Genomic DNA, 56,128 nt, shown 5'->3' with positions numbered 1-56,128 from the left:
GGCGCTTTGTGCCCACACTCACGTCGCCTCTCGCACTGTGACGGCCACTACACCGCGCCGGTGCAACCCCGTGAGGGTGCTAGTCGATCTGGCCGACGGGCGTGCTCTTCTCGGCCTGGAAGGCGTCCTCGGCGCGTCCGCGCGCCCAGTAGCCGGAGATCGAGATGCGCTCGCGCGGCACCTGCAACTCGCGCAGGACCTTGCGGATCGCCTTGATCGACTCGCGCTCGCCGTGGGCGAAGACCTGCGCGGTGCCCCGGTCGCCGGGCCAGTCCGCGACGGCCACCTGCCGGGCGAGGAAGTCGACGTCCGCGACGTCCGGGTTCACGGCCCAGCGCACGTCCACCCCGGCGGGGGCGATGAGGTCGATCCGGTCATCGTCGGTCTCGACCTCGATGATCGCGGCCCCGCGTGCGTCGGCGGGCAGCGCCTCGAGCGCGGAGGCGATGGCGGGCGTCGCCGAGAGGTCGCCCGCGAACAGGTGCCAGGCCGCCTCCGGATCGGGGGAGTAGGCGCCGCCCGGCCCCATGATGGTGAGCGGGTCGCCGGGCCGGGCGCGCTGCGCCCAGGGGCCGGCCAGACCCTCGTCTCCGTGCACGACGAAATCGATCGCGATGCGGCGCGCGGCGCGATCGAACGAGCGCACGGTGTAGGTGCGCTTCGATTCGCCGAACGCGAGCTTGACGTAGGCGTCGGTGCTCGGAAGGCCGTTCAGGGCGGGGTCGCCGAAGCCGGCGAGCGCCTCGCCCTCGGCGATCACGCGCACCAGGTGGGTGCCGATGGTCTCGGTGCGCACGACGGTGATCTCGTACGTCGGGCGTGGGCGTCGTGCGGGGGCGGGGGTTTCGGTACGCGTTTCAGTCACGTCTCCACCGTACGCTTCGAAACTTAGGGTTACCTAATCCGATTTGCGGCGCGGAGGCTTTGCGACCGAGAAACCGCCTGGAAGACCTGGGGCGCGACTAGCATTCTCCACCATGAGTGCAGACGTTCCGAACGGCAAGGATCTCCGCAAGCGCGTCGCCCGTTCCGCCCAAGCGGCGTTCACCCCGGACGGTCGCGACCCCGTCGACATCATCCGGGAGCAGAACAGCACCCGTATCCAGGAACTGGTCCCCGTGCGCATCTCCCGCATGCTGCACTCGCCGTTCTCCTTCTACCGCGGCGGCGCGGCCCTGATGGCCCACGACCTCTCCGACGAGGCCGATACCGGCGTCACGGTGATGAGCTGCGGGGACGCCCACATCTCCAACTTCGGCCTCTTCGCCTCCCCGGAACGCCGCCAGCTCTTCGACGTCAACGATTTCGACGAGGCGGGCAACGCGCCCTGGGAGTGGGACGTCAAGCGGCTCGCGGCGAGCGTGATGATCGCGGCCCGCGAGAACGGCTATTCCGAGGACCAGGCCCGCAGCGCGGTGGTCGGCGCGGCCGGTACCTACCGCACGGTGCTCGCGCGCCTCGTGGACCGGGGCGCCGTGGACCGCTACTACCTGTCGGTCGACGTGGACCAGCTCACGGCCCAGGCCGCCGCGGACCAGCCGCTCAAGGAACTCATCGAGCAGACCGCGAAGAAGGCGCGCAAGCGCACCTCGGCGCGCATGGTCGAGAAGATCACCGCCGCCAGTGCGGACGGCGAACCGCACATCGTCGCCGATCCGCCCACCCTGGTGCCCGCCCCGGCGAAACTCATCGAGGGCTTCGAGGGCCTCTACGCGAGCTACCTCGACACGCTCCGCGCCGACGCCGCCGCCCTGCTCGGGCAGTTCCGCGTGCTCGATTGGGCGCTGCGCGTCGTCGGCGTGGGCAGCGTCGGCACCCGCTGCTTCATCGTCCTGCTGGGCCGCGACGTCCCCGGCGGCACCACCGAGACGCTCTTCCTTCAGGTGAAGGAGGCCTCGCAGTCCGTGCTGCAGACCTACGGCAAGCGCGGCCCGTCAGTGATGCCTCCCCGCGCGCCGTCGAGCGGGACCCAGGCCTGGCGCGTCGTCGCCGGGCAGCAGATCCTGCAGGCCCAGTCGGACTCCTTCCTCGGGTACACGCCGACGGTGCGCGGCAAGGACTTCTACTGGCGCCAGTTCCGCGACATGAAGGGCTCCGTGGTCCCCGAGCTGCTCACCCACGACCAGTTCGAGCGCTACGGCCAGGCATGCGCCGGGGTGCTCGCGCGGGCCCATTCGCAATCTCCCGGGGCGGCTGTCGCATCGGCGTACATGGGCAAGTCCACGGAGTTCGACGAGGCCATCGGCCGGTTCGCGGCCGCCTACGCCGACCAGAACGAAAAGGACTACGCCGCAGTGCAGGCCGCGGTGAAGGCGGGAGTCCTTCCGTGTGCGGAAGCGGGCGTCTGACGGTCTTAGCGCGACCTTGACGGCGGAGGGCCTTCCGCCCGCGGCGAGGCCCGCGTAGACCGGTAGGCGTGACTCTGATGGAGGTACTGCCCTCACTCGCCCGCGCCGGCATCGCCCGGTCCTTCGATCCCACGATCTGGCCCGAAGGCACCGCGATGGACGGCGATGACGTCCTCATAGCCGGTACCCCGGCGGCCCAGCTGGCCGACGGCGCACCGTCGACCTACCCGGTGATCGTGAGCCGTATCAGCCGGCTCGTGCGTTCGGGGCCCGTGGTCCTGTGCGACGTCGCCGGGCAGCTCCCGCCGCACGCGACCCTCGCCGACGCGGCCTGGCCGGGCGCGCGCCTGGCCGGGGCCCGGATGCGGCAGCTCCTGGTCCGCGGGGCCGACGGTTCGCGGCTGGCCGCGCGCGTCGAGGTCCCCGCGGACGTCCCGGTGGACGCGCCGATCGCTCTCGCCCTCGCGCTGCCGCACGGCCTCGCGACGCCCGGAGCCCGCGACTGGTGGCCCGCCGCGGGCTGCGCGCACCGTCGTCTCGGGCGCCTGGCCTGAGCGCTCCGACCGGACTCGGCGTCCGCGTCCGGCGTGCGGGCCCGTCGATTAGGCTCGGGCCGTGCACAATTTCCGCGACGTGGCAGGGGTGGACGGCTATGCGGCCGACGGCGGTCGGATGCGCCGGGGGCTGCTCTTCCGCTCGAGCGTCCTCGACGCCGAATCGATCGATCCCGCCCGGCTCGCGGAGGCCCGCCTCGCGGACGTCTTCGACCTGCGGATGACGGCGGAGGTGACGCCGAAGCCGGACGTCGTGCCCGACGGTGCGCGGTACGTGCGGCTCAACGTGATCGGCGACGATGTCGAGCTCGGCGCCCTCGACCCGCGGTCCCTCACGGACGCGGCGCGCGCCAAGGACCTGCTGACGGACGTCTACCGGATGTTCGTGGCGGAGGAGAACGCGCGGGCCCAGTTCGCCTCGCTGGTGCGCGCCGTCGCCGACGAGGAGCGTGCGCAGCTCTTCCACTGCAGCGCGGGCAAGGACCGGACGGGGTGGGCCGCGGCGGTCGTGCAGCGGATCCTCGGCGTCTCCGCCGACGACGTGATGGCCGACTACCTGCTGACCAACACGTACTCGGCCGACGTCATCGACAAGATCGCGGCCGGCGCGACCGCCGAGCGGGGCGAGGGTATCGGCGAGGCGGCCCGCGTGCTCGCCGGCGTCTTCCCCGAGGCTCTGACCGCGGCGTTCGACGAGGCGGACTCCCGGTACGGAGGCTTCGACGAGTACGTCCGCACCGGGCTGGGGATCGACGACGTGGTCATCGCGCGCCTGCACGCCAAGCTGGTCGGCTAACCGAGCTTCGTCCCCTTCGGTACGAAACGCCCGTCGACCTGCGTGAATCCCGCGGAGTCGACCGAGCATTCCAGCCCGCCGTCGCGGACCGCGGTGCACGAGACGCCGTGCACGGACAGGCGTGCGCCCTCGGGCAGGGCGCGCGGGCGCTCCTGCACCGTCAGCTTGTCGAGGTAGCGCCAGCCGCGCGCGGTGACCTCGACGGCCTCGGGTCGCACGGTGCGATTCTTCACGGTGATCCGGGTTCCGGCGGGTGCGGAGATCCCGCACCGCAGCGTGGCCGGGTCGGCCTGGATCGTGCAGGCGCGCTTGCCCCCGTCGTAGCGGTAGGTGAACGCGTACTCGCCGCCGTCCGAGCGGTAGCGGTCGGCGTCCACCGCCGGTTCCGCGGACGCGGGGACCGCGACCACGAACGCGCCGACGACCATCGCCGACACCAGGAGAGCACGCTTCATGCACGCCACTGTAGCGCGCATGCACCGCGGCTAGCAGGGCTAACGGCCACCCACGCGGACGATCCGGTCATCGCCGGGCGTCGGGTCGCCGCGGCCGTCGGTGTTGTTGGTGAGGACCCAGGCCGAGCCGTCGGGCGCGCGCACCACGTCGCGCAACCGTCCGAAGGTCCCCCGGTAGCGCTCCGTCGCCGTGTCCGCCGCGGCGAGTGAGACGGTCCGCAGCCGCTCTCCCCGGAGGTTCGCGATGAGTAGGTCCGCCCCGACGACGGCGATACCGCTCGGGCTCGCGGCCGACGTCGCCCACTGCTGCAGCGGGTCCACGAAGCCCTCCCGCCGGCCGATGCCCTCGACCACGGGCCATCCGTAGTTGGCGCCGGCGCGGATGAGGTTGAGCTCGTCCCACGTGTTCTGGCCGAACTCGCTGGCGTACAGCGCCCCGTCGGGGCCCCAGGCGAGGCCCTGCGCGTTCCGGTGACCGAGGCTGTAGACGAGCGAGTCGGGGACCGGGTTGTCGGCGGGGCGCGCGCCGTCGGGCGTCATCCGCAGGATCTTGCCGCCGAACGCGCGCGGGTCCTGCGCATCCTCGGGGCGGCCCGCGTCACCGACGGTCGCGAAGAGCATGCCGTCGGGCCCGAAGGCGATGCGGCCGCCGTTGTGGATCGACGCGGCGGGCAGGCCGGAGAGGATCGTGCGGGCGGTGCCGAGCGACCACGACCCCGGCGCACCCTGCAGCGGCATGCGGACGATCCGGTTGTCGGTCGCGGTGGTGAAGTAGGCGAACAGCTCACGGTCGCGGACCGCGATCCCGAGCAGGCCGCCCTCGCCGCGCGCGGCGACGCCCTCGATCCGGCCGACCTCGCGGGGCCTGCCGTCGACGATCTCCACGATCCGGCCGCGATCCCGCTCGCTGACCAGGGTGGAGCCCGCGGCGAAGGCGATCGACCAGGGCGCGTCGAGGCCGGTCGCGATCGTGTCCTCCGGCGACGGAGCGGCGCTCGGGCTCGGTTCGCCGGTGTCCGACGGTGCCCCGCCGCACCCCACGGCCGTCAGCGCCGCGAGCAGCGCGATCGCGACGACTCGCTGCCGGACCGTGGTGCGCATGCGTCCAGAGTAGGGCGGAACGTCCGATTCCACCCGCGTTGCGACTGCGATCGATGCTTCACCGGGCGCGTGGACGAGCCGACCGGATTCGCGGGCCGAATCACTGTCGCCGAACTGCCTTCGGCCGATGTGCCGCGCGGCCCCGGCGTTGACGTGGTCGTGCGGCCGGCCGACGAGCCGTCCGTCCTCCTCGACGTCTCACCGGCCGGCCACTGGACGGGCACGGACCCGACGCCGCCCATCGCCGCTACGGAGCGGGTGAGGGGCCCGGGCACTCGGGCGGCATCCCCACCATGCGGCACTGAGCCCACGTCCAGGCGATTTCTCCTCCACGCGCGACATGGGGTAATCTCCTACAGCACCGCGAGAGTGGGCCACGGGCTGTGGCGCAGCTTGGTAGCGCACCTGACTGGGGGTCAGGTGGTCGCAGGTTCAAATCCTGTCAGCCCGACCAGAAGTCCCGAGACACACAGTGTCTCGGGACTTTCTGGTTCTCCGGGCCGGCGCTTTCCCGCTACCGCGGAATCCGCGGAGGCCGGACGCTGTTGGCTCTGGCATGGGTCACGAACGAGAGAGCGCGCACGCACTGTGGGTCTCCGCGCACCCGCGGTCGGATTCGCTCACCGCGAGACTGCGCGACATCGGCGTGGCGCGGCTGCGTGAGGACGGATGGGGCGTCGACGTCGCGGACCTGTACGCGGAGCGCTTCGACCCCGTCCTCGTCGACGAGGGCGGGGCGGACGTTCGCGCCGAGCAGCGCCGACTACTGGCTGCGGATCTCGTGGTCCTGCAGTTCCCGCTCTGGTGGTACGGGCCGCCGGCGATGCTCAAGGGATGGATCGACCGGGTCTTCGAGCGCGGCTTCGCCTACGACGTGCCGGACCCCGCGACCGGCCGCAACCGGAAGTACGGCGACGGCGGCCTCGTCGGCCGCCGCGCGCTCGCCGTGGTCACGGCGGGCGATCGGGCCGGATCGATCGCCCCGCGCGGGATCAGCGGCGACGTGGAGGACCTGTTCTGGCCGCTCCTGCACGGAACCTTCTGGTACACGGGCATGGAGGCCCTCGCACCGCACCTCATCACGGACGTGCACGGCATCGACGAGAAGGAGGCCGACCGGCTCGGCCACGTGCTCGCCGACCGATTGGGCGCGATCCGCACCGAAGCGCCCATCCCGTACCTGCCGATGACCGACGAGTTCTACGACCACTCGATCGCGCTGCATCCGCACGTCACCGCGGGGCTCACGGGCGGGGCGGCGCACCGCCGTCCGTCCTAGGCCGTGGACCCCCGACGGTACGAGGCCTGCCGCTGGGCGGGCGGGCCGGTGCCGGGCATGATGGGCGCATGAGTCTTTCCGACAAGGTCACCGAGCTCGGCGCGTGGGGTCTCGAGAACGGGCACCGGGCCCTGCTCGCCATCACCGGTGGGCGGTTCCCCAAGCGCGTGCTGGGCATGCAGACCCTCGAGCTCCACACGATCGGGCGCACGTCCGGGCAGCGGCGGTCGACGATGCTGACCGCGCCGATCTACGAGCCGGACCGGGTCGTGGTGGTCGCGTCCAAGGGAGGGCACTCCGACAACCCGGACTGGTACAAGAACCTCGCGGCGAACCCCGACGTCGAGGTGACCGTCGACGACGTCACCAGCCCGTGGACGGCGAAGGCCGCCACGCCCGACGAGAAGGCGCGGCTCTGGCCGCAGATCACGAAGGCCTACAGCGGCTACGAGGGCTACCAGAAGCGCACGGACCGCGACATCCCCGTGGTGGTGCTCACGCCGCGATAGCGGTCCCACCGGTTCGTGGCCCACGCCGTCCCCGAACGGCACAGTCCACGAGGGGGGCTCGCGCTCGTCCCGGAGCCCCGAGCAGCGGGTCGACGGTCCGCCGCACACCCGCCAAGGGCTTCCCCCTCCGGCGGCGTGTGCCCGTCGAGCCGCGGCGGTGGGGCGGTCCGGTTCCGTCAGCACGGCGCGCAGGCCCGTGGTCACCTCCCGAACGCCGGGTCCCGCCCGATGTACGCCATCAGCGACGTCACCTCGTCGGTGCCGTCGGGCACAGGGATCGGCGCGCCGAACTGCCCCGACTCCTGCAGCATCGGCCCCATCGCCTCGAGGCCGCCGTGGAGGGCCTTCGCGAAGCCGGGGTCGAGGTCGGGCGTGATGCCGTTGGAGCGGGCCAGGTCCCACGTGTGCATGAAGACGTCCGCAGTGTAGAACTGGTCGATCAGGGCGTCCAGCGGCTTCTCCCCGAACATCTGCGTGGTGAGCACGCGCGAGGCGTCCGGCGCGTCGAGCAGGGCCTGCACCGCCTCGGTCAGCTGGCCGAACGCCGCCGCGGGCTCGGCCGCGTCCGACGGCGCGCCGGGCAGTTCCACGTCGTTCATGGCGAGGAAGCCGGGGAGCCATGCGACGAGATGGCCGACCACCTCGCGGGCCTTCCATTCCGGGACGGGCGTCTGCGCGTCCCAGTCGGTGATCGAGCCGGCGACGTCGCCGAAACCGGCGGCCACGGCGCGGTGCCGCTGCGCGGCGGACAGGGGGCTGAGTTCGGTCATGGCGCCACTGTCGCACGCGCCACCGACGTGCGCGTGGCCTAGCGTGAGATCCGTGACCGAGCATCTCAGCATCCCCACCGCCGCGGGTTCCTTCGACGCCATCGCCGCCGGCCCCGAGGACGGGCGACCCGTGCTGCTCCTGCACGGCTTCCCCGAGGCCGCGATCGCCTGGCGGTACCAGGTGGCGGCCTTGGGGGACCGCGGTTTCCGCGCCGTCGCGGTGGATCAGCGCGGCTACTCGCCGGGCGTGCGGCCGGAGCGCCCGGTCGAGTACGGCATCACGTCGCTGGTCGGCGACGTGGTCGCGACCGCCGACGCCCTGGGGTGGGCGAGGTTCGACCTCGTCGGCCACGACTGGGGCGGCGCCGTCGCCTGGTGGGTCGCCACCGATCACCCCGACCGGCTGCGGTCGCTCGCCGTCGTCTCCACGCCGCATCCTGCGGCACTCGCGATCGCGTTGAAGACCGATGAGGACCAGGCGAACCGGTCCCGCTACATGACCGAGTGGCGCGCGACGCCCGCAACGGAGAAGGCGATGCTCGCCGACGACGCCCGCGCCCTGCGCCAGATCTTCGGACGGGACGTCCCGCGCGACTCGGTCGACGACTACGTCCAGCGACTCCAGGAACCGGGGGCGCTGACGGCCGCCCTGAACTGGTACCGCAGCGGACGACCGCCGGCGGCGCTCGGCACCGTCGACGCGCCGGTCCTGTACGTCTGGCCCACCGACGACGTGGCCTTCGGCGACGTCGCCGCCCTGGGGACCGCCGCGTACTGCACCGGGCCCTACCGGTTCGAGATGCTCGAGGACGTCTCGCACTGGGCTCCCGAACAGGCGCCCGAGGCGATCACCGGTCTGCTGCTCGAACACCTCGACGCGACCTGAGGCAGGGGGCGGGCACTACCCGGCGATGATCGCCGGAGCGTGGCGCACGGGGCAGTTCAGCGACGCCGCGATGTAGCACTGCTCGCCGGCCTCGCGGTGCAGGGCGAGCGCGAGGTCCGGGTCGGCGCCCGGCGCGACGGTGACCCGGGGCGCGAGTGCGATCTCGGTGAACCGCCCACCCGCGCCGGGCGTCTCGACCATCGTGCCGGTCGCGGCGTCCACGTAGTCGACCACCGTTACGCCGCGCAACGCGCACAGCGCGAGGTACGAGAGCATGTGGCAGTTCGCCGCCGCAGCGACGAGCAGCTGTTCGGGATTCCACAGCGACGGGTCGCCGCGGAAATGGGGATCGGCGGAGGCGGTGATCGTCGTCGCCGCCGCGGAGCTGAGCCGGTGTTCGCGCGGGTAGGAGCGGTAATCCGCCGTCCCGTCGGGCGAGGACCATTCGACTTCGACCGAGTAAGTGTGCGTGTTCACCCCGCAATCGTCCCCCCATGTGTATCTAATGGGGAGCATGTTGCACACGCGAAGGAATTCCACCACTGTCCGGGTCGTCAGCGCGCTGGCGGCCGTGAGCCTCGTCGCCGCGGGCTGCGGGACGTCGGGTGATGACGCGGCGCCGTCGAGCACGGCCGCCGGGTCGTCCTCGAAGTCCGCGCCGAGCAGTGTCGACCGCCCGGCGCCCGAGGGCGGTGCCGACGACGCCGGCGCCACCGAGAAGGCCCGCGCGCTCGCCGACGCCGTCACCCTCGACGGTGCGGTCAAGCACCTGGAGGCCTTCCAGGACATCGCGAACCGCAACGGCGGCAACCGCGCACTGGGATCGCCGGGCTACCAGCAGAGCGTCGAGTACGCCGAGAAGGTGCTGCGCGACGCCGGCTACAACCCGGTCCGCCAGGAGTTCTCGACGGCCGTCTGGTCGGCCTCGAAGGTCGACGTGCAGGCGGGCGGTGCGCCGGTGAAGGCCGCGGCGCTGTCCTTCTCGGGAGCGACCGAGGGCACCGTCACCGCGAAGGCCGTCGTGACGGGGACGCAGGGCTGCACGGCCGGCGACCTGGAGAAGGTCACCGCCGGCACCATCGCCGTCGTGCAGCGCGGCAAGTGCACCTTCGGCGAGAAGTACAAGGCCGCCGCCGCGAAGGGGGTGAAGGCGCTCGTCATCACCAACAACGCGGCGGGTGACTGGAAGGGCGGCACCCTCGGGCTCGACGACGGCGCGTCCATCGCGGTCGTGGGCGTCGCGCAGGACGCGCCGATCGCCGACGGCCAGGACCTCACGCTCACCGTCGATGCGAAGACCGAGAAGGCGAAGACCTGGAACATCCTCGCGGAGACCACGAAGGGCGACGACGCCACCGTGCAGATGGTCGGGGCGCACCTCGACGGCGTCACCGAGGGCCCCGGGATCAACGACAACGGCACCGGATCGGCCGCCGTCCTCGAGACCGCCGCCAAGCTCGGCGCGAACGCGGATGTCAAGAACAAGGTCCGGTTCGCGCTGTGGGGCGCCGAGGAGGAGGGCCTCGTCGGTTCGGAGCACTACGTCTCCGAGCTGAGCGAGGACCAGGCCTCGAAGATCAAGCGCTACCTCAACTTCGACATGCTCGGATCGCCCAACGGCGGCTACTTCACCTTCGACGGGGACGGTTCCTCCAAGCTGGAGGGCGGTGCGGGTCCGGCCGGCTCCGGTGTGATCGAGCAGGTCTTCCGCAACTACTTCGCCTGGCGGGGCGTGCCCGTCGAGGCCTCCGCCTTCGACGGCCGCTCGGACTACGGCCCCTTCAAGGAGGTCGGCATCGCCTCGGGCGGCATGGACACCGGCGCGGACGGCACGAAGACCGCGGAGCAGCAGCGGCAGTGGGGCGGCACCGTCGGCGACATCTTCGACCCGAACTACCACAGCCCGCGCGACACCATCCAGAACGTCAACCGCGACATGTACCGCATCGCGCTCGGCTCGGTGGGCTTCTCGACGGCCTACTTCGCGGCGCTCTGAACCGCCGGGCGCGGCACCGGTAGTCTCGACTGCGCAAGCGGTCGAGTGTCGAGTGCGGAGGTCACGTGGGCAGGTTCAGCAACAAGATGTGGAAGGTGCTCGGCGCGCAGAGCACACGGAACCAGTCCCGGTCCGTCGCGCTGATCGAGCAGTCCGCCGCATTCGACGAGTGGGCGCAGGGACTCTCCGACGAAGAGTTCCCCGATGCCGCGCTGGCGCTGGACGTCTACGCCGCCAAGTCGGACGATCGCGCGAAGTTCATCGCGATCGCCCGCGAGGGAGCCGACCGCGCCCTCGGCCTGCGGCCCTTCGACGTCCAGTTGCAGGGTGCCGACCGGCTGCTCGAGGGAGACGTGGTCGAGATGGCGACCGGCGAGGGCAAGACCCTCGCCGGCGCCGTCGCCGCCGCGGGCATGGCACTGGCCGGGCGCAGCGTGCATGTAATCTCGCCGAACGACTACCTCGCCCGGCGCGACGCGGAGTGGATGAAGCCCTTCTTCGACCTGCTCGACGTGACCGTCGGATACGTCGCGGAGTCGTCCACCCGCGAGGAGCGGCGCGAGGCCTACGCGAAGGACGTCGTCTACGGCTCGGTCAACGAGATCGGCTTCGACGTGCTCCGCGACCAGCTCGCCACCCGCGCGGAGGATCTGCTCTCGCCGAAGCCCGACGTGGCGATCGTCGACGAGGCCGACTCCGTGCTGGTCGATGAGGCGCTCATCCCGCTCGTGCTGGCCGGCTCCGTGAAGGGCGACGTGCCGCAGACGGCGATCATGGAGGTCGTGGCCCGCCTGCGCGAGGGCAAGCATTACGAGATCGACGCGGACGGCAAGTCCGCCTTCCTCACCGACGACGGCGCGAAGCTGGTCGAGGAGGAGCTGGGCGGTATCGACCTGTACTCCGATGCGCACGTCGCCTCGACGCTCCCGCAGGTCAACATCGCCCTGCACGCCTACGCGCTCGTGGAGCGCGACGTGCACTACATCGTGCGCGACGGCCAGGTGAAGCTCATCAACTCCTCCCGCGGCCGCGTCGCCGAGCTGCAGCGCTGGCCCGACGGCCTGCAGGCGGCGGTCGAGGCCAAGGAGGGGCTCTCGCAGACCGACTCCGGCGAGGTGATCGACACCATCACGGTGCAGGCGCTGTTGCAGCGGTACGCCCTGGTGTGCGGCATGACCGGCACCGCGATCGCGGCCGGCGAGCAGCTGCGCCAGTTCTACGACCTCGGCGTCTCCCAGATCCCGCCGAACACACCGAACATCCGTGTCGACCAGCCCATGCGCGTCTACGACAACAAGGGCAACAAGGTCGCGGGCATCGTCGACTACGTGCGCGAGGTGCACGAGACGGGCCAGCCGGTGCTCATCGGCACCCACGACGTGGCGGAGTCCGAGGAACTCGCGCACATGCTCAAGATCTCGGGTGTGATTGCGACGGTGCTCAACGCCAAGAACGACGCCGACGAGGCGCGGATCATCGCCGACGCGGGCACCAAGGGGGCGGTGACCGTCTCCACCCAGATGGCCGGCCGAGGCACCGACATCAAGCTCGGCGGCCACGACGCCGGCGACGAGAGCCCCGAGCACGACGAGGTGGCGGCGCTCGGCGGCCTCGCCGTCGTCGGCACCGGTCTGCACGACACGGAACGGCTCGACCAGCAGCTGCGCGGTCGCGCCGGCCGCCAGGGCGACCCGGGCACCTCCGTCATCTTCGCCTCCGTCGAGGACCCGATCGTCGAGCGGCACCTCCCGCTCAAGCGCCCGCCCGGCGGCGCGGACCCCGAGACGGGGGAGTTCCCGCGCGGCAAGGCCGCGGACATGCTCGACTCGGCGCAGCGCGTCGCCGAGGGCGGGATGCTCGAGACGCACGCCAACACGTGGCGCTACAACCAGTTGGTCAACCAGCAACGCGACCTGGTGATGGCGCGCAGGCACACCCTGCTGACCTCCGACCGGCCGCTGACGGACTTCGCCGACCTGGAGCCGGAGCGGCTCGCGGAGCTGCGCGAGGCGGGCATCGACGACGACGTGCTCGAGCAGGCGGCCCGCGAGGCCTTCCTGTACCACCTCGACCGCACCTGGGCCGAGCACCTGGCGTTCGTCTCCGAGGTGCAGACCACGATCCACCTGCGGGCGCTGGGCCGGCAGTCGCCGCTCGACGAGTTCCACCGCCTGGTGATCGAGGAGTTCCGCAAGCTCCCCGATGAGGCCGTGCGCCGCGCCCGGCAGACGCTGCAGGAGGCGGAGATCACCGGCGACGGCATCGATCTGGACGACGCCGACCTCGGCCGCAATACCCTGACCTGGACGTACATGGTCCACGACAACCCGTTCGCCACGAAGGGCATGGCGAACATGTTCGGGATGATCTGAGCCGCTCGTGAGCGAGTCCGGACGGTCCGCACCCGAGGCCGGCGACGCACCGTCGGCCCCGGGGAGGGAGGCGAGCCCGCTGAACGTGCCCAACGCGCTCAGCGTGCTGCGCCTGCTCGGCGTGCCGTTGTTCCTGTGGCTGCTGTTGGTGGAGCACAGCGACGGGTGGGCCCTGGCGGTGCTCATGGTGTCGGGCTTCACGGACTGGCTGGACGGCAAGCTCGCCCGGCTGCTGAATCAGCAGACCCGGCTGGGGGAGTTGCTCGATCCCGCGGCGGACCGGCTGTACATGATCGCGGTCCCGATCGCTCTGGGCCTCCGTGGGATCCTGCCGTGGTGGGTGATCGGCCTGCTCATCGGCCGCGAGGTGGTGCTCGCCGGGACGGTGCCCTTCCTGCGCAGCCGTGGCATCACCGCGCTGCCCACCCTCTACCTCGGCAAGGCCGCGACCTTCGCCCTGATGTACGCCCTCCCGATGCTGCTCGCGGGCACCTTCGACAACGGGCTCGGCGCCGTGATGCACCCGCTGGGCTGGGCGTTCCTCATCTGGGGCCTGGGCATGTACTGGTGGACCCTGCTGCTCTACTGGTGGCAGACGGTGCTGGTGGTGCGTGACCTGCCCCGGGTGCGGTAAGCGGGGGGTGTGTTGCTCAATCATCGTGCCGCCCACTAAGTTGTAATCCGCTGCGCGCCCCGCTCAGCCCTCGCGAAAGGACGTCCCCGTTGAGTGCCAGCTTCCCCGGTGAACTGCTGTACACGCCCGACCACGAGTGGCTGCTGAAGAAGAGCGAGACGGTGGTGCGGATCGGGATCACCGATTTCGCCCAGGATCAGCTGGGTGACGTGGTCTTCGTGCAGCTGCCCGAGGACGACGCCGAGGTCGCCTCGGGTGACTCGTTCGCCGAGGTGGAGTCCACCAAGAGCGTCTCCGACATCTACGCGCCGCTGGCCGGCACCGTCGTCGCGATCAACGGCGAGCTCGACTCCAGCCCCGATCTGATCAACTCGGATCCCTACGGCGAGGGGTGGATCGTGGAGATCGAGGCCGCGTCTCCCGAGGACCTGGAGACCGCGCTGGGCGAGCTGCTCGACGCCGACGCGTACAAGGCGCTCACCGCCGAGGCGTGAACGCCTTTCCTTAGAACGGCTTTAGAGCCGACGAATCCGGCCGCCTTCCCGGCGCCGGGCGCGGTACCGTGGACCGTACGTCCATCAGGTGTCGTGAACTACAGACCTGTGCAGTAATCACTGACGAAGGAGCGATGTGAGCGAGAACGACAAGGGCAACGAATCGGCCCCCGTTGAGACCACTTCGGTTTTCCGCGCCGACATCATCCGCGAGATGGACGCCTCCGGTGGCGCCGAGAACGATGCGCCCGTCCAGGGCCTCGAGAACCTCCCGGCCGGCGCGGCCCTGCTCGTGGTGAAGCGCGGCCCGAACGCGGGTTCCCGCTTCCTGCTGGACCAGGAGACCACGTCCGCCGGTCGCCACCCCGACAGCGACATCTTCCTCGACGACGTGACCGTGTCGCGTCGGCACGCCGAGTTCCGCTCGGTCGAGGGCGGCTTCACCGTCGTGGACGTGGGCAGCCTGAACGGCACGTACGTCAATCGCGAGCCGGTGGACGCCTCGCCGCTCGCGCACGGCGACGAGGTCCAGATCGGCAAGTTCCGCCTGGTCTTCTTCGTCCCGGCGGCCGGCTGACCCCAGTGACGGCCCCACGCCAGGAATCGGCGGCCCCGAGCGCGATGTCGATCGGGGCCGTCCTCGAGCGCCTTCGTGACGAGTTCCCGGACGTGACCATCTCCAAGATCCGATTCCTCGAGTCGGAGGGGCTGGTCACTCCCGACCGGTCCCCGTCGGGGTACCGGCGGTTCTCGCCGAAGGATTGCGAACGGCTCAAGTACGTGCTCACCGCGCAGCGCGACTACTACTTGCCGCTGAAGATCATCAAGGAGCAGTTGGACGCGCACGACCGGGGGGAAGCCGTCGAGGGTCCCGCGCCGCGGGCCCCCCGCGCGCTCGCCTCGGTGTCGTCGAAGACGGCGCCCGCCACGGACTTCTCGGCGCGCCGGCAGACCCGGATCAGCCGCGCCGATCTGCTCGCGCGGTCCGGAGCCGACGAGGCCTTCCTGCGGGAGCTGGAGCGCTCGGCGCTCCTCACCTCCGGTAAGGCGGGATTCTTCGACGAGGACGCGGTCGCGCTGGTGCAGGCGGCCAAGGCCCTCGCCGAATACGGGCTGGAGGCGCGGCACCTGCGCGCCTTCAAGACCTCGGCCGACCGCGAGGCCGGCCTCATCGCGCAGATCGCCAACCCCGTCGCCCGCGGCGGGGACGCGGGCGCCGCGGAACGCGCCGCCGAACTGGTGCGCGAGCTCGCCGCCCTGTCGGTGACCTTCCACACCCAGCTGGTCAAGGCCGCCGTCAAGGACGCGGTGCGCTGACGCCGCCACGGGACTCGGCGCGCTTCGCGCCCGGGCAACCGGGCGTCCGCGCTCGATCCCACTGCTGCGCCGGTAAGCTGGAACCATGATCGAGATGACCGTCGCGGGCATCCGGATGGACCCGCCGCAGAACGATCCCGTGCTGCTCCTGCGGGAGGTCTCGGGCCCCCGGTACCTGCCCATCTGGATCGGCCAGGGCGAGGCCACCGCGATCGCGATCAAGCTGCAGGGCGTCGAGCCGCGGCGCCCGCTCACGCACGATCTCATCGTCGACCTGCTCGAGACCCTGGGGCGTTCCCTCACCGAGGTGCGGATCACGGGGCTGCAGGAGGGCACGTACTTCGCGGACCTCGTGCTCGACGGTGACCAGACCGTCTCGGCTCGCCCGTCGGACTCCGTCGCGATGGCGGTGCGGCTCGAGGTCCCGATCTTCGCGGACGAAGAGGTGCTCGCCGAGGCGGGGCTGCTGCTACCGGATGAGGAGATCGATTCCGAGGCAAGCGATTCCGCCGAGGAGCCACCCGCCGATGAGGAGGTCGAGGCGTTCAAGGAGTTCCTCGATTCGATCTCCGCGGACGACTTCAAAGCGCCTGGCGACTCCTGAATCCGGCCTGGATCCGGCGCTGCTGCGAGATCACGATTCGATCTCGACCTCAACTTCAACTTGAGGGTGTCGGTGTGTCGCGTTGATTCGCCGCTCTCCGCGCCCTAGCGTTCACGCCGAACACCGCGAATGGCACCGAGGGAATTACACCGACGGCCTCCGCGCGGGAGGCGTACTCTCAGGAGTGCGCACGGACCTCATGAGGGAGACGGCAGTGAGCGATCAGGACGGCAGCGGGCAGAACACGCCGCAGGCGGAGACCACCGCGGGCACCCAGGGCTCGCTCGACGACATCGCTCCGGGACTGTTCCCGAACGACACCATCCCGGACGAGCTGCTCGGCTACCGCGGGCCCAGCGCCTGCCAGATCGCCGGCATCACCTACCGGCAGCTCGACTACTGGGCGCGCACCTCGCTCGTCGTCCCGTCGATCCGCAGCGCGGGCGGCTCGGGCACGCAGCGCCTGTACTCCTTCAAGGACGTGCTCGTCTTGAAGATCGTCAAGCGCCTGCTCGACACCGGCATCTCCCTGCAGAACATCCGTGTCGCCGTCGATCACCTCCGCCAGCGCGGCGTCGAGGATCTGGCCCGGATCACCCTCTTCTCCGACGGGACGACCGTGTACGAGTGCACGAGCGCCGAGGAGGTCGTCGACCTCCTCCAGCACGGCCAGGGCGTCTTCGGTATCGCCGTCTCCGGCGCCATGCGCGAGCTGACGGGCACCATCGCCGACTTCCCGGGGGAGCGCGCCGACGGCGTGGCCGCCGACTCCGCTCCCGAGGACGAGCTCGCCTCGCGCCGCCGCAACCGCGCCCGCGCCACCGGATAGTCGGACTCGAAAACCCCTCGCCCTCGCGGCGGCCGCCGCCTAGGGTCGACTCCCGTGGCACACATCGCGATGTTCTCGATCCCCGCCCCCGGGCACGTGCTCCCGTCGCTGGACCTGATCGCCGAGCTCGTGCGCCGCGGGCACCGCGTCACCTACGCCAACGACCCGTCGATGGCGGCGACGATCGCCCCCACCGGCGCCGAGTTCGTGCCCTACGACTCCGTCCTCCCGAAGATCGGTGACGCCGCCGGGACCGACGATGCGGAGGCGTACGCGGGCGACGTGATCGATCAGTTGACGCTCTTCGCCGACGAGTACGAGAACCAGCTGCCGCAGTGGTTCACCCGGTACGAGCACGATCGCCCCGATCTCATCCTCTACGACATCGCCGGTGCGATGAGCCTGGTGCTGGCCCGGACCTGGGACATCCCCACGCTGCAGGTCTCGCCGACGTACGTGGCCTGGGACGGCTACGCCGACGACATGGCCGACTTCTACACGATGCTGCGCACCGATCCGCGCGGGGTGGACATGCTCGCGCGCCAGGACCGGCTCGTGGCGTCCTACGGCGTCGACGAACCGTGCCTGGACCTGCTGGGCGAGCCCGAGCGCTCACTCGTCCTGATCGCGCCGTCGATGCAGCCGAACAGCGAGAAGGTCGACCGCGCGGTGTACACCTTCACCGGCCCGGCGCGACGGCTGCCGGAACCGGCACCGTCGGGGGAGCGGGACGACCGGACCACGCTCCTGGTCTCCTTCGGCTCCGCCTTCACGGACCAGCCGCAGACCTATCGCGCGGCCTGCGACCTCGCCGCGGCGCGCCCCGACTGGCGAGTGATCCTGCAGGTCGGCGGGCGGACCGACCCGTCGACGGTAACCGCGTCCGACGGCTCGGTGCCGCCCAACGTCGAGGTGCACCCGTGGATCGATCAGGTCGCGGTGCTCCAGGAGACCGACGTCTTCCTCACCCACGCGGGCATGGGCGGCAGCAGCGAGGCGATGCTGACCGGCACGCCGGTCGTGACCTCGCCGCAGGCCGCGGACCAGTTCGAGAACGCGACCATGCTCGCAGCGGCGGGGATCGCGGTGCCGGCGCCGGAGGAGATGTCCGGGGCGGCGCTGGGGGAGGCGTGCGACGCGGCGCTCGCGCTGACCGGCCGGGCGCAGGCACTGTCGGCCGAGCTCGCCGGGCTGGGCGGATTGGATGCCGCAGTGGCGGTCGTGGAGTCCCGACTCCCGGGCTGACCTCACCGTACGGGCGTCCTACTGAAATGCGTTAGAATCTCCGTGCGTCGCAACACCGCGTGGGAGAGTCCGGCGGGCACCGTCGAGCACGGGCCCACGGGCGCCGAAGGAGCAACACCTCTCCGTCAATCTCTCAGGCACCAGGACCACGTGGGTTGGGCGCCTCTGGAGCCGCCGGCGACTGAGGGAGAGGGCACCCGGCCCGGAGGTCCCCAGTGTCCGACAGCACTCCCGCGAGCAACTTCCCCGCGCGCCACATCGGTCCCGACGCGAGCGAGCTCGAGCAGATCCTGCGCGTCATCGGCGTCGACAGCCTCGACGACCTGGCCCGCGCCGCCGTTCCGTCGGCCATCCTCGATCCGGAGGCGGACAACGGCCTCGGCGCCCTGCCCGCGCCGATCGACGAGCACGAGACCCTGGCGGAGCTGCGCGCCCTCGCGGACCGCAACACGGTGGACCGCACGATGATCGGCCTCGGTTACTACGACACGCTGACGCCGCCGGTGCTGCTGCGCAACATCATCGAGAACCCCGCCTGGTACACGGCCTACACGCCGTACCAGCCCGAGATCAGCCAGGGCCGCCTCGAGGCGCTGCTCAACTTCCAGACCATGGTCTCCGATCTCACCGGCATGGAGATCGCCAACAGCTCCATGCTCGACGAGGCGACCGCCGCCGCCGAGGCCATGACGCTGCTGCGCCGCGCCGGCAAGTCCACGAGCCCGCGGCTCATCGTCGACCTCGATGTCTTCCCGCAGACCCTCGCCGTGATCGAGACCCGCGCGGAGCCACTGGGCATCGAGGTCGTGTCGGCGGACCTGACGGCGGGCCTGCCCGACGGCGAATTCTTCGGCGTGATCCTGCAGACCCCGGGTGCCTCGGGCCGCATCGCCGACGTCAAGTCCGTCATCGACGCCGCGCACGAGCGCGGCGCACTGGTCGCCGTCGGCGCCGACCTGCTGGCCATGACCCTGCTGACGCCACCCGGCGAGCAGGGCGCCGACGCCTGCTTCGGCACCACCCAGCGCTTCGGCGTGCCGCTCGGCTTCGGCGGCCCGCACGCCGGCTACCTCGCCGTCCACGCCAAGCACGCCCGCCAGATCCCCGGCCGACTGGTCGGCGTCTCCGTCGACGCCGACGGCAACCTCGCCTACCGTCTCGCCCTGCAGACCCGTGAGCAGCACATCCGCCGCGAGAAGGCCACGAGCAACATCTGCACCGCGCAGGTGCTGCTCGCCGTCCTCGCCGCGATGTACGCCAGCTACCACGGCCCGGACGGGCTCAAGGCCATCGCGGTGCGGGTGCACGCCCGTGCCTCGTCGCTGGCCGCTGCGCTGGGTGACGCGGTCGTCCACGACACCTTCTTCGATACCGTCCTCGTGAACGTGCCCGGCCGCGCGGACGACGTGCTCGCCGCCGCCAAGGCCGCCGGCTACAACCTCTGGCGTGTCGACGAGGACCATGTCTCCGTCGCCTTCGACGAGACCTCCACGGAGGCCGACGTGGCCGCGGTCGCCGAGGCCTTCGGCGCGCAGCCGGTGGAGGCGGCACCGTCGGACATCGAGAACCGGACCTCCGAGTTCCTCACGCACCCCGCCTTCCACAGCTACCGCACCGAGACGGCGATGCTGCGTTACCTGCGCAAGCTCTCCGACAAGGACATCGCGCTCGACCGCTCGATGATCCCGCTGGGCTCGTGCACCATGAAGCTCAACGCGACGGCCGAGATGGAGTCCATCACCTGGCCCGAGTTCTCGCGGCTCCACCCGTTCGCGCCCGCGGCGGACAGCGAGGGCATCCGCGCGCTCATCGCGCAGCTCGAGGAGTGGCTCGTGGCGATCACGGGCTACGACAACGTCTCGCTGCAGCCGAACGCCGGCTCGCAGGGCGAGTACGCGGGCCTGCTGGCGATCCGCAACTACCACCTCTCGCGCGGCGACGCGCACCGCACCGTCTGCCTGATCCCGTCGTCGGCGCACGGCACGAACGCCGCGTCGGCCGTGATGGCGGGCCTGCGCGTGGTGGTCGTCGCCTCCCGCGAGTCGGGCGACGTCGACACCGCGGACCTCAAGGAGAAGATCGCCAAGCACGCCGACGAGCTGGCCGCGATCATGATCACCTACCCGTCCACGCACGGCGTGTACGAGCACGAGGTGCGCGAGATCTGCGGGGCCGTGCACGAGGCCGGTGGGCAGGTCTACGTCGACGGTGCCAACATGAACGCGCTGGTCGGGCTGGCCCGGCCGGGCAAGTTCGGCGGCGACGTCTCGCACCTGAACCTGCACAAGACCTTCTGCATCCCGCACGGCGGTGGCGGCCCCGGCGTGGGCCCGATCGGCGTCCGCAGTCACCTCGCGCCGTTCCTTCCGGGGCACCCGCTGGAGCCGTCGCTGGGCACCGGCCCGACGATCTCCGCGGCACCCTTCGGCAGCGCCTCGATCCTGCCGATCACCTGGGCCTACATCCGGATGATGGGCGCCTCCGGCCTGCGGAAGGCGACCCTGACGGCGATCGCGTCCGCCAACTACATCGCGGCACGACTGAACGACTCGTTCCCGGTGCTCTACACGGGCGAGAACGGTCGCGTCGCGCACGAGTGCATCCTCGACGTCCGCGGCATCACCAAGGAGACCGGTGTCTCCATCGACGACGTGGCGAAGCGTCTCGCGGACTACGGATTCCACGCGCCGACCATGAGCTTCCCCGTCGCGGGCACGCTCATGGTCGAGCCCACGGAGAGCGAGTCGATGGGCGAGATCGACGAGTTCTGCGACGCGATGATCGCCATCCGCGCCGAGATCGCCCGCGTGGCGTCGGGGGAGTGGCCGGTCGAGGACAACCCGCTGCGCGGCGCCCCGCACACCGCGGAGTGCCTGGTGGCCGAGTGGGACCACCCGTACTCGCGCGAGACGGCCGTGTACCCGCAGGGGCTGCCGTCCGGTGGCGCGCGCGCCAAGGTGTGGCCGTCCGTCCGCCGGATCGACGGCGTCTACGGCGACCGCAACCTGGTCTGCTCCTGCCCGCCGATCGAGGCGTTCGCGGAGTAGGCGGCGCGCCCCGGACGTGCTGCTTCGGCCGGCGGGTTCGGAATTGAATTTCGCGCGCCGTGTATTTGATTAGATAAACTGGCGCCATGATCCACCGGCAGCCCCCGAGCCCGCTCGCCGCACGGCCGTGCCCGCCGGTGTCGGCATGATCGACTTCCTGTGGGGCCTGGCCGGCGGGGTCGTCGCCGTGATCGCGGTATCGCTGATCGTGGCGTGCGTGCTGCCCGCGGTGCCGGGCATCGAAGCCGCCACCCCGACCCGGGGCGACAAGGTCATCGGGTTCATCGTGGGTGTGGTCGCCGTCATCGTGTTCAGTGGTGTGGTGCGAGGTCTGGTCGACGATCCTTCGGAGTTCGTCGACAACCTGGGACTCGGTGCCGGCATCGCCGTCATGATCAGTGCCGACACACTGATCGCGCGCATCCGCGGGCACGGGTCCGCCCCGTCGGGGTCGACGCCGTTGGGGATGTCGTCCGTCCGCGAGGGGCGGCCGGATCGGTTCGTGGTGCCGGCGGTGTTCTCCCACGCGGTGCAGCGCCGCTTGTCGTCTCCCGAGGCCCGAGCTCGATACGTGGTCGCGGCGTACCGTCGTGGCCTGATCCCCGGACGGTTCGTGCCGGGCCTGGCCGCCGAGCTCGCACCGCTCCTGCCCTTCCCCGGTGCTCCCGCGTGGAACGACCTCGGTGAGCACGTGGGCGACGGACTCGACGGCGCGGTCGATCGCGCGGCGCGGGCGATCGACTACATCGTCACCCCGGAACAGGAGTGGGCCGACGCGGTCGAACGGCTGGTCTACACGGCCATGAGCGGCTCGGACCCCGCGGTCCGGCGGGCGACGGCGGAGCTTCTCGTGCCACCCCTGGAGCCGGTCGCCGAGGTGGCCGGCGAGGCGGATCGGCGTCGGTACGACCGTTGGCAGCGGGCGGAGGAGCTCCGGGCCCGGATCGCGGATGCGTACAACGCGCGGTACGAGGCGCCTCTCGATGACGCCGTGCACCGGCGGTTCGGTGATCCGACGGTGTGCGCTCGACATCTCATCGCCGCGTATCGGCACGAGCTGATCCGATCGGACGACGTGCCGCGCGCGGCGGCGGCGTTCTTCGCCGACCTGCCGGGATCAGGGGAGGCGTGGACGGAGCTGGCGATGGCGCCGAACGACGCATGGCGCTCGGACCTCGATCCGATCGTCGACCGTGCGGCCGTAGAGATCGGGTACGACGCGGACGAGGCGGAGGAGTCCGTCGCCATCGTCGAGATGGCGGCGTACAGGGCCGTTGTCGATGACGACGTCATGGGCCAGGGGGAACCGCTGTGGGACAAGGGATACAGAGCGCAGGTGCCCGGCGCATACGGGGAGTTCCTCGACGTCCACGGCACCTTCGGCTTCGACGTGTCCGAGCAGCTCGCCCGCATCCGCTCCGACCTGGCGACCCGTCTGAACGACCGGTACGGGTGATCCTGCCCGGAACGACCGCACCCACCCCGGGGGAACGGAGTGGGTGCGTCGTCTTCCGGGGGATCAGCCCTGGGGGTTCGGGGGCGGTGTGCCGGGATTCGGCTCGCCGCCGGCGGGCGGAGTGTCGCCCGCGGTTCGGCCCCCGCCCGCGACGTCCTTCACCTTGTGCACCGCCTGGTCGATCTTGTCCTCGTGTCCGGCGAACTTGCCCTTCGCCGCATCGCCCGCCTTGTCGATCACCTTGTTGACCTGGTCCGGATTCTTGCCGAGCAGTTCCTTGATCTTGTCGAGCAGCGCCATGATGCACCCTTCCGATGGACTCTTCCGCGGACCGCCGTGGCTGCGTGCTTCACCTCGACGCCCCGCGCCTGTGTTCCCCGTTCACGGTATCCGAGATCACTGTCGGTGCGGAGGTCTCGATCGCTCCGATTCCAGACGGCGGAGTAGGAATGCGACATTCCGCGGAGCGCCCGGCGGCGCGGCCCCTGTCTACCGGCGGTTGATGGTGTCCGCGAGGGAGATGACCGCGGCGTTGGACGCGGGAGCCAGGGGCTCGACGGTGCCGTACTCGACGGACTCGGTCTTCGCCGGCGCGGGCTCGCCGACGACCCGGAAGCCCGCCTCGGCGAGCGGCTTCCCGTTGCCCTGCTGCGTGACGAAAGCGACGAAGTCGGCGGCGGCGCGGTCGTGGGCGTCGGTGGTGTCCTCGCGATCGAGGACGGCCGCCGGATAGGTCGCCGATGCGGTCGGGCCCGACGGATACACCGCGACCGGCGCGGCCGGGCCCCGTCCCCGCGCGAACGCGGCGAGCTGCTGCTCGGTGACGGGCACGGCACGCACGGCATCGCCCGGCTTGGTCAACGCGTCGAGCGCGGCGCCCGCGGTGGTCGACTTCGGGGCGTCCTTCGCCCACCGTGCGAGCGAGCCCGTGACCACGGGGCTCTTCGCGGCGTCGTCGGACAGCGCGGCCCCGGCGGTGCGGCCGACCGCTGCCGCGACGGACTGCGCCGCGAGATACGTGCCGTCGGCCTCGGCGCCGGTCGGCAGCGCGATCCGCAGCTGGTCCTGCCGGGCGGACAGATCGAGCCAGCGCACCCCGTCGAAGGCCTTCCGCGCCGAGCCGCGCACCGCCAGCACCACCGGCGACGAGGCGATCGACGTGGGCTGACCGGACAGCTCGGCGGGCTTCGCCACCGCGAGGCGCGCCGTCCACACCGTGCTCTCCGGGATCCACAGCGACGGCGCCGGGCCGAGCTTCGGGTCCCACGTGCCGGCCAGGGCGTCGAGGGCGACGGGGGAGTCGATCCCCGCCACCTCGATCTTCGGGCAGTAGTCGGCGGAGACGGTGCCGCTCGCGTTGAAGCTCTCCGCGACCCGGCGCAGCGGGCCGACCAGGGCCGGGGCCGCGGCCACCTGCACCGCGAGGTCACCGCGCACGCACGAGGAGGCCGCGTCGCGACCCTCCTGCTCGGAGCGGCCCGACAGCCAGACCATCGCGCCGGCGACCGCGGCCACCACGACGACTGCGACGACCGCGGCGATCAGCCAGCGCGCGACGCCGCGGGAACCGGTTCCAGAACGATGTGATCCCATCGAGAGCAACCTACCCGAAGACGCCGCGCGGGGGCATAGGAGACACCTGTGCGTTCGCGCTGGTGAAAGGCTTCGCGCCACCCACGAACCGGGTGACCTCGCCGCCCATGAGCGCCGAGCCCGGGAACGGATCGCCCGCGAGCCTGCGGGCGAGCAGCTCCGGCACCGTGCCGGCCACCACCACCAGGTTGCCGAACCGCCGGCCCTTGAGCACCGCGGGCTCCGCCGCGACGGCCACCTCGCCGAAGACCTCCGCCACCGTGGCCGTCACCGACCGGGCGAAGGCCAGCGGTGCACCGTCGGCGATGTTGAGCGCGACCACGGCGCCGGGCGCGAGCAGCGGCACCAGGGAGGCGAAGAACTCGCTGGTCGTCAGCGCGGCCGGGGTGCGCGCCCCGGCGAAGACGTCGATGACGAGCACGTCGACGGTGCCGTGCATCCCCGGCGGCAGCACGGAGGCGGCCTGCGCGGCGTCGGCGCAGCGGATCTTGATCTGCTCCCGCTTCGGCAGCGGCGCAGCCGCACGGACCGCATCGATGAGGGCCCGGTCGACCTCGAGCACCTGCTGCCGTGAGCCGGGGCGGGTGTGCGCGATGTAGCGGGGCAGAGTGAAGCCGCCGCCGCCCAGGTGCACCGCCGTGACCGGCGCCCCCTCCGGCCGGGCCAGGTCGATCACGTGCCCGATCCGGCGCACGTACTCGAAGACGAGATTCGTCGGATCGCCCGTGTCCACGTAACTCTGCGGCGTGCCGTCGAGGAGGACCGTGAACGCGCCGGGCCGGTCGCGATCGGCTTCGATCACGACCGGCCCGGCGTTCGACACGGGGTCGGAACCGCTCAGCTGTTCGCGGCCTTGTACTCGCGGCGGCGCGCGTGCAGGATCGGCTCGGTGTAGCCGTTCGGCTGCGTGCCGCCGAGCAGGATCAGGTCCTTCGCGGCCTGGAACGCGATGTTCGTGTCGAAGTCCGGCGCCAGCGGGCGGTAGCCGGGGTCACCGGCGTTCTGCTGATCGACGACCGGGGCCATGCGCTTGAGCGCGTCGATGACCTCGTCCTCGGTCACGACGCCGTGGCGCAGCCAGTTCGCGAGCAGCTGCGAAGAGATGCGCAGCGTGGCGCGGTCCTCCATGAGGGCCACGTCGTGGATGTCCGGCACCTTCGAGCAGCCGACGCCCGCGTCGATCCAGCGGACCACGTAACCGAGAATCGACTGCGCGCTCTCGTCCAGTTCCTCGCGCTTCTCCTCCTCCGACCAGTCCGCGCTCGGGGCGAGCGGGATGGTGAGGATGTCGTCGACCGACGCGGGGGTGCGCTTGGCGATCTCGTTCTGCACCTCGAAGACGTCCACCAGGTGGTAGTGCAGGGCGTGCAGCGTCGCGGCGGTGGGCGAGGGCACCCACGCCGTGGTCGCGCCGGCCTTCGGCTGCGCGATCTTCTGCTCGAGCATCGCGGCCATCAGGTCGGGCATCGCCCACATGCCCTTGCCGACCTGCGCCTTGTGCTGCAGGCCCGCGTGCAGGCCGATGTCGACGTTGCTGTCCTCGTACGCGGGGTACCAGGTCTGACCCTTGAGCTGTCCCTTACGGACGATGGGGCCCGCGACCATCGAGGTGTGGATCTCGTCACCCGTGCGGTCGAGGAAGCCGGTGTTGATGAACACCACGCGGTCGTTCGCGGCGGCGATGGCGGCCTTGAGGTTCACCGAGGTGCGGCGCTCCTCGTCCATGATGCCCACCTTGAGGGTGAGCGCCGGCAGGCCCAGGATCTGCTCGACGCGGGCGAAGATCTCCGCGGCGAAGGCGACCTCGTCGGGGCCGTGCATCTTCGGCTTCACGATGTACACCGACCCGGTGCGCGAGTTGCGGATCTCACCCGACAGGCCGTGGATCGCGATGAGCGAGGTGACGATGCCGTCGAGGATGCCCTCGCCGATCTCCTCGCCGTTCCACAGGATCGCGTCGGTGGTCATCAGGTGGCCGACGTTGCGCACGAACAGCAGCGAACGTCCGTGCAGCACCAGCTCCGAGCCGTCGACGGCGGTGTAGACGCGGTCCGGGTTCAGGGTGCGGGTGAAGGTCTTGCCGCCCTTGCTGACCTCTTCGGCGAGGTCGCCCTTGTTCAGGCCCAGCCAGTTGCGGTAGCCGACGACCTTGTCGTCGGCGTCGACGGCCGCCACGGAGTCTTCGAAGTCCATGATCGTGGTGACCGCGGACTCGACCAGCACGTCCTTGACGCCCGCACGGTCGGTCGAGCCGATCGGCGACGCGGGATCGATCTGGATCTCCAGGTGAAGGCCGTTGTGGCGCAGCAGGATGCCCGACGGTGCGCCCTTGTCGCCGGTGTAGCCGACGAACGCGGACGGATCGGCCAGGCAGACCGACGCGTCCTCGCTGGAGCCGGACGCCCCCGTGACGGTCGCCAGCAGCTCCGAGCCGTTGATGCGGTACTCGATGACGTCGGCGTGCGAGCCCGACTCGAGCGGCACGGCCTTGTCGAGGAAGTCCTTGGCGAAGGCGATCACCTTGTCGCCGCGGACCTTGTTGTAGCTCGAGCCCTTCTCGGCGCCGTCGGCCTCGGAGATGGCGTCGGTGCCGTAGAGGGCGTCGTACAGCGAACCCCAGCGGGCGTTCGCGGCGTTGATCGCGAAGCGGGCGTTGAGGATCGGGACCACCAGCTGGGGGCCGGCCGTCGAGGTGATCTCGGTGTCCACGTTCGACGTGGTGATCTCGCGATCCTCGGGCACCGGCACGAGGTAGCCGATGTCCGTGAGGAACTTCTTGTACGCGGGGAAGTCGACCGGTCCGGGCGCGGCGGCGTGGAAGTCGTCGATCTTGGCCTGGATCTCATCGCGCGTGGCGAGCAGTGCCCGGTTCTTCGGGACCAGGTCGGCGATCAGCGCCGCGGCGCCCTCCCAGAAGGCGTTCTGGTCTACACCGGTACCCGGAAGCGCCTCGTCGTTGATGAAGTCGTAGAGGACCGTTGCGACCTCGAGGCCGGCGACGGATGTCCGGGCGGTGTCAACCATGAAGTTCTTCAACCCCTTCGTAGCACTGTCTAGGTGCTCATCAGGTTACTCCGCGCGCGATCGCCGCCGACGTCGGGACCACCTGGCCGAAGTCGAGTTTCACCAGCTGGTCGGCCCGATCGAAGTAGCGGTCGTCGTGTGTGATGACGACCACTGTCTTCCCGCGCGCCTTCAGATCCGGGATGATCCGGTCGTAGAAGACCGCGCGGAACCGGGGGTCCTGGTCGGCGGCCCACTCGTCGAAGAGGTACACGGGCCGGTCCTCGAGCAGCGCGGTCAGCAGCGCCAGCCGCTTGCGCTGCCCCGTCGAGAGCGCGAGCGTCGACAGCTTTCCGTCCTGGACCGTGACCGCGTGCGCCAGTTCGAGGTCGTGCAGCAGTCCGCGCACCCGGTCGTCGAGGTCGTCCGCGGCCAGGCCGAGGTAGTCGTCGAAGAGGTGGAAGTCGGAGAAGACGGCGGTCGTGTGCTGCCGGAACCACTCGGTGTTCTGCGGGGTCAGAGTTTCCCCGCGCTCGCCGCCGACCCGGATCTCGCCGATCCGCGGCGCGTACAGCCCGCAGATGAGCTTCGCCAGCGTCGACTTGCCGCTGCCGTTGCCGCCGACCACGAACGTCACCTCGCCGGGCCGCAGCGTCAGGTCGACGGGGCCGAGGCGGAAACCGTGCGGGACTCCGGGCATGCCCGGGGGCGGTCCCTGCGGGGGATGCGGCGGCGGCCCGCCGGGCCCCCCGGGGCCCGCGTGCGGTGGATGCTGTCCGGGACCCGGCCGCGGAGGCTCGGGCAGGTACTCGTAGCCCACGCCCCGCAGTTCGACGGTGCCGTCGCCCACGGGCCGTCCGTCGTAGGGCAGCACCGACTCGTCGCGCGGGGTCTCCAGCGACAGGTCGAGTCCGCGGATCTTCGCGAGCGCCACATCACCGCGCAGCAGGTCGGGAATGCGGTGCATGAGGCTCTGCATGGGCATCGACAGGAACGTCGTGACCAGCACGTAGCCGATCATCGTCTCCCGCGGCAGCTCCATGGCCCGGGCGAGGACGAACAGGATCACCACCATCGTCCCCAACTGCAGCACCTGGCCGAGCGCCTGCCCGCCGGCGAACCGGGTGCCCGCGGCGACGTGCTTGCCGCGCAGGTCCTCTGCGGTGCCCAGGAGCTTGCGGTCCAGGAAGTCGCTGCGCCGCGCACGGTGCAGCTTGAGTTCCTTGATGCCGTGCGTGACCTCCTGGAACGAGCCGATGAGCGCGTCGTCCAGCTCGCGCGCCCGTCGGTAGGTCTCCCGCACCCGCCGCAGCACCGTCTCCACGCAGGCGATGCCGATGAGCGTGCCCGCCACGGAGACGGCGAACAGCGTGCCCGAGACGGTCGCGAGGTAGGCCAGCGCGCCGATGATCGTCGCCAGGTCGATGCACAGCCCGGGGATGCCCGAGACCGCCATCGACAGTGATCGGACGTCCTCCGTGAGGGTCGCCAGCAGGCGGTGATCGCCGAGCCGCTCGATGTGCTCGAGCGGCGCCGCGAGCACGCGCTGCGAGAGCCGCGCCCGCAGCCGGTACACGGCCGCCTGCGCGAGGTGCAGCAGGATCAGCTGCGAGGCGACGCCCGCCACCACCACGACGACGGCGGTGAGCACGAACTGGGTGACCGTCACCGTCGGCATCGGGCCCGGCGCGACCAGGCCGTTGATGAGGGTGAGCAGGTAGGCGTTCGCGCCGCCGGCGATGAGCCCGGCGACCACGGCCGCCGCGATCGCCGCGGGCGAGATCGAGAGCAGGAACTTGAGGAGCTTCATGGCGCGCTCATTCGCCGGACGTCACGACGTCGAACAGGAAGCCCTCCACGGTCACGCCGGGTGCGAAGGAGAAGGCCATGCCGGTCGACGGTGCGCCGCCGTCCCGGCCCACGTTCGCCAGCAGGCGCTCGAGGACGAAGAGCAGCGAGACGCTGAGCATGTTCCCGTGCTCGGCGAGCACGTCCCAGCTCAGGCGCGACGCCTCGTCGGGCAGGCCCAGCGCCGTCGCCGCGGATTCGATGATCTTCGGGCCGCCGGGGTGGATCGCCCAGTGCGCGATCGTGTCCCGGTCGATCCCGTTGCGCGCCAACACCCCGTCGACCACCGGGGCGACGCCGTTGACGATGTACTGCGGCAGCGACTCGGCGAGCTCGCACGTGATGCCGTTCGCGTTGACGCCCAGCACGATCCCGTCCTCGGCGGCGTCGAGCAGGTGGCTGAAGGTGTCGCGCACCACGATCCGGCCCGCGGGCAGGGGATGTCCGACCTCGCTGGCGCCGATCACCGCGGCGCCGCAGCCGTCGGCGAACAGGCTGGAGATGACCACGTCGTTGGGGTCTCCGGAGAAGACGGCGTTCACCGAACTGAGCTCCAGGCAGATCATCAGCGACTTGCGGTCCGGGTGGGCGCGCACGTAGTCAGTCGAGACGCGCAGTGCGTTCATCGCGGCCGCGCAGCCCATGAAGTTGATGACGACGCGGCTCGTGCCCGGCGCGAGACCGAGCGCGCGGATCACCGCGACGTCGACGCCGGGCGCGAGGAATCCGGTGCTGGTGACGAAGACCAGCTGGCCGACGTCCGCGGGGTCGAGGTCGCCCAGCGCGCGGCGGGCCGTCTCGATCGCGAGCGGGGCGGCGTGCTCGTAGAACAGGTCCATCCGCTCGCGGACGGTGTCGGGGCGGGCGCTGAACTCCGCGAACTCGGGCGTGAGCGGGTCGATCGCGAGGTGCCGCTCGGCGACCCTCGTCTTCGCGTAGACGCGGCGGATCCGCTCGGCCTGCTGCGGATCGTCGAAGCGGGCGGCCACCCGGTCGGCGGACTCCGTCTGGTCGTAGGTCCGCGCGGGGGAGCCCGTCGCGAGCGATTCGATCACCGCGACCGAGGTGGGCGGCGCGGGCGGCGCACCCAACCAGAGGGGGCTGTCGGCCGGAATCCCGGCACCGTGGGTGGCCGACTCGGTGGTCTCCAGGAGATCCTGCTGCGGCAGAACGGTCTGCTGGTCCGGGGTGTTCATGGTGATCTCCTTACACCGTGCCGATGCCGGTGAAACCGGCGACGACGTACGAGCCCGAGGTCTTGAGCGCCTGGGGCGAGAAGTGCTCGCGGAAGAAGCCGTGCCCCTGTTCCTGGGCGGGCCGCGACTTCTGGCCGAGGAAGGTGTTGACCTGATCGGGGAGCCGGTCGAAGAAGAAGCTGCGGCGCGGCAGCCACTCGACGCCGAACTTCGCCGCCTCCTCCGCCATCAGCTCCTCCGTGGCGATGTTCGCGTAGCCGCTGCGCTGATACGGCAGCACGTGGTGCACGCGATGGCTGGACAGGCCGGCCGACAGGAAGCAGTCCACGTAACGGTTGCCCGAGATCTTCAGGTCGTAGGCCTGGTTGAGCTGGTTGATCGCCCAGTCCTCGGTCTCCACCTCGGGGAGGTCATCGACGTCGGTCTCGAAGTCGTGGCTCGCGACCACGAGGAAGGTGCTCACCCAGAGCACGGCGACGAACTGCGCGACCCACGCCCACACGTCCCCGAGGAACAGGAACAGGAAGAACTCACCGATGAGCAGAGCGCGCATGGCGAACGCGCCGATGAAGTGGGGGAGGGCGCCGCGCAGCGAGCCGTACATGTCGGCCACGCCGACCTGCCGCGTGAGCTTGACGATCTCGAACAGGCGCATCGTCATGCCCGTGGCGGTGTGTCCGAACTTGTGCAGGGTGTGGATGGGGACGCGGTACCAGCGCGGGATGTCCATCATCATGGTGAAGACGTTCTTCTTGATGTCCACCTCGCTCTGCGTGTGCGGGTGGTGCAGCAGTGCGTGCCCGTCCGCGGTCACGAAGGACAGCGCGACGTAGTTGATGTCGAAGGCGTTGACGAGCACCTTCGTGGCGCCCTTCTGGGCGCGGTGGATCGCGTAGTGCCCGAAGCCCGCGAGCGAACTCCGCAGCGCGACCATCAGCAGCACGAACAGCCAGATCGGCATCCACGACGGGACGCCGAGCCGGGTCGCGATCACCACGACGTAGGCCACGGCGAGCGCGGCCGCGGTGATGTTGAACCAGCGGTCCATCCGCTGCACGCGCGCCTTCATCGCGGGCTCGCGCAGGCGCGCCTTGACGGCGTGCAGAAGGTCCTTCGGATCGTCGAAACGGTAGCGCGGGGTGTCGCGCCAACTGTCGAATCCGTCTTTGAAGAGGAAGGCCGGTGCATTGTTCTTCGGGTGCACGTCCTCGACGCGGGCGTCGCGATCGAGTGCGAACCGTTCCAGCATCTTCTCGATCTTCTCGGGATTCGCGTGGTACGACCCGATGATCGACGTGATGTCACGATTCTTGGACCGCCCGATGAAGAATTCCCCGCCGGGATGCTTGTTGATCCATTCCGAGAGATCGTAGGCGCGGCCTTTGTAAACCCATACGTTGGACAACTGCGGTCCGCCGCCGGGGCCGGGTTCCCGGCCGAGATCGCGGGGCCCGGGGTCGCCGCCCTCGGTATCGAAATCGCGGCCGCGAGGGCCTGCGGGGCGCCGTCCGGGGTCGCGCTGGTCGGAGCCGGAAGCACCGTCGCGACCTGCGCCTCCGCCGCGTCCCGGGTCGGTACCGCGCTCGAGATCACGGGGGCCGGGATCGGCCGTGCCGCGCTCGGCGGGCGCCGGTGGCGGGGTGGGGTTGATCGACACTTCTCGTTCCTCCTGAGCACTGCCGGATTCGGCGGTTGTGTAGACCGTCTCCGGTCACGCTAATGGATCGCTGAAGGTGCGCTTGCCGCTACCTTCCAGTGTCCGGTTTGTCGGGAAACGGGGCGGAAGAATGCTTCGATCGACTCCGGAATTCATGCATACTTCTTCCGTGAGGGCGGGGCTTCCGTCCTTTCATTCGGCCCCGGGCGGTTCCGCCCGGACAGATTCCAGGGGGGAACCCATGAACCTCAAGGCATCGCGGGCGGCTGTAGCGCTGCTCGCCGCCGGCGCGCTGGTGCTCACCGGCTGCGCTGACAAGAAGTCCGACGACGGCGGCGCGACGGCGACCACCGCCACGGCGGCGAGCGGAGCCTCGGGCTCACCGACGGCGGCACCCTCGGTCGATGCGAGTGGCCTGCCGACGGTCCAGATCGTGCAGGATGCGGCGCTGGCTACCCGGGAGACCTATTCCGAGCACCTGACCCTCGACGTCGACAAGGGGATCCAGGGACTTCCCGTCACCAGCGTCGTCGGCGACATCATCTCCTTCAAGGACACCAAGCGCGTGGCCGCCCAGGGCGACGCCAACGTCCGGGTCCAGGACAACTACGTGCAGACGAAGTTCGTCGTGATCGACGGTGTCATGTACGCCAACCTCGGTGGCGCCAAGTACCAGCCGATGGGCAAGACGGGCGAGAAGGGCGTCTACGACCCGGCGATCATCCTGGACCTGGAGAAGGGGCTCGCGAAGATCCTCGACTCGGTGCAGAACCCCAAGGTCGACGGTAAGGACACCGCCAACGGTCTCAAGACCGTCAAGGTCACGGGCACCGTTGCCACGCAGGTCCTGGATCCGCTGCTGCCGCAGATCACCGACATCGCGACCCGCGGCAACGCCGGCGCCACGCTGCCCATCACCCTGTGGATCGTCTTCGACCCGTCGGCGAACCCGCAGCCGAAGCCGAACGTCACGCGGATGGAGGTCAAGCTGAAGGAACTGCCGATCACGCTGAACCTCACCGAGTTCGGTAAGGACGTGAAGATCACCAAGCCCGCCACGTAGAAGTACACCGGGCGAGTACTGCAGGAGAGCCGGACCTTCGGGGGGAGGTCCGGCTCTTCGCTGTCAGAAACCCTTCGAGCGCAGGTACTTCCCCAGCGTCTCGACGCTGCCCGGGGTGCGCGGGCCCTCCACCCAGCCCGCGTAGGGGATCACCACGACGTTGCCCTCGCGGACGGCGGTCGTGTTCGCCATCAGCGGCTGGGACTTCAGCTGCGCGATCTTCGCGTCCGGCGTGTTCTCCGGGCCGACGCCGTAGTCGACGATGGCGATGACCTGCGGGTCCCGCTGCGCCGCGGCCTCCCAGGAGGCCGTCGTCCACGAGTCGTCGAGGTCGGCGAAGACGTTCTCGCCGCCCGCGTTCTCGATGATCGCCTGCGGGGTGCCGGTGCGGCCCGAGGTGAACGGATCGGGGGAGGCGCTGTCGAACAGGAACACCCGCGCCTTCCTCCCCGACGGTGCGGCGGCCCGCACCTCGTCGATCCGGGCGCGGTACTCGGCGACCAGCTTCTCCGCGCGCTCCGGTACTCCGAACAGGGTCCCGAGGTTGGCCAGGTCGGTGAACAGGGCGTCGAGCGGCGGCATGACTCCGCGGCGCGTGCTGCCGGCCTGCCGACACGCCTCGGTGAGCTGATAGGGCACGGCGCCGATCTCCCGGATCCAGTCCGGCGTCACCCCGGTGGTCTCCCTGAAGCCGTAGTTCCAGCCCGCGAAGACGAAATCCGGCCGGGCCGCCTGGATCGTCTCGCGGGTGAAGGCCGTGCCGAGATTCGGAGCGCGGTCGAAGTCCGCCTTCCACGGCGACGTGTTGTAGTCCACGTGCTTGCCGTCGTAGGTGGTGTAGCCCGCGATCCGGTCGGTCAGGCCCAGCGCGAACAGGATCTCCGCGGTCCCGGTGTCGTTGACCACCACCCGGTTCGGCGTGCTGCGCACCGTCAGCGGCGCCCCGCAGTTGGTGACGGTGGCGGGCTCGCCCGACGCGGGCGACGGTGCTGCCTCGTCGACCCGCGCGCCGCAGCCCGCGAGCAGCACGGACGCCGCGGCGACCGCCGGCACGATCCTGGGTGTTCTCATCTACCGTCCTTCGTCGAAGATGACCTGGGGCACTCCCAGGCGGGGATGGGGCACGACGTGCGCCCCGATGTCGAAGTACCGCCGCAGCACGGCGGGGATGAGGATCTCTGCGGGGGTGCCGGAACAGGCCAGCGCGCCCTCGGACAGCACGTACAGGCGGTCGCAGTACTGCGCCGCGAGGTTGAGGTCGTGCAGCACCGCGATCACGGTGACGCCCAGCGCGCGGGCGGCGCTGAGCACCGCGAACTGGTGCCGGACGTCGAGATGGTTGGTGGGCTCGTCGAGCACCAGGACCCGCGGCTCCTGCGCGAAGGCCCGCGCGATCAGCACCCGCTGTGCCTCGCCGCCGCTGAGCGTGCCGAAGTCGCGGCGCGCGAGATCCGCCGCGCCGGCGGCGGCGAGCGCACCGTCGACCGCCCGGCGGTGCGCGGCGAGCGGGACGTCGCGGCGCCGGTGCGGCAGGCGACCGGTCTCGACGATCTCGCGCGCGGTGAAGCCGATGTCGAAGGGCGCGTGCTGCATGACGGCGGCCACCTGGCGCGCGTTCTCACGCAGGCTCACCGTGGTCACGTCCCGCCCGCCGACGGTGACCGTGCCGGCCGCGGGCGTCAGCACGCGGTAGACGCAGCGCAGCAGCGTGGACTTGCCGCTGCCGTTGGGGCCGACGACGCCGATGAACTCGCCCGTGGCGGCGGTGAGACTGATGTCGTCCACGATCCGCGTGCCGCCCAGTTCGACGCCGACACCGCTGTACTCCACTCGCATCTATGCGCTCCCGACGGTGCGCCGGCGCATGAGCGCGATGAACAGCGGCACTCCCACGGCCGCGGTGATCGCGCCGAGCGGCAACTCCTGCGGGGGTGCGACGGTGCGGGCGGCGATGTCGGCGAGCACCAGGAAGACGGCGCCGAGCGCGGGCGCGATCACGAGGACGCGGCGGTGGTCGGCGCCCACGAGGAGCCGCGCGACGTGCGGCACGACGAGTCCCACGAAGCCGATCGCACCGCAGACCGAGACGATGATCCCGGTCATCGCCGCGGTGAGCACGAACAGCGCCGAGCGGTACCCGGACGCCGAGAGCCCGACGGAGATCGCGACCTCGTCGCCGAGGGCGAGCGCGTTGAGCTTGCGCGCGCCGTACCGCAGTGCCACCAGCCCGATCGCCACCGTCACCGCGAGCAGCCCCGTGGTGCGCCAGGTCGAGGGGGACAGGCTGCCGAACAGCCAGAACATGACGGTGCGGGCGGCGTCGCCGCGCGGAGCGAGGAAGACGAGCACGGTGGTCACCGCGGAGAAGCCGTAGGCGAGGGCGGTACCGGTGAGGACGAGGCGGAGCGGTGTGAGGCCGCCGCCGCGGTAGGCGATCGCGTAGACCAGCGCGGTCGCGCCGAGGGCGCCCAGGAAGGCGGCGGTCGGCAGCGCGTAGAGACCGAGCGTGCCGAACACCCCGAACAGGGCCACCGTCGTCGCGCCGACGGAGGCGCCCGAGGAGATGCCGAGCACGTACGGGTCCGCGAGCGCGTTGCGCACCATCGCCTGCACCGCGACGCCGATCGCGCTCAGCCCCGCGCCCACGATCGCCGCGCTGAGGACCCGGGGGATCCGCGAGTCGGCGACGATCCGATAGTGCGTGGCGTGCTCGGCGTCGACGACGCCGCCGGTGAGGAACGCCCAGACGTAGCCGGTCGAATCCCGCCACGGGATGCGCACGGTACCCAGTAGTACGCCGAGCCACATCGCGGCGATCAGAGCGACGAGCAGGCAGATCAGCAGTACGGCCACACGGCGCGACGAGACGACTCGCACTCCGCGACTCCCCTCGGGTCGGTGAGCACCGCCCGGCTCCGGGCGGTCGCGGCGGCAGGTATCGGGCTTTCACGCGCTCACGTGAACACCGTTGCGGGGCAGCCCCGGATTGGCACCGGGTTCCCTCTTGCGCCGTGGGCTCGCGCCCACGGACCGTCGCTGGAGGCAGTCTAGGCGGGGGATGCGGACATATCGGAGGCGGGCCGCTCGCCGGGCCAGGCGCGGACCACGTCGAGGAGCCGCGCCCGGATCGGCGCGGCCCGCTCGGCGAGGGCGACCTGCTGCCGGACGTACTCGCGCCGGCCCTCGGGCGTCTCGATGGCGATGGGCTCGAAGCCGTACTCCGCGAGGTCGTACGGGCTGGCCCGCATGTCCAGTTCGCGGGCGTCGCGGGCCAGGTCGAATGCGTCCGCGACCAGGCCCGACGGCGCGCCCGGCGTCAGCTTGAAGGACCACTTGTAGAGATCCATCCCGGCGTGCAGGCAGCCGGGCTGCTCGGAGTCGACCTGCCCCTCCCGGGTCAGCGGCGTCGCGTTCCGCGGCGCGGCATCGGGCGTGAAGAACCGGAAGGCGTCGTAATGGGTGCAGCGCAGGCTTCCCGCGCGGACCACCTCGTCGGTGCCCGCGGGCCCCAGGCGCAGCGGCACCGGGTGCCGCGCCTGGTCGGCCTCGCGGTAGACCATGGCCCATTCGTGCAGCCCGAAGCAGCCGAAGACGGGCGCCCGGGTGGCGGTGGCCTCGAGGAGGCGTGCGACGTACGCGGCGGTACCGACGCGCCGGGCGAGCACTCGGGGGTCCGTGCGCACCCGGGTGCCGGCGACGGCGTAGCCGCGCGCGCCGTCGAACGCCTCCGCCGCCCGCGGACCGTCGAGCTCGGTGCCCAGGCCCGGGTGCCAGCGCAGCAGGTGCGCGGGGCGATGCCCGTAGTACGTGAACAGGAAGTCCCAGACCGGGTGCTTCTCGCCGCGCGCGGCGCGGCGGCGGTGTTCGGCGACGAACGGGGTCAGGCGGTCCCGGTGGGCCGCCGCGCGGGCCTCCCACTCGGTGTCCGAGAGGACCTCCGTCACACCCGATGCGTCCCGTCGCGCACGGTGCCCACGAACTCCTCGACGACGTCCTCCAGCGCCACGATGCCGATGGTGCGGCCGTGGTCGTCGGCGACGGCGGCGAGGTGCCCGCCGAGGCGGCGCAGGTCGCCGGCCGCCTGATCCAGGGACAGGCTCCCGTCGACGACGGGGAGCGGGCGGATCCGGCTCGCCCCGATCACGGACTCCGGGCCCACGGAGCTGTCCATGATGTCGGGCAGCACGTCCTTGACGTGCAGGTAGCCGGTGAAGGCGCCGTCGCTGCTGCGTACCGGGTAGCGGGAGTAGCCCGTCTCGGCCACGGCGGACTCGATGTCGCCGAGCGTCGGCCCCCAGACGCCGTTCGTGCCCTGCACAGCCTGCAGCCCGCGGATCTCGGTGAGCGGGATCGCGACGTCGGCGACCGTGCGGCGCGAGGTCTGCAGCGCGCGGGTCAGCCGCACCCGCTCCTCCGCGTCGATCAGGCCCTCGTCGTGGGATTCGGCGATGAGCACACTCAGCTCACCGGCGGAGACCGTGCTGTCCAACTCGTCGCGCGGCTCCACGCCGCCCGCGCGCAGCACCAGCATCGCCAGCCAGTTGTAGACCGCGATGAGCGGCCGCATCAGGCGGACGAAGGCGACGTGCGGCGGCACCAGCAGCATGGCGGCGGCCTCGGGGCCGGCGAGCGCGATGTTCTTCGGCACCATCTCGCCGAGCAGGATGTGCAGCACCACGACCAGGCCGAGGGAGACCGTGAACGAGATCGGGTGCAGCAGCGCCTCGGGGACGTGCGCCCAGGCGAGCGGCTTCTCCAGCAGGTGCGCGATGGCCGGCTCGCCGACCTTACCGAGCAGGATCGAGCAGATCGTGATGCCCAGCTGGCAGCCCGCCAGCATGAGCGAGAGGTTCTCCGAGGCCTTGATGACGGCCTTCGCGCTCGACCGGCCCTGCTCCACGAGGGCTTCGAGCCGGTCGCGGCGGGCCGCGATCAGCGCGAACTCGGCGGCGACGAAGAAGGCGTTGGCGGCCAGCAGCAGCACGGTCAGGGCGACGCCCAGGAGGTCATTCATGGGTCACCTCCACCAGGTCGACGCGGCGTCCGTCCATCCGGGCCACGCGCGCCGTCCACTGCGGGGCCTCCGCCTCGTCCTCGTCGACGGACGGATGCTGGGGCAGTGGGACGCGGTCGCCGACCGCGGGAATGCGGCCGAGCAGGAACATCACCAGGCCGCCGATCGTGTCGTAGTCGCCCTCCGGGGCGCGGTAGCCGGTGTCCCGCTCGAGCTCGTCGATCCGGAGCAGGCCCGAGCACAGGAAACCGTCGTCGGTGCGCTGCACGTCCACGGGCTCGTTCGCGTCGTGCTCGTCGCGGACGTCGCCCACGATCTCCTCGATGAGGTCCTCGACGGTGACGATGCCGGCGGAGCCGCCGTACTCGTCGACGACGAGGGCCATCTGGAGGCCGTTGGCGCGCAGCTGATCCATCAGGGCGTCGCCGTCCAGCGTCGCGGGCACGACGGGGGCCACGGTCGCGATGTCCGAGACGGTCACCGTCGCGCGACGGTCCGCGGCCACCGTCAGGGCCTGCTTCACGTGCACCAGCCCGATCGTGTCGTCGAGATCGCCCCGGACCACGGGGAACCGGGAGTGGCCGGACTCGATCGACAGCGCGACCAGGTCGGCGACGGTGTCGTCCGCGTCCAGCGAGTGGATCCGCTGCCGGGGGGTCATGAGCTCCTCGGCGGTGAGCTCACCGAACTCGAGGCTGCGGCCCACGAGCTCGGCGGTCATCTCGTCGATCGCGCCCTGGGCCGCCGAGTTGCGGACGAGGGCACTGAGCTCCTGCGCGGACCGCGCCGAGCTGAGCTCCTCCGCGGGCTCGATGCCCAGGCGGCGGACCAGCGCGTTCGCGGAGCGGTTGAGGAAGGAGATGGCGAACCGGAAGGTCGAAGAGAACAGCGACTGCGCGCCCGCGGTGAGCCGCGCGGTCTGCAGCGGCCGGGCGATCGCGAGGTTCTTCGGCGCCAGCTCGCCGAGCACCATCGACAGCGAGGTCGCGATGATCAGCGCCAGCACCAGCGTGAGCGCCGCCGACCAGACCTCCGGCATGCCCGTCCACTCCAGCGCCGGGCGCAGGAACTTCGAGAGCACGGGCTCGGCCAGGTAGCCGGTCACCAGCGTAGTGATGGTGATGCCGAGCTGCGCGCCCGAGAGCTGGAAGGACAGGGTGCGGTGCGCGTTCTGCACCTGCTTCGAGCGGCGGTCCCCGCGGTCGCGCACGTCGGCGTCGACCGTGGACTTCTCGAGCGCGGTGAGGGAGAACTCCGCCGCCACGAACAGCGCGGTGCCCACGGTGAGCGCGAGGAAGCCGACGATGGCGCCGATCGTGATCAGCGCGCTAGCCATCGACGGGCACCGTTCGTCCCGTCGTCGGTGGAGTCTGTCGTCGGCGGCGTTTGCCCGGTCTTCGGACCTTCATGTTCCTTCTCAGCGGTGGGGGATCGCGTGAACGCAGTGTAGCCGGGCGCGGGTGTCCCGGCGGATCACCAGCCGCCGGGCAGCGGGCGACCCTCGGCGAAGCCCGCGGCGCTCTGCACGCCGACGGTCGCCTTCGCGTGGAACTCCGGCACCGTGCGGGCTCCCGCGTAGGTGAAGGAGCTGCGCACGCCCGAGGTGATCCGGTCGAGCAGGTCCTCGACGCTCGGGGCCTCCGGGTCGACGCGGATCCGCGAGCTGGAGATGCCCTCCTCGAACAGCGACTTGCGGGCGCGGTCGAAGGCGCCCTCGCCGGCGGTGCGGGCGGCGACGGCGCGCTTGGAGGCCATGCCGAAGCTCTCCTTGTAGGCGGAGCCGTCCGTGGCGTACTTCATGTCGCCCGGAGACTCGTAGGTGCCGGCGAACCAGGAGCCGACCATGACGTTGGAGGCGCCGGCGGCCAGCGCCAGCGCCACGTCGCGGGGGTGCCGCACGCCGCCGTCGGCCCAGACGTGCGCGCCCAGTTCGCGGGCCGCCGCGGCGCAGTCGAGCACCGCGCTGAACTGCGGGCGGCCGACACCGGTCATCATGCGGGTGGTGCACATGGCGCCGGGGCCCACGCCGACCTTGATGATCGTGGCGCCGGCGTTGACCAGGTCGCGGGCGCCGGCGGCGGCGACCACGTTGCCCGCGGCCAGCGGCAGGCCGAGGTCGAGGGCGGCGACGGCCTCGAGCGCGTCGAACATCTTGGCCTGGTGGCCGTGCGCGGTGTCGACCACCAGCACGTCGGCGCCGGCCTCGGCGAGCGCGCGGGCCTTCGCCGCGACGTCGCCGTTGATGCCGACCGCGGCCGCGATCCGGAGCTTCCCGGCACCGTCGACGGCGGGGGTGTAGATGCCCGCGCGGACCGTCGCGGTGCGGGTGAGGACGCCGTGCAGGCGGTCCTGCGCGTCGACCAGGACCGCCAGATCGGAGTGGTCCTTCTCCAGCATGTCGAAGACCGCCTCCGGGGCGGTGCCGGCGGCGGCGCAGACGAACGAGGCGGTCATGACGTCGCGCAGGCGGGCGAAGCGGTCGACGCCCTCGCACGCGGCGGAGGTGACCAGGCCGACGGGGCGGTCGTCCTCGTCGACGATCACGACGGCGCCGTGCGCACGCTTGGGCAGCAGCGCGACGGCGTCGCTCACCGAGTCCTCGGCACTGAGCGTGACCGGGGTGTCGGCGACGAGGTCGCGGCTCTTGACATAGGAGATGGTGTCCGCCGCGGCCTGCAGCGGCAGGTCCTGCGGCAGCACGACGATGCCGCCGCGGCGCGCGACCGTCTCCGCCATCCGGCGGCCGGCTACGGCCGTCATATTGGCGACGACGAGAGGGATGGTGGTGCCGGTGCCGTCGTCCGACGACAGATCGACGTCGAATCGGGAGGTCACGTCCGACCGGTTCGGGACGAGGAAGACGTCGTCGTAGGTCAGGTCGTACTGCGGGCGGCTATCGGGAAGGAACTGCACGTGGGGTCATGCTAGCCCACGTGCGGCGAGAATCCGGCATCGACGGTCAGGACTGCAGCACGCGGCCCTGCGGGTCCTTGACGCTGCCCGTGAGGATCAGGATGGCGTCGACGAGCGCCCAGAGGCCGCCGGCCATGAAGAACAGCATCGCGAATACCCAGCCGATGCCGAGCGTGAGGAAGCCGGCGAGGAAGAAGAACCAGCCCACCAGGTTGATCGCGAGTTGGAGCCCGCCGATCAGGCCGTAGCCCAGGTAGAACCGCCCCGCGCCGAAGCCGCCGAGGAACAACTGGAGGAGACCGGCCGCGACCTTGGACTTGTCGGACAGGGGCAGACCCGTGGCGGGATCCACGCCGTATCCGCCCCCGATGCCGTAGGCGGGCTGCGCGTAGCCCGGCTGTGGATATCCCGGGTACGACGCGATCTCCCCGTAGCCCTGCTGCGGGTACACCGGGTACGCGGGCTGCGCGGTCCCGTACTGATGGGGCTGCTGGTACGCCGGCTGCCCGTAGGGCTGCTGCGGCGAGTACGGCTGCTGCGGATCGGTCATCGTGGTCCTCCTCGTTCCCCCAGGAGCGCCCAGCCTAACCCGCTCCGTCAGTGCGTGAAGAGGCGGTAGATCTCGGTGAGCCAGGGGACCGCCACGGCGACGGTCGGGACGACGAGGATGAGGCCCGCCAACAGGTACACCGCCGCGCTGAAGAGGTTGCTGGCCGGCGGCATCGACAGCCGCTCGACGCGGACCACGGTGCCGGTCGCGCCGACCGCGAGCGCGCCGCGTGGTGCGGGGCTCTGCGCGCAGGTGACGAGGGCGTTGGCGAGGGGGACCGGTCCCGCGGCGGCCACGGCCTCGTCGTCGGCGAGCAGCTCGACGAGCAGCTTGACCGAGTCGAGCGCCGCGGAGGAGCGGACGACCTTGGGGAAGGCGTGATGGACGGCGGTGAAGGCCTCCAGCACCAGGTCGTGCCGAGACCGCAGGTGCGCCCGCTCGTGGGCGAGGACGGCGGTGAGCTCCTCGTGGCTGAGCTGATTGAGGGTGCCGACGCTGAGCACGACGCGCTGGCGGAGGCCGGGCAGGCAGTACGCGAGCGGCTGGTCGACGCCGAGTACCCGCAGGTCGGCGGCGGAGACCGGGTGGTCGTCGTCGACCGCCTGCGACAGGATGTCGACGACGGTGCGGTGCCTGGCCCGGCGCCGCCGGGTGCGGATCGCCAGCCGCACGGTGGAAGTGATGAGGCGCGCGCCGACCAGCAGAGTGAGGGCGAAGGCCACGACGGCGACCACCCAGGGGACCACGCCGAGCTGGCGGATCTCGTCGATCGGGTTGGTGGTGGGCCGGCCGTCGGCGCCGGGGACCAGAAGCCAGCTCGCGATCACCAGGCCGGCGCTGAACGCCGAGAGCACCGCGGCGAGCGCGATCGCCTGCCACAGCACGAGCGCGGCGCGGGGGGCGCGCAGAGGCCAGGCGGCGCGGGAGAGCCCGGCGGGCACCGGCCCCGCGAGCAGCAGGGCCAGCGCTCCGAAGATGAAGGCCGCCATGAGGTCGAGCCTACTGGTTGATCAGGGCTCGACGCGACGAGCTGCTTCGCCGGCCTCGAGCTTGGCCAGCGCGCGACGCAGGGCCTGCGCCTCGTCCGCACCCACACGCTCCACGAAGTGGACGAGCGCGGCCTCACGCGAGCTCTCGGCCTGGGCCAGCGCGTCGAACATGAGGTCGGCCACGAGTTCCTCGCGGCCGAAGCTCGCGGCGTAGCGGTGCGCGCGGTCCGTGCGGATCTGGCTCACCAGCTTCTTCTTCGCGAGCCGCTGCAGCACCGTCATCACCGTCGTGTACGCGAGTTCGCGATCAGCGGCGAGTGACTCGTGCACCTGTCGCACGGTCTGCGGTTCGGTGGCCGCCCAGAGGTGGTCCATGACCGCGCGTTCGAGATCTCCCAATGCCGCCATTGCTCCGATTCTACTCGGCATGGTGCGCATCGCTACGACGGCCTGTCGTAATCCACGCCACATCGATGAGGGCTTGCTAAGTTAGGGGAGCCTGTCCTAGAGTAAGTCTCGTCGCCGAGAGCGACACAGGAACCACATCGGACCGTGACGCGAACTGAGGGCTGCAGTAATCCGCCGGTCTGTGCCACGGCGGGTGCGGGGGATGGCTGAGCCCCCGCACCCGCCGACTTCTTTCTCCGCTGGGTGAGCGTCCGCCGATCAGCCCTTCGGCATCACCAGCCAGAGCAGCAGGTAGAGCAGGAACTGCGGGCCGGGCAGGAGACAGGACACCACGAACAGCACCCGCACGAGAGTGGCGTCGATGCCGAAGTAGCGGGCGATGCCGGCGCACACGCCGCCCATCCAGTTGTTCTGGAGGTCACGGGCGAAGCGCTTCTGCGGGGCGGGGGTGTAGGGGTTCTGGGCGAAGGGCGAGTTCTCGGTCATGACTCCACAGTGCCGTGGCGTGCCCGCGCGCGCATCGGGGTCTACCCGGACTCGGGCCCGGATCTTCCGGCCCGGGGGTCGGGCCGGCGACGCCCGGTTCTAGGGTGATTCCATGACGCAACCGACACCCGGACAGCAGCAGGTCATCGATGGGATCCTCGCCGGCGGCACCGCCGGATTCGACAGCATCCTCGGCCTCGAGTACACCGCGATCTCGCCCGACGGTGTGCAGGCGACGCTCACGCTGCGTCCCGAGCTGCACCAGCCCTTCGGCATCACCCACGGCGGTGTGTACTGCGCGATCGTCGAATCCGTCGCCAGCGTCTCCGGCGTGGTGTGGCTCGGCGGCACCGGTCATGTCGTCGGCGTGAACAACAACACCGACTTCCTGCGCGCGCTCTCCAGCGGCGTCCTGTCGATCCGTTCGACCCCGATCCACCGCGGGCGCCGGCAGCAGCTGTGGCTGGTGGAGATCGACTCGCAGGACGGCAAGGCCGTCGCGCGCGGGCAGGTCCGGCTGCAGAACATCGACGCCTGAACCCCGGAACGCGAGGAGCGCGCCACCCGTCGGGGTGGCGCGCTCCTCGCGTCGGTGCGGTGTCGGCGTCAGCCGGCCTTGTGGGCCTTGTCCGCCTCGGTCGACGTCGCGCCCGGGGCCTCCACCTGGACGTCCGCCTTGGGCGCCGACTTCGGCAGCGCCTTCGTCGGGGAACTGGTGTGCACCGGCGGGATGGCGGGCTTCGCACCGGTCTGCAGCGCGTCGAGGGCGGTGCGCGCGTAGACCTGCTGCTCGGTGATGGTCATCTGGCCGCGCTTGTTGGTGAGGAAGGTGATCGCCCACGAGGTCAGCGTGATGACGCGGTTCTGGTAGCCCACGATGTACCAGAGGTGCAGGGCGAGCCAGCCGAGCCAGGCGAGGAAGCCGCCGAACTCGAGCTTGCCGACCTTCGCCACCGCGCTGGCCCGCGAGACGGTGGCCATCGAGCCCTTGTCGAAGTACTTGAAGGGCTTGCGCTCCGCGGGCGACTGGCCCTCGAGGCCGGCCTTGATCGCCTTGGCCGCGTAGGTCGCGCCCTGGATGGCGCCCTGCGCCATGCCCGGGACGCCGTCGACGAGCATCATGTCGCCCACGACGAAGACGTTCGGGTTGCCCGGGATGGTGAGGTCGGGGAGCACGCGGACGCGGCCGGCGCGGTCGGTCTCGGCGCCGGACTGCTCTGCGAGGATCTTGCCCAGCTTGCTGGCCGCGACGCCGGCGGACCACACCTTGCACTGCGCCTCGATGCGCCGCTCGGTGCCGTCCTTCTCCTTGACCACGAGGCCGTCGGCGTCGACGTCGACCACCATCGCGTTGAGCTGGATCTCGACGCCCATCTTCTCGAGCCGCTTCGCAGCCATGGTGCCCAGCTTCTCGCCCATCGGCGGGAGCACGGCCGGGGCGGCGTCGAGGAGGATCACGCGCGCCTCGGTCGGGTCGATGTTGCGGAACGCGCCCTTGAGCGTGTTGTCCGACATCTCGGCGATCTGCCCGGCGAGCTCGACGCCCGTCGGGCCGGCGCCGATCACCACGAAGGTGAGCAGGCGCATGCGCTCCTCGTGGTCGTGCGAGAGCTCCGCCTGCTCGAAGGCGCCCAGGATGCGGCCGCGCAGCTCGAGGGCGTCGTCGATCGTCTTCATGCCGGGCGCGAACTCGGCGAACTGGTCGTTGCCGAAGTACGACTGGTCGGCGCCCGCGGCCACGATGAGGCTGTCGAACGGGGTGACCGTGACGCGCTCGAGCAGGTGGCTGGTCACCGTCCGGTTCTCGAGGTCGATGTCGGTGACCTCGCCCAGCAGCACCTCCGCGTTGCGCTGCTTGCGCAGGATCATGCGGGTCGCGGGGGCGATCTCGCCCTCGGAGAGGATGCCCGTCGCGACTTGGTAGAGCAGCGGCTGGAACAGGTGGTGGGTGGTCTTCGCGATCATCGTCACGTCGACGTCCGTGCGCTTGAGGGCGCGCGTGCCGAAGAGGCCGCCGAACCCCGATCCGATGACGACCACCTTGTGGCGGTGCGCTGCCTCGCTCATTACTCTCGTCGCTCCTGGTTCGCGTCGAAGCCGGGATCCCCGGCGTGTGCAGTCCTACCGTAGTCCGCCGCTCAGCTCTCGTCGCGTCGCGTACCGGAACTCGTGGCGCGGCGCTCCCGGTAGGCGGCCACGTGGGTGCGATTGCCGCAGTTCCCCTCAGTGCAGAATCGCCGCGACCGGTTCTTCGACAGGTCCACGAGAACTCGATCACAGTCGTCCGCCGCGCAGGTCTTGAGCCGGTCGACGTTGCCGCTGCGGACCAGGTCGACGAGCGCCATTGCGCACTCCACGCGGACGCGCACCGGGATCGGCGCGGCGTCGTCGATGAAGTGCAGGTGCCAGTCCCAGCTGCCGTGCCGCGTGAGCCGCGGCTGCTGCGGCGTGGCCGCGAGCATCTCGTTGACGATCCCGGCGACGGCGTCGGGGTGCCGCGCGGCGAAGACCCGCGTCAGTTCGGTGCGCAGTTCCTGGATCGGGGCGACGTCGCGCGCGTCCGCGCTGCTCCATCCGGTGAACTCGTGCCGGCGCAGGTAGTCCTTCAGCGCCCCGACGGTGCCGAGTCGTTCCTCGTCGCCGTAGCCGGTGTTCACCAGGTCGGCCGCCATGAGCAGGGAGGGCTCCGTGTCATGTGCGAATTTCATTTGACTCCTTACGGCGGTGGCCGCTACTGTCACTAGTGTACTTCACTTGACTCCTTACATTTCGCGCAGACACGGAGGTGACGCATGGGTCGGGGTATCGCAATCGCACTACTGTCGGGTTTCGCTTTCGCGATGTCCGGCCCGTTCGGCAAGCCGTTGCTCGAGGCGGGGTGGAGCCCGGCCGGCGTCGTACTGGTGCGCATCTGGATCGCAGCGGTGGTCACGCTGATCCCGATGCTCGTCGTCGGGCGCGCCCGGCTGGCGACGCTGCGGCACGCACCGTTCACCGTGCTCGCATACGGCCTGCTCGCCGTCATCGGCGTGCAACTGGCGTACTTCAACGCCATCGCGCACATGTCGGTCACCGTCGCGCTGCTCATCGAGTTCTCCGCGCCCCTGTTGGTCCTGGTGTACCTGTGGGCCCGGTTCGGGCGGCGCCCGTCGCTCCGCACCACCCTCGGGGCGGCGCTGGCGGTCGCGGGCCTGGTCGCCGTCGTCGGCGCGGCCTCGGGCGGCGCCGTGGTCACCCCGATCGGCCTCGCCTGGGCCTTCGTCTCGCTGGTCGGCCTCGCGGCGTACTTCCTGCTCGCCGAGGACGGCACCCGGGTGGACGAGGTCGACGTCGCGGGCGCCGAGGGCGGGAAGCCGACCGTCGACCAGCTCGCCCTGGCCGTCGGCGGCCTGGTGGTCGGGGCCGTGGTGCTCTCGCTCACCTCGCTCGCCGGGCTCACCCCCGTGCGCGTCTCCACCGGTCCCGTCGTCCTCGGCGGACTCGGGACCACGCCCTGGTGGGTGCCCGCGGTCGTGATCGGCGCGGTCGCCACCGGTCTGGCGTACGTGGCGGGCATTCTCGCCATCAACCTGGTGGGGCCGACGCTGGCGTCGTTCCTCGGCTTCTCCGAGGTGATCGCCTCGGGTGTCGTGGCGTGGCTGATGCTGGGGGAGGCGCTGACCCCGGTGCAGATCGTGGGCGCGGTCGCGATCGTCGCGGGCGTGATCGCCGTCAAGCGGGGCGAGCGGCCCGGAACGCCGGACGGTGTGCCGCCGGTCGCGCCAGCCAGTCCGCACGATGAAGCTCGTACTCCACCCGCGCGTACGGCGTGAGATCCGCCTCGGCCTCGTCGCCGAGGTCCACTTCGCCCTGCAGCGACTCCCAGTCGAGCATGGCGATGTCCAGCTGGTGCATGCCCAGTCCCGCCAGCACGCGCCGCGAGGCCAGGTTCGACCACGCGGTGGAGGCGTAGACGCGACCGGTGAGGCCGTGTTCGAAGGCGTGGCCCACGAGGGCGTGCGCCGCCTCGGCGCAGAATCCGCGCCGGCGGTGCGCGTCCGCGACCGCGTAGCTCAATTCGAGGCCCCGCGCGCGACTGTGCCGGGAGGCGCGCAGCGCGATCCGGCCGAGCGTGCGGCGACTGTGCCGGTCGACGATGTGGAATCGGCCGTCCGATTCGCCGGGATGGGCGGCGGCAGGGGAGAGGTGCAGGCGCGCCGTCTCGATGTGCATGTGCAAATCACCCCTCACAGGGCACAGCGTATCGTTTCGGGGCCGGTGCGCGGCGCAGTTCGCGCGGGTGTCGCGACGGGGGCGCCCCGATGGCTGCCATACTGTCCGGCGTGACGTACCGAATCGCTCTTGCCACCTCCGCGGCGCAGCCGGACACCGACGACCGCGGCCAGGAGATCCTCGCCGCCCTGCGCGCCGCCGGTCACGAGGCCGAGGCCGCCGTGTGGTCCGATTCCGCCGTCGACTGGGAGCAGTTCGACGCGGTCGTGATCGCCGGCGCCTGGGACTACGCGCAGCGCTACGACGACTTCCTCGGCTGGGCCTGGCGCGCGGCCGCCCAGACGCTCGTGCTCAACCCCGAGCCGCTGGTCCGCTGGTACGCGGACAAGCGCTATCTGCGGGACTACGAGTCCGAGGGCATCCCGATCGTCCCGACGCAGTTCATCACGGTGCACGACGCGACGCTGGACCACGACTACCTCGGCACCGATCACGTGGTGCGTCCGTCGATCAGCGGCGGTCTCGCGCAGTCCTTCCGCTTCGGTCCCGGCGACGACGACGCCAGCCGCGCCAAGCTCGAGGAGATCAAGGCATCCGGCAGCAGCGTGATGGTCTTCCCCTACTCGGTCGAGGCGGGCGGCGTTTCGCTGGTCTACATCGGCGGTGAGTACAGCCACGCCTTCGGGCGCGACCTCGCCGCCGAGGTGAACGCCGACCCGGCTGAGGGACGCCCCGTCGAGGTCCTCGTCGACGCGGAGCCCACCGACGCCGAGCGTGCCGTCGCGGAGGCCGCGCTCAAGCCGATCGATCCGGCCAACCCGCCGCTCTACGTGCGGATCGACATCGTGCGCACCCCGGGTGGCGAGCCCGTCATCCTCGAAGTCCAGGTGGTCCAGCCCGATCTGCACCTCGAGCGGGTCGACGGCGGCGCGGAGAAGTTCGCGCGGGCCGTGCTCGCGCGCGTCTCGGCCGAGAAGGCCTGACCCGCCCTTTCGTTACCCCAGTGGCCCCCACCCGTCGTCCGGGTGGGGGCCACTTCGCTATCGGGGGGGTTGCCATCAGACCTATCGCGATATATCGTGAACGCATCGGGTCGCGGAACATGCGGCCCCCTACCGAAAGGAGTGCCACCATGCGTAGGCACACTCACGATGATCGGCGTTTCGACGCGCGCTTCCGCACCAGCGGCTTCCCGTCCGACTGCGAGCCCGGCGAGGGTCGCGGCGAATCCCGCGGCCGCGGGCGGGGCCGTGGCTTCGGTCCGGGGCCCGGCTTCGGTCCCGGCGGCTTCGCCGGCGAGGGCTTCGGTCCCGGCGGTCCCGGTTTCGGCCCCGGAGGCTTCGGTCCCGGCGGGCGCGATGGACACGGCGGCCACGGTGGCCGCGGGCGCGGACGCGGCCGACGCGGCGTCCAGCGCGGAGACGTCCGGATCGCGGTCCTGCGTCTGCTCGAGACCGAGCCGATGCACGGCTACCAGCTCGTCTCCTCGATCGAGGAGCGCACGGCGGGGGCCTGGAAGCCCAGCCCCGGCGCCATCTACCCCACGCTGAGCCAGCTCGAGGACGAGGGCCTGATCAGCATCGAGCGGGAGAACGGCCGCAAGGTCGCCACGCTCACCGAAGCGGGGCGCGAGTACATCGCGACCGCTCTCGCCGATGCGCCGGACCCGTTCGCCGGGTTCGACGGCGGCTCGGCCGAGCGCGGCCATCTCCGCGAGACGCTCCGCGAACTCCACGAGGTCACCCGACGCGTGGCCCGCACCGGTAGCGCCGAGCAGACCGCCGCCGTCGACGCCATCCTCGGCGACGCGATCAAGCAGGTCTACCTGTTGCTCGCCGGCGTGGACCGCACGCCCCCGGCGTCCGGCCCCGCGGCTACTGACGTTCCGGAGCCGGACGAGCAGTAGCCGCCCGCTGCGCCCGCGCCGGGTCCGGTCGCAGCCGGACGGCGTCGCCGGGATGCAGATCCCGGTAGCGCTCCGCCGGGAGCTCCGCGACCAGGGCGGTCCCGTCCTCGACGGTGGCCGTGACGCGGCAGTGCCCGCCGGCCACCGTCACCTCGACCACGGTGCCGGCCGTCCCGTCGCCGTCGGGCCCGCTGATGCCGACCGCGTCCGGCGGGAAGACCCACACTCCTTCGCCGTCCGGCAGCAGGTTCATCCCTGCCAGCCGGGCGGCGAACGGCGTTGCGGGGGAGAGCAACAGCTCGGCGGCCGGACGGTGGTCGACCACTCGGCCGTCCTCGAGGACCGCGGCCTCGTCGGCGAGCGCCACCACATCGGCGGCGTCGTGCGTGACGAGCACGCACGTCCGGTCCCGCAGCAGGGCGCGCAGCAGAGAGCGCACCTCGGCCCGCGCGGAGACGTCCAGCGCCGAGAGCGGCTCGTCGAGCAGCAGCACCTGCGGCTCCGCGGCCAGGGCCCGGGCCAGCGCGACGCGCTGCGCCTGGCCGCCGCTCAGTTCCGTCGGGCGCCGGTCCGCCAGGTGGTCGGCCCCCACTGCCGCCAGCCAGTGATCGGCCGCGGCCGCCGCGGCCCGACGGTCCGCCCCCGCGCTGCGGGGCGCGAAGGCCACGTTCGCGCGCACCCGCAGGTGCGGGAACAGCCGGGCGGTCTGGCTCAGCAGGGCCACTCGTCGGCGGTGGGCCGGCACCCACGTCCCGCCGTCGTAGACGGTGCGGCCCGCGACCCGGATGTGCCCGGCGTCGGGACGGACGAGGCCCGCGACGGCGCTCGCCACCGTCGATTTGCCCGTCCCGTTGGGGCCGAGCAGGGCGAGCGTCCGCCCCGCCGGTACCGCGAAGACCGCGTCGACGCCCCGATCCGCGACCGCCACGTCGAGCTCCAGCCCGGGCGTCACCTCCGCCATGCGCGCACCCCGTACACCCCGGAGACGATGACCGCCGCCGCCGCGAGCAGCACCAGCGAGAGCGCCACCGCCGCCTGCGGATCGGTCTCGTTGCGCAGATAGATCTCCAGCGGCAGCGTGCGAGTGGTTCCGGCGAGGGAGCCGGCGAAGGTGAGCGTCGCGCCGAACTCGCCGAGTGCCCGCGCGAAGGTCAGGACGACGCCGGAGGCGATCGACGGCAGCACCAGCGGCAGCGTGATGCGGCGCAGCACGACCGACGGGGGCGCGCCGAGCGTCGCCGCGGTGTGCTCGAAATCCGTTCCCAGCGTGCGCAGCGCGCCCTCGACGGCCAGCACCAGGAAGGGCAGCGCCACGAAGGCCTGCGCGAGCACGACGGCCACCGTCGTGAAGGCGATGTGCCCGCCGACGCCCCCGTACTGGCCCACCAGGCCGCGCCGGCCGAAGGCGTAGAGCAGCGCGATGCCGCCGACCACCGGGGGCAGCACCAGCGGCAGCAGGACCAGCGGCCGGAGCACACCGACGAACCGGGAGCGGCTGCGCGCCAGGATCACTCCCAGCGGTACGCCCAGCAGGATGCACACCACGGTCGCGGCGAGGGAGGTCTGCAGCGACAGGGTCAGCGCGGTGCGCGAGTCCGCGGAGGTGACCAACTCGCCGAACCGCGGCCAGTCCACCTTCGCCGCGATGGCGACGAGCGGGACCAGCACGAAGGCCGCGCCCACCGCGGCGGGCAGGACTATCCAGCGCGGGTACCCCGTCACCGCGCGCGGAGCCGAGCGGCCGGGCGGGGTCAGTGGGGTGCCCCGAATCCGGCGTCGGCGAGGGCCGCCCGGCCCTCGGGCCCGCGGACGAACTCCACGAAGCGTTGCGCGCCGCCCGCGTTCTTCGCGCTCGCCAGCGGCGCGATGGGGTAGACGTTGACCGCCCCGCCGGCCTCCGGGAAGTCGACGGACCCGACGGCGCCCTTCGCGCCCTTGACGTCGGTGCGGTACACGAGCCCGGCGTCGGCCTGGCCGTGCCGCACCTTGGCGAGCACACTGGAAACCGCGTCCTCCTCGCTGACCGGTGTGAGGTTCACGCCGGCCGCCTTCATGACCTTGGCGGTCGCCGTGCCGCAGGGCACGGGCTGCGCGCACACGACCACGGAGACGCCCGGCTCGGCGAGGTCGGCGAGCGAGGCGATGCCCTTCGGGTTGCCCGGCGCGGTGGCGATGGTCAGGACGTTCGTCGCGAAGGGCTGGGGATCGGTCACCAGCGCGGCGGCCTTGGCCTTGTCCATCGTCGGCGTGTCGGCGGTCGCGAAGACGTCGGCGGGCGCGCCCTGCGTCAACTGCGTGAGCAGGCCCGACGAGCCGCCGAAGGAGAACTTCACCGTGGTGCCGGGGTTCTTCTCTCCGAACTGCGCGCCCAGCTTCTCGAAGGTCGCCTGCAGGCTCGCCGCCGCGTACACGATCACGGTGCCGGAGCCCGCGGCCGTGGACGACGACGTGGCGCCCTCGGGCGCGTTCGACGTGGAACAGGCGGTGAGCCCCGCCGCGAGGACGGCGGCGGCGAGGACGCGGACGGCGCGCATGGCAACTCCCGGTGACGGCGGACGGCTTTCGATGGTCGACACTATCCCCATGGCAACTCACGAGGTGGCGGTCCCGATGCGGTGGTCCGATATGGACGCGCTCCAGCACATCAACAACGTCGCGATGATGCGGCTCCTCGAGGAGGCCCGCATCCGGTTCCTCACCGAGCAGGTGACCCGGCCGGGGGACACCCGGGTCACGATGTTCGTCGCGCACCATGAGATCGACTACCTGACGCCGCTGCTGTACTCGCCGGAGCCGGTGCGGATCGTCCTGAGCGTCACGCGGATCGGCCGGTCGGGTTTCGACCTCGGCTACGAGGTGTTCGGATCCGACGGTGCCGCCGCCGCGATCGCCGAGACCTCGATGGTGGTCGTCGACGAGGCGGGCCGTCCCGCGTCGATCCCCGCGGAGCTGCGCACGCAGCTGGTCGAGCTGGTCGGCGATCCGGTGCCCCTCCGGCGGCGCCGCGTCACCGTCTAACGACCATCGCGGCCAGGTAGCGCCGCGTCATCACGGCCTGCAGCCCGCGGGCGACGGGGCCGCCCAGGCGGCTGTACCAGCGTCCCGGGCGGGAGAACGCGGCCACCACGGCGACGACGGCACCGTCGGGCCGGAGCTCCACGGAGAAGAGCTCCTCGCCGCTCTCCGGGTGCCCGGGCAGCGTGCCGTAGGCGAAGCCGGCGCGGCCGGGCTCGTCGACGACGTAGACCACGCGGCACGGGATCCGGATGGGGCCGAACAGCGGGGTGGACAGCACCAGCACGGTGCCGACTTCGGCCGTGGGCGTGCTCGCGCGGACCTTCAAGCCCGCGCCGCGCTGCATGCCGAAGCCGAGTATCGCCTCCCGGACCGCGGCGAAGTCCTCCGGGCCGTGGCCGACCACGCGCTCGCAGCGGAGGGCGTGCGCGTCGTCGGGCGGATCGTCGTCGCGGGTCGCGCCGACCTCGGGATAGGTGAGGGGCGCGTCCGCGAGCGCCGCGAGCTCGGTCATACCGCCCGACGGTACGCCGTCACCGGCCCGCGAGGCGGGCGGCGGCGAACGCCCCGATCAGTGCCGAGACGACCACGGCGACGCCGTGCGCGCCGCTCGTCGTCACGGTCTCGCCGAGCACCACGGCTCCCAGCGCCGCCGCGCACACCGGCTCGGCGAGCGTGATTGCGGGCAGCGACGCCGAGATCGGGGCCGGCTGGAAGGCCCGCTGCTGCAGGTACATCGCGCCGAGCCCGCACAGGACGAGGACGTACAGCCGCCAGTCGCTGAGCAGCCGGACCGTGTTCGCGAGGAACTCCGCGTGCTCGTACGAGGTGAGCACCGGCTTCGTCAGTACCGTCGCCACCCCGAACAGCACGCCCGAGGCCACACCGAAGGACAGGGCCCGCGCCGGGCCGGGCAGCGACCGGACGAGACCGATGCCCGTCGTGATCGCCGCGACCGCTCCCACGACGGCGAGGGCCGGGAGCCAATCCGCCCCGGGCGCGTCGGCGACGCCGTCGGTGGGTCGCCCCGCGATGAGGAAGACCGCCAACGCGATCGCGAGGACGACGGCGTACGCCCACTCGCGGGCCGTGACCCGGGTGTGATTGAGCAGTGCCGAGACGGGCAGGGCGAACAGCAGCGCCGCGACGATCAGTGGCTGCACCACGAGCACGGGGCCCAGCGCCAGCGCCCAGGCCTGAAAGGCGTATCCGCCGAGGTCGCCCAGGAGGCCGAGCCACCACCGCGGCCGGCGGATGAGCTCCGCGATGAGCGGAGCGCCCTCATCGACGGTCGCCGCCTCCGCCTGCTGTGCGGCCGAGCCGCACGCGAAGAGGAATGCGGAGACGAGGGCGAGGACGACCGAGGCGGAGGTGGCGGACACGCGTGAAATCTACGCTCGGTCGGGCGGCCGCAGTGGCGCACGCTAAGTTCGACAGCAGCAACACGCGAAGGAGGTCGGACGTGGCGAAGGTCGAGAGCACGATCGAGGTGGCGCTCCCGCCGGAGGAGGCGTGGGCGAAGGCCGCCGACCTGGAGACCCTGCCGCAGTGGGTGAGCCTGCACGACGGCTGGCGCGGGCCGCTGCCCACGGAGCTGGCGAAGGGAGCGAAGCTCTCCTGCGTGGTGAAGGTGAAGAACTTCCGCAATCGCGTCGATTGGACCATCACCACCTACGACCCGCCCCGTGCGCTGGTTCTGGACGGCCGTGGTGTCGCGGGTACGAAGTACACGCTCACGGTGAGCATCGCGCCGTCCCCCGGTGGGTCGACGATCAAGCTGCGCGCCGACCTCGGCGGCGCGCCGTTGTTCGGTCCCATCGGCGCGACGGTGGCGCGGGCGCTCAAGGGCGACATCGCGGCGTCCCTCGCGACCTACAAGCGGATGTACGAGCAGTAGCGGGCGCGGAGGAACAGCGGGCGGGCGGAGGGAGCGGGCGTGGAGCTCACGGATCTGGTCGGTGCGGCGGTCCGCGGTGGCCTGAACTGGAGCTCCGATGCGCTCGCCCGGCTGCGGCAACGGTCCGGGATCGACGGACCGCGGCCCTGCGACGGCCTGATCCTCGACGTCGACGACACACTGATCGACACCGACGCCGCCCTGCGGTCCGCGGCCCGTGCGGCCGCACTCGAGGTGTGGCCCACGTCGAGCGCCGCCGTGCGCGAGGGCTTCGCCGAGCTCTTCCTCTCCGACCCCGAGGGCGTCTTCGGCCGGTACACGGTGGGAGAACTGCGCTTCCACGAGATGCGCAAGGCGCGGATCGCCGTCGCCGCCGAGCGCTCCGGGCTGATGTGGGAGCACCGCCGGTACCGCCGCTTCTGCAGCGGCTTCGATCCGGCCTTCGCCGCGGCGCAGCACCTCTTCCCGGACGCGATGCCGGCGGTGGCGGCCGCCGAGCGGTGGGGGATCACGGTCGTCCTGCTCACCAACTCGTCCTCCCCGGCGACCAGGATGAAGCTCCAGGTCCTGGGCGTCTCGGACCGGTTCGAGCACGTCGTCACCACGGACACACTCGGGATCGGCAAGCCGGATCCGAGCGTCTTCCTGCATGCGTGCGAGCTGGCCGGCGCCGCGCCGGAGGCGTGTGTCGCGGTGGGCGACAACTACGTCAACGATGTGCTCTCCGCGCGCCGGGCGGGGCTGCGGGGATTGTGGCTCGACAGGTCCGGGCGCGGCGCCGGCGGCGAGCCGCCGACCATCCGCTCGCTGGCCGAGCTGCCCGCCGCGCTGACCCGGGCGGTCTGACCTGTCGGCGCCCCGTGTTAGAACTGCCCCCATGCTCACCGTGCACCGCTCCGAACGCGGCGACGTCCTGTTGGACGCGCTCGCCGAGGTCCTCGCGGTGCCCGGCGCCGATCCCTTCGTCCCGGACCTGATCGCGGTGCCCGCGCGCGGGGTGGAGCGGTGGATCATCCAGGGCCTCGCCTCCCGCCTCGGGATCGCGGCGAACATCGAATTCCCCACGCCCGCAAGGCTCGTCGCCGACGCGGTGGGCGCCGCCTCCGGGATCGCGCCGGACGACGACCCGTGGCGCGGCGAGCGGCTGGTGTGGCTCGTGCTCACTGCGATCGACGCGATGGCCTTCGAGCCCGGTGGGGCCGTGCTGGCCCGGCACCTGGGAGTGTCCCGGCCGGGCGGCTGGGCCGAGCAACCGGGCCACCGCCCGCGTCGCCGGTATCCGACGGCCGAGCTGCTCGCCGGACTGCTGCGCTCGTACGGCGCCAACCGCCCGGGCATGCTCGCCGACTGGGCCGGCGGCCGCGACACCGACGGGCTCGGCGGCGACCTGCCCGAGGACCTGCGCTGGCAGGCCGAGCTCTTCCGCCGCGTTCGCGATCTCGCGGGCGTGCCCAGCCCCGCCGAACGCCTGGACGACGCCTGCGCCCGGCTGCGGGACGAGCCGGGGCTCGTCGGCCTGCCCGCCCGGTTGTCCGTGTACGGGCCCACCCGGCTCCCGTCGGACCAGGTCGCGGTGTTCTCCGCGCTCGCCGCGGGCCGCGAGCTGCACGTCTGGCTTCCACACCCCAGCCCGGCGCTGTGGTCCGCGCTCGCCGGCGGCGCCGTCCGCGCCGACGGCCCGGCGCC

57 protein-coding genes, 1 tRNA gene and 2 riboswitches are annotated in these 56,128 nt (G+C 71.5%); of the genes, 27 read left to right on the top strand and 31 right to left on the bottom strand.

The annotated features are described in order from the left end of the window. Positions 1 to 79: 79 nt before the first annotated feature. Positions 80 to 865, bottom strand: a complete 786-nt coding sequence (locus tag FK530_RS20215) for a siderophore-interacting protein (protein WP_146488776.1) — start codon at positions 863 to 865, stop codon at positions 80 to 82. A 112-nt stretch (positions 866 to 977) separates the two neighbouring features. Here FK530_RS20215 and FK530_RS20210 point away from each other — a divergent pair, with 112 nt between their 5' ends. From FK530_RS20210 to FK530_RS20200, 3 genes are all read left to right on the top strand, one after another. Then, a complete protein-coding gene (locus FK530_RS20210; RefSeq protein WP_146488775.1) occupies positions 978 to 2,348 on the top strand; it encodes a DUF2252 domain-containing protein in 1,371 nt (456 codons plus the stop codon). A gap of 77 nt (positions 2,349 to 2,425) precedes the next feature. Next, positions 2,426 to 2,902 (top strand): hypothetical protein, encoded by a 477-nt coding sequence (locus FK530_RS20205; protein ID WP_146488774.1) that lies wholly within the window; start codon positions 2,426 to 2,428, stop codon positions 2,900 to 2,902. Between the two features lie 61 nt (positions 2,903 to 2,963). Further along, a complete protein-coding gene (locus FK530_RS20200) occupies positions 2,964 to 3,698 on the top strand; it encodes a tyrosine-protein phosphatase (RefSeq protein WP_146488773.1) in 735 nt (244 codons plus the stop codon). Here the strand turns inward: FK530_RS20200 and FK530_RS20195 are convergent. Continuing rightward, positions 3,695 to 4,153 carry a hypothetical protein gene (locus FK530_RS20195; RefSeq protein WP_146488772.1) on the bottom strand — a complete coding sequence of 153 codons (459 nt, stop codon included), beginning with the start codon at positions 4,151 to 4,153 and terminating at the stop codon, positions 3,695 to 3,697. The two genes, FK530_RS20200 and FK530_RS20195, sit on opposite strands and share 4 nt — an antisense overlap. Before the next feature lie 39 nt (positions 4,154 to 4,192). Beyond that, positions 4,193 to 5,254, bottom strand: a complete 1,062-nt coding sequence (locus tag FK530_RS20190) for a PQQ-dependent sugar dehydrogenase (protein ID WP_146488771.1) — start codon at positions 5,252 to 5,254, stop codon at positions 4,193 to 4,195. Positions 5,255 to 5,631: 377 nt separating this feature from the next. On the opposite strand from FK530_RS20190, the gene FK530_RS20185 reads away from it, so the two are divergent. From FK530_RS20185 to FK530_RS20175, 3 genes are all read left to right on the top strand, one after another. After that, positions 5,632 to 5,708: transfer RNA gene (locus FK530_RS20185), tRNA-Pro, on the top strand. Positions 5,709 to 5,810: 102 nt separating this feature from the next. After that, positions 5,811 to 6,533, top strand: coding sequence for an NAD(P)H-dependent oxidoreductase (locus FK530_RS20180; RefSeq protein WP_146488770.1), 723 nt, complete (start codon positions 5,811 to 5,813; stop codon positions 6,531 to 6,533). Between the two features lie 68 nt (positions 6,534 to 6,601). Then, positions 6,602 to 7,042 (top strand): nitroreductase/quinone reductase family protein, encoded by a 441-nt coding sequence (locus tag FK530_RS20175; protein ID WP_146488769.1) that lies wholly within the window; start codon positions 6,602 to 6,604, stop codon positions 7,040 to 7,042. A gap of 200 nt (positions 7,043 to 7,242) precedes the next feature. Here FK530_RS20175 and FK530_RS20170 read toward each other — a convergent pair whose 3' ends face one another. Beyond that, the gene (locus FK530_RS20170) at positions 7,243 to 7,812 is read right to left on the bottom strand and encodes a maleylpyruvate isomerase N-terminal domain-containing protein (RefSeq protein WP_146488768.1); all 570 of its coding nucleotides are present in this window, start codon (positions 7,810 to 7,812) and stop codon (positions 7,243 to 7,245) included. Between the two features lie 52 nt (positions 7,813 to 7,864). Between FK530_RS20170 and FK530_RS20165 the strand changes: the two genes are divergently transcribed. Continuing rightward, positions 7,865 to 8,698: an alpha/beta fold hydrolase gene (locus FK530_RS20165; protein ID WP_146488767.1), complete on the top strand. Its 834-nt coding sequence runs from the start codon at positions 7,865 to 7,867 to the stop codon at positions 8,696 to 8,698. Positions 8,699 to 8,713: 15 nt separating this feature from the next. Here FK530_RS20165 and FK530_RS20160 read toward each other — a convergent pair whose 3' ends face one another. Beyond that, on the bottom strand, positions 8,714 to 9,175 hold the full coding sequence (locus tag FK530_RS20160; protein ID WP_231706728.1) for an OsmC family protein: 462 nt from the start codon (positions 9,173 to 9,175) through the stop codon (positions 8,714 to 8,716). 37 nt (positions 9,176 to 9,212) lie between these two features. On the opposite strand from FK530_RS20160, the gene FK530_RS20155 reads away from it, so the two are divergent. The 11 genes from FK530_RS20155 to FK530_RS20105 all read left to right on the top strand — a co-directional run bounded on the left by FK530_RS20155 (position 9,213) and on the right by FK530_RS20105 (position 22,692). After that, positions 9,213 to 10,694: a M28 family peptidase gene (locus FK530_RS20155; protein WP_158645157.1), complete on the top strand. Its 1,482-nt coding sequence runs from the start codon at positions 9,213 to 9,215 to the stop codon at positions 10,692 to 10,694. 65 nt (positions 10,695 to 10,759) lie between these two features. Continuing rightward, the gene (secA2, locus tag FK530_RS20150; RefSeq protein WP_146488764.1) at positions 10,760 to 13,066 is read left to right on the top strand and encodes an accessory Sec system translocase SecA2; all 2,307 of its coding nucleotides are present in this window, start codon (positions 10,760 to 10,762) and stop codon (positions 13,064 to 13,066) included. 79 nt (positions 13,067 to 13,145) lie between these two features. Beyond that, positions 13,146 to 13,700, top strand: coding sequence for a CDP-alcohol phosphatidyltransferase family protein (locus tag FK530_RS20145; protein WP_146488793.1), 555 nt, complete (start codon positions 13,146 to 13,148; stop codon positions 13,698 to 13,700). Between the two features lie 89 nt (positions 13,701 to 13,789). After that, positions 13,790 to 14,194, top strand: coding sequence for a glycine cleavage system protein GcvH (gcvH, locus tag FK530_RS20140; protein ID WP_146488763.1), 405 nt, complete (start codon positions 13,790 to 13,792; stop codon positions 14,192 to 14,194). A 136-nt stretch (positions 14,195 to 14,330) separates the two neighbouring features. Next, a complete protein-coding gene (gene odhI, locus FK530_RS20135) occupies positions 14,331 to 14,771 on the top strand; it encodes an oxoglutarate dehydrogenase inhibitor Odhl (RefSeq protein ID WP_146488762.1) in 441 nt (146 codons plus the stop codon). A 5-nt stretch (positions 14,772 to 14,776) separates the two neighbouring features. Further along, positions 14,777 to 15,511 carry a transcriptional regulator FtsR gene (gene ftsR / locus FK530_RS20130; RefSeq protein ID WP_438947255.1) on the top strand — a complete coding sequence of 245 codons (735 nt, stop codon included), beginning with the start codon at positions 14,777 to 14,779 and terminating at the stop codon, positions 15,509 to 15,511. 85 nt (positions 15,512 to 15,596) lie between these two features. Next, positions 15,597 to 16,115 (top strand): bifunctional nuclease family protein, encoded by a 519-nt coding sequence (locus tag FK530_RS20125; RefSeq protein ID WP_146488761.1) that lies wholly within the window; start codon positions 15,597 to 15,599, stop codon positions 16,113 to 16,115. Positions 16,116 to 16,314: 199 nt separating this feature from the next. Then, positions 16,315 to 16,944 carry a MerR family transcriptional regulator gene (locus FK530_RS20120; protein WP_410468425.1) on the top strand — a complete coding sequence of 210 codons (630 nt, stop codon included), beginning with the start codon at positions 16,315 to 16,317 and terminating at the stop codon, positions 16,942 to 16,944. A 54-nt stretch (positions 16,945 to 16,998) separates the two neighbouring features. Beyond that, positions 16,999 to 18,189: a macrolide family glycosyltransferase gene (locus FK530_RS20115; RefSeq protein WP_231706727.1), complete on the top strand. Its 1,191-nt coding sequence runs from the start codon at positions 16,999 to 17,001 to the stop codon at positions 18,187 to 18,189. Between the two features lie 50 nt (positions 18,190 to 18,239). Further along, positions 18,240 to 18,348: riboswitch (glycine riboswitch) on the top strand. 56 nt (positions 18,349 to 18,404) lie between these two features. Then, entirely contained in the window at positions 18,405 to 21,236 is a 2,832-nt protein-coding gene (gcvP, locus tag FK530_RS20110) for an aminomethyl-transferring glycine dehydrogenase (protein ID WP_146488759.1), read from the top strand. Positions 21,237 to 21,381: 145 nt separating this feature from the next. Then, positions 21,382 to 22,692, top strand: coding sequence for a hypothetical protein (locus FK530_RS20105; protein WP_146488758.1), 1,311 nt, complete (start codon positions 21,382 to 21,384; stop codon positions 22,690 to 22,692). Between the two features lie 63 nt (positions 22,693 to 22,755). Here the strand turns inward: FK530_RS20105 and FK530_RS20100 are convergent, their stop codons facing one another. The 7 genes from FK530_RS20100 to FK530_RS20070 form a co-directional block, all read right to left on the bottom strand. After that, entirely contained in the window at positions 22,756 to 22,992 is a 237-nt protein-coding gene (locus tag FK530_RS20100; RefSeq protein WP_146488757.1) for an antitoxin, read from the bottom strand. A gap of 189 nt (positions 22,993 to 23,181) precedes the next feature. Beyond that, positions 23,182 to 24,285 (bottom strand): type 2 periplasmic-binding domain-containing protein, encoded by a 1,104-nt coding sequence (locus tag FK530_RS20095; protein ID WP_146488756.1) that lies wholly within the window; start codon positions 24,283 to 24,285, stop codon positions 23,182 to 23,184. A gap of 10 nt (positions 24,286 to 24,295) precedes the next feature. Beyond that, the gene (locus tag FK530_RS20090; protein WP_231706726.1) at positions 24,296 to 25,087 is read right to left on the bottom strand and encodes a spermidine synthase; all 792 of its coding nucleotides are present in this window, start codon (positions 25,085 to 25,087) and stop codon (positions 24,296 to 24,298) included. Positions 25,088 to 25,122: 35 nt separating this feature from the next. Then, complete coding sequence (locus FK530_RS20085) at positions 25,123 to 27,309, bottom strand: malate synthase G (protein WP_146488754.1); 2,187 nt, start codon at positions 27,307 to 27,309, stop codon at positions 25,123 to 25,125. 40 nt (positions 27,310 to 27,349) lie between these two features. Beyond that, the gene (locus FK530_RS20080) at positions 27,350 to 29,098 is read right to left on the bottom strand and encodes an ATP-binding cassette domain-containing protein (RefSeq protein ID WP_146488753.1); all 1,749 of its coding nucleotides are present in this window, start codon (positions 29,096 to 29,098) and stop codon (positions 27,350 to 27,352) included. A 7-nt stretch (positions 29,099 to 29,105) separates the two neighbouring features. Beyond that, complete coding sequence (locus FK530_RS20075; RefSeq protein WP_146488752.1) at positions 29,106 to 30,332, bottom strand: type III polyketide synthase; 1,227 nt, start codon at positions 30,330 to 30,332, stop codon at positions 29,106 to 29,108. Between the two features lie 10 nt (positions 30,333 to 30,342). Continuing rightward, entirely contained in the window at positions 30,343 to 31,737 is a 1,395-nt protein-coding gene (locus tag FK530_RS20070; protein WP_166443321.1) for a fatty acid desaturase, read from the bottom strand. 493 nt (positions 31,738 to 32,230) lie between these two features. Between FK530_RS20070 and FK530_RS20065 the strand changes: the two genes are divergently transcribed. Then, a complete protein-coding gene (locus tag FK530_RS20065) occupies positions 32,231 to 33,052 on the top strand; it encodes an LppX_LprAFG lipoprotein (RefSeq protein ID WP_158645156.1) in 822 nt (273 codons plus the stop codon). Between the two features lie 63 nt (positions 33,053 to 33,115). Here FK530_RS20065 and FK530_RS20060 read toward each other — a convergent pair whose 3' ends face one another. The 11 genes from FK530_RS20060 to FK530_RS20010 form a co-directional block, all read right to left on the bottom strand. Next, positions 33,116 to 34,123, bottom strand: coding sequence for an ABC transporter substrate-binding protein (locus FK530_RS20060; RefSeq protein WP_146488749.1), 1,008 nt, complete (start codon positions 34,121 to 34,123; stop codon positions 33,116 to 33,118). After that, the gene (locus tag FK530_RS20055) at positions 34,124 to 34,888 is read right to left on the bottom strand and encodes an ABC transporter ATP-binding protein (protein WP_146488748.1); all 765 of its coding nucleotides are present in this window, start codon (positions 34,886 to 34,888) and stop codon (positions 34,124 to 34,126) included. It lies immediately after the preceding gene. Further along, entirely contained in the window at positions 34,889 to 35,929 is a 1,041-nt protein-coding gene (locus tag FK530_RS20050; protein WP_410468426.1) for a FecCD family ABC transporter permease, read from the bottom strand. A gap of 36 nt (positions 35,930 to 35,965) precedes the next feature. Next, a riboswitch (cobalamin riboswitch) is annotated at positions 35,966 to 36,102 on the bottom strand. Beyond that, entirely contained in the window at positions 36,100 to 36,996 is an 897-nt protein-coding gene (locus tag FK530_RS20045; RefSeq protein WP_146488747.1) for a 3-methyladenine DNA glycosylase, read from the bottom strand. Its footprint overlaps the riboswitch before it by 3 nt. Continuing rightward, positions 36,993 to 38,066, bottom strand: coding sequence for a hemolysin family protein (locus tag FK530_RS20040; protein ID WP_146488746.1), 1,074 nt, complete (start codon positions 38,064 to 38,066; stop codon positions 36,993 to 36,995). Before FK530_RS20040 ends, FK530_RS20045 begins: the two co-directional genes overlap by 4 nt. Beyond that, positions 38,059 to 39,402, bottom strand: a complete 1,344-nt coding sequence (locus FK530_RS20035) for a hemolysin family protein (protein WP_146488745.1) — start codon at positions 39,400 to 39,402, stop codon at positions 38,059 to 38,061. The genes FK530_RS20040 and FK530_RS20035 overlap by 8 nt, the downstream gene beginning before the upstream one ends. 137 nt (positions 39,403 to 39,539) lie before the next feature. After that, positions 39,540 to 40,979 (bottom strand): GMP reductase, encoded by a 1,440-nt coding sequence (gene guaB1 / locus FK530_RS20030; protein ID WP_146488744.1) that lies wholly within the window; start codon positions 40,977 to 40,979, stop codon positions 39,540 to 39,542. A gap of 46 nt (positions 40,980 to 41,025) precedes the next feature. After that, on the bottom strand, positions 41,026 to 41,529 hold the full coding sequence (locus FK530_RS20025) for a TM2 domain-containing protein (RefSeq protein ID WP_146488743.1): 504 nt from the start codon (positions 41,527 to 41,529) through the stop codon (positions 41,026 to 41,028). Positions 41,530 to 41,576: 47 nt separating this feature from the next. Further along, the gene (locus FK530_RS20020; protein ID WP_146488742.1) at positions 41,577 to 42,518 is read right to left on the bottom strand and encodes a M56 family metallopeptidase; all 942 of its coding nucleotides are present in this window, start codon (positions 42,516 to 42,518) and stop codon (positions 41,577 to 41,579) included. A 21-nt stretch (positions 42,519 to 42,539) separates the two neighbouring features. Beyond that, positions 42,540 to 42,926, bottom strand: a complete 387-nt coding sequence (locus FK530_RS20015) for a BlaI/MecI/CopY family transcriptional regulator (protein ID WP_146488741.1) — start codon at positions 42,924 to 42,926, stop codon at positions 42,540 to 42,542. 258 nt (positions 42,927 to 43,184) lie between these two features. Beyond that, positions 43,185 to 43,412 (bottom strand): PspC domain-containing protein, encoded by a 228-nt coding sequence (locus tag FK530_RS20010; RefSeq protein ID WP_146488740.1) that lies wholly within the window; start codon positions 43,410 to 43,412, stop codon positions 43,185 to 43,187. A gap of 112 nt (positions 43,413 to 43,524) precedes the next feature. On the opposite strand from FK530_RS20010, the gene FK530_RS20005 reads away from it, so the two are divergent. Further along, a complete protein-coding gene (locus FK530_RS20005; protein ID WP_146488739.1) occupies positions 43,525 to 43,950 on the top strand; it encodes a PaaI family thioesterase in 426 nt (141 codons plus the stop codon). A gap of 68 nt (positions 43,951 to 44,018) precedes the next feature. On the opposite strand, the gene FK530_RS20000 is transcribed toward FK530_RS20005, so the two are convergent. Both FK530_RS20000 and FK530_RS19995 read right to left on the bottom strand, forming a co-directional pair. Beyond that, a complete protein-coding gene (locus FK530_RS20000) occupies positions 44,019 to 45,479 on the bottom strand; it encodes an NAD(P)/FAD-dependent oxidoreductase (protein ID WP_231706725.1) in 1,461 nt (486 codons plus the stop codon). A gap of 71 nt (positions 45,480 to 45,550) precedes the next feature. After that, on the bottom strand, positions 45,551 to 46,120 hold the full coding sequence (locus tag FK530_RS19995) for a CGNR zinc finger domain-containing protein (RefSeq protein WP_146488738.1): 570 nt from the start codon (positions 46,118 to 46,120) through the stop codon (positions 45,551 to 45,553). 84 nt (positions 46,121 to 46,204) lie between these two features. On the opposite strand from FK530_RS19995, the gene FK530_RS19990 reads away from it, so the two are divergent. Continuing rightward, positions 46,205 to 47,224: a DMT family transporter gene (locus FK530_RS19990; RefSeq protein WP_146488737.1), complete on the top strand. Its 1,020-nt coding sequence runs from the start codon at positions 46,205 to 46,207 to the stop codon at positions 47,222 to 47,224. Here FK530_RS19990 and FK530_RS19985 read toward each other — a convergent pair. Then, positions 47,124 to 47,642 carry a GNAT family N-acetyltransferase gene (locus tag FK530_RS19985; RefSeq protein ID WP_146488736.1) on the bottom strand — a complete coding sequence of 173 codons (519 nt, stop codon included), beginning with the start codon at positions 47,640 to 47,642 and terminating at the stop codon, positions 47,124 to 47,126. The two genes, FK530_RS19990 and FK530_RS19985, sit on opposite strands and share 101 nt — an antisense overlap. Positions 47,643 to 47,734: 92 nt before the next feature. Here FK530_RS19985 and FK530_RS19980 point away from each other — a divergent pair, with 92 nt between their 5' ends. Beyond that, positions 47,735 to 48,607 carry an ATP-grasp domain-containing protein gene (locus FK530_RS19980; RefSeq protein WP_146488735.1) on the top strand — a complete coding sequence of 291 codons (873 nt, stop codon included), beginning with the start codon at positions 47,735 to 47,737 and terminating at the stop codon, positions 48,605 to 48,607. A 149-nt stretch (positions 48,608 to 48,756) separates the two neighbouring features. Continuing rightward, positions 48,757 to 49,530 (top strand): PadR family transcriptional regulator, encoded by a 774-nt coding sequence (locus FK530_RS19975; protein ID WP_231706723.1) that lies wholly within the window; start codon positions 48,757 to 48,759, stop codon positions 49,528 to 49,530. Here the strand turns inward: FK530_RS19975 and FK530_RS19970 are convergent. The 3 genes from FK530_RS19970 to modA are packed head-to-tail and all read right to left on the bottom strand — an operon-like array spanning position 49,499 to position 52,064. Next, complete coding sequence (locus FK530_RS19970) at positions 49,499 to 50,491, bottom strand: sulfate/molybdate ABC transporter ATP-binding protein (protein WP_158645155.1); 993 nt, start codon at positions 50,489 to 50,491, stop codon at positions 49,499 to 49,501. The genes FK530_RS19975 and FK530_RS19970 overlap by 32 nt on opposite strands. Continuing rightward, positions 50,479 to 51,252 carry an ABC transporter permease gene (locus tag FK530_RS19965; protein WP_146488733.1) on the bottom strand — a complete coding sequence of 258 codons (774 nt, stop codon included), beginning with the start codon at positions 51,250 to 51,252 and terminating at the stop codon, positions 50,479 to 50,481. Before FK530_RS19965 ends, FK530_RS19970 begins: the two co-directional genes overlap by 13 nt. A gap of 29 nt (positions 51,253 to 51,281) precedes the next feature. Then, entirely contained in the window at positions 51,282 to 52,064 is a 783-nt protein-coding gene (modA, locus tag FK530_RS19960) for a molybdate ABC transporter substrate-binding protein (RefSeq protein ID WP_146488732.1), read from the bottom strand. 49 nt (positions 52,065 to 52,113) lie between these two features. Here modA and FK530_RS19955 point away from each other — a divergent pair, with 49 nt between their 5' ends. Next, the gene (locus FK530_RS19955; protein ID WP_146488731.1) at positions 52,114 to 52,548 is read left to right on the top strand and encodes an acyl-CoA thioesterase; all 435 of its coding nucleotides are present in this window, start codon (positions 52,114 to 52,116) and stop codon (positions 52,546 to 52,548) included. Here FK530_RS19955 and FK530_RS19950 read toward each other — a convergent pair. Both FK530_RS19950 and FK530_RS19945 read right to left on the bottom strand, forming a co-directional pair. Next, positions 52,538 to 53,059 (bottom strand): DUF1990 domain-containing protein, encoded by a 522-nt coding sequence (locus FK530_RS19950; RefSeq protein ID WP_146488730.1) that lies wholly within the window; start codon positions 53,057 to 53,059, stop codon positions 52,538 to 52,540. The two genes, FK530_RS19955 and FK530_RS19950, sit on opposite strands and share 11 nt — an antisense overlap. Positions 53,060 to 53,078: 19 nt before the next feature. Further along, positions 53,079 to 53,927 carry a DMT family transporter gene (locus FK530_RS19945; RefSeq protein ID WP_146488729.1) on the bottom strand — a complete coding sequence of 283 codons (849 nt, stop codon included), beginning with the start codon at positions 53,925 to 53,927 and terminating at the stop codon, positions 53,079 to 53,081. An 80-nt stretch (positions 53,928 to 54,007) separates the two neighbouring features. Between FK530_RS19945 and FK530_RS19940 the strand changes: the two genes are divergently transcribed. The 3 genes from FK530_RS19940 to FK530_RS19930 all read left to right on the top strand — a co-directional run. After that, a complete protein-coding gene (locus FK530_RS19940; RefSeq protein WP_146488728.1) occupies positions 54,008 to 54,442 on the top strand; it encodes a type II toxin-antitoxin system Rv0910 family toxin in 435 nt (144 codons plus the stop codon). A gap of 39 nt (positions 54,443 to 54,481) precedes the next feature. After that, positions 54,482 to 55,288, top strand: coding sequence for an HAD family hydrolase (locus FK530_RS19935; protein WP_146488727.1), 807 nt, complete (start codon positions 54,482 to 54,484; stop codon positions 55,286 to 55,288). 31 nt (positions 55,289 to 55,319) lie between these two features. After that, positions 55,320 to 56,128, top strand: an 809-nt coding sequence (locus FK530_RS19930; protein ID WP_146488726.1) for an exodeoxyribonuclease V subunit gamma, incomplete at its 3' end; no start/stop codon positions are given.

It is taken from the genome of Tsukamurella conjunctivitidis, assembly GCF_007858475.1.
Lineage (GTDB): Bacteria > Actinomycetota > Actinomycetes > Mycobacteriales > Mycobacteriaceae > Tsukamurella > Tsukamurella conjunctivitidis.
The sequence above is the reverse complement of the archived record's forward strand: the minus strand, read 5'-3'. Positions and strand labels throughout refer to the sequence as shown.

Bases quoted from the DNA above. Each gene is read 5' to 3' on its own strand.
- modA (WP_146488732.1), bottom strand. From the start codon at position 52,064: ATGCGCGCCGTCCGCGTCCTCGCCGCCGCCGTCCTCGCGGCGGGGCTC.
- FK530_RS20080 (WP_146488753.1), bottom strand. From the start codon at position 29,098: ATGAAGCTCCTCAAGTTCCTGCTCTCGATCTCGCCCGCGGCGATCGCG.
- FK530_RS20075 (WP_146488752.1), bottom strand. From the start codon at position 30,332: ATGAACACCCCGGACCAGCAGACCGTTCTGCCGCAGCAGGATCTCCTG.
- FK530_RS19950 (WP_146488730.1), bottom strand. From the start codon at position 53,059: ATGACCGAGCTCGCGGCGCTCGCGGACGCGCCCCTCACCTATCCCGAG.
- FK530_RS20000 (WP_231706725.1), bottom strand. From the start codon at position 45,479: ATGAGCGAGGCAGCGCACCGCCACAAGGTGGTCGTCATCGGATCGGGG.
- FK530_RS20065 (WP_158645156.1), top strand. From the start codon at position 32,231: ATGAACCTCAAGGCATCGCGGGCGGCTGTAGCGCTGCTCGCCGCCGGC.
- FK530_RS19995 (WP_146488738.1), bottom strand. From the start codon at position 46,120: ATGAAATTCGCACATGACACGGAGCCCTCCCTGCTCATGGCGGCCGAC.
- FK530_RS20035 (WP_146488745.1), bottom strand. From the start codon at position 39,402: ATGGCTAGCGCGCTGATCACGATCGGCGCCATCGTCGGCTTCCTCGCG.
- FK530_RS20210 (WP_146488775.1), top strand. From the start codon at position 978: ATGAGTGCAGACGTTCCGAACGGCAAGGATCTCCGCAAGCGCGTCGCC.
- FK530_RS20125 (WP_146488761.1), top strand. From the start codon at position 15,597: ATGATCGAGATGACCGTCGCGGGCATCCGGATGGACCCGCCGCAGAAC.
- FK530_RS20170 (WP_146488768.1), bottom strand. From the start codon at position 7,812: ATGACCGAACTCAGCCCCCTGTCCGCCGCGCAGCGGCACCGCGCCGTG.
- FK530_RS19975 (WP_231706723.1), top strand. From the start codon at position 48,757: ATGCGTAGGCACACTCACGATGATCGGCGTTTCGACGCGCGCTTCCGC.
- FK530_RS20020 (WP_146488742.1), bottom strand. From the start codon at position 42,518: ATGGCGGCCTTCATCTTCGGAGCGCTGGCCCTGCTGCTCGCGGGGCCG.
- FK530_RS20060 (WP_146488749.1), bottom strand. From the start codon at position 34,123: ATGAGAACACCCAGGATCGTGCCGGCGGTCGCCGCGGCGTCCGTGCTG.
- FK530_RS20055 (WP_146488748.1), bottom strand. From the start codon at position 34,888: ATGCGAGTGGAGTACAGCGGTGTCGGCGTCGAACTGGGCGGCACGCGG.
- FK530_RS20040 (WP_146488746.1), bottom strand. From the start codon at position 38,066: ATGAATGACCTCCTGGGCGTCGCCCTGACCGTGCTGCTGCTGGCCGCC.
- FK530_RS20005 (WP_146488739.1), top strand. From the start codon at position 43,525: ATGACGCAACCGACACCCGGACAGCAGCAGGTCATCGATGGGATCCTC.
- FK530_RS20205 (WP_146488774.1), top strand. From the start codon at position 2,426: ATGGAGGTACTGCCCTCACTCGCCCGCGCCGGCATCGCCCGGTCCTTC.
- FK530_RS20095 (WP_146488756.1), bottom strand. From the start codon at position 24,285: ATGGGATCACATCGTTCTGGAACCGGTTCCCGCGGCGTCGCGCGCTGG.
- FK530_RS19990 (WP_146488737.1), top strand. From the start codon at position 46,205: ATGGGTCGGGGTATCGCAATCGCACTACTGTCGGGTTTCGCTTTCGCG.
- FK530_RS20100 (WP_146488757.1), bottom strand. From the start codon at position 22,992: ATGGCGCTGCTCGACAAGATCAAGGAACTGCTCGGCAAGAATCCGGAC.
- FK530_RS19955 (WP_146488731.1), top strand. From the start codon at position 52,114: ATGGCAACTCACGAGGTGGCGGTCCCGATGCGGTGGTCCGATATGGAC.
- FK530_RS20015 (WP_146488741.1), bottom strand. From the start codon at position 42,926: ATGGCGGCATTGGGAGATCTCGAACGCGCGGTCATGGACCACCTCTGG.
- FK530_RS20025 (WP_146488743.1), bottom strand. From the start codon at position 41,529: ATGACCGATCCGCAGCAGCCGTACTCGCCGCAGCAGCCCTACGGGCAG.
- FK530_RS20085 (WP_146488754.1), bottom strand. From the start codon at position 27,309: ATGGTTGACACCGCCCGGACATCCGTCGCCGGCCTCGAGGTCGCAACG.
- FK530_RS20195 (WP_146488772.1), bottom strand. From the start codon at position 4,153: ATGAAGCGTGCTCTCCTGGTGTCGGCGATGGTCGTCGGCGCGTTCGTG.
- FK530_RS20155 (WP_158645157.1), top strand. From the start codon at position 9,213: ATGTTGCACACGCGAAGGAATTCCACCACTGTCCGGGTCGTCAGCGCG.
- FK530_RS20180 (WP_146488770.1), top strand. From the start codon at position 5,811: ATGGGTCACGAACGAGAGAGCGCGCACGCACTGTGGGTCTCCGCGCAC.
- FK530_RS20190 (WP_146488771.1), bottom strand. From the start codon at position 5,254: ATGCGCACCACGGTCCGGCAGCGAGTCGTCGCGATCGCGCTGCTCGCG.
- FK530_RS20105 (WP_146488758.1), top strand. From the start codon at position 21,382: ATGATCGACTTCCTGTGGGGCCTGGCCGGCGGGGTCGTCGCCGTGATC.
- FK530_RS20175 (WP_146488769.1), top strand. From the start codon at position 6,602: ATGAGTCTTTCCGACAAGGTCACCGAGCTCGGCGCGTGGGGTCTCGAG.
- FK530_RS19970 (WP_158645155.1), bottom strand. From the start codon at position 50,491: ATGGCGGAGGTGACGCCCGGGCTGGAGCTCGACGTGGCGGTCGCGGAT.
- FK530_RS20120 (WP_410468425.1), top strand. From the start codon at position 16,315: ATGAGGGAGACGGCAGTGAGCGATCAGGACGGCAGCGGGCAGAACACG.
- FK530_RS20010 (WP_146488740.1), bottom strand. From the start codon at position 43,412: ATGACCGAGAACTCGCCCTTCGCCCAGAACCCCTACACCCCCGCCCCG.